Here is a 57671-nt window from a genome sequence, read left to right on the forward strand (position 1 = left end):
GTGTGAAAAGTGGATTGGGACCGTCGTCAAACGTCAGATAAACGCTGCGACGGCCGGTGCCGTCAGAGCACTCACGGCGCACTTCGTACAAGCAATCGGGACGGCTCATAGCTCTGGTCCGTTCCGATCGATCATCGTGCCCGTGGGCCATTCGCTGATCGGCCGTCCAACTGCCAGAACAATGGTGAGTGCGTCATCGATGCGTGTGGGCGGCAGGTCGAGGCGCGCCTCTGGTCGGGTGGAGCGCACGCGAATTCCCGACAAAACGGCCAAAGGGCTGTATCGCCGCCCGAACCTCTCAACATGATTCCGCAGCGCGTCCCGGACGGTTCCGAAAGCGAATGGAACGCCAAGCTCCTGCAGTATTGGAAGCATGACATGGATTGAATGGGCGATTCCGAGACCCTCAAGATCCGGACGTACCCCGTACAGGCCCAGCTCAGCCACCAACAGATCGACCGCGTCAACCTTGATGAAACGGCGCAGTATGCCCATGTGAGCCGCTACACCGCTCGAATCATAGGCGATTGCGCGGAGTTCAGGCCTGGCTCCGGCCCAGCTTCGACTACCTTCGAACGGTTCTGCGTTGGACGCCCCAGTCGGCCCGTAGGTATTACGAAAGAACTGGGCGAGCTCGACGTGGTCCGAGAGCTGCAACTCGTTTTCCCAGCACAATTTCCACTGCACCTGAGGGCGCATTCAGGACCTCTCTTCAAAATAGTTTCTTGCGGGCCGCATTACCCGGCCAAAGCGGCGGCGTTGTTGGCTGCACTCAACCGTTGTCGTTAGCGACGGTGAGCCAGCCGGTGGGGGCTCGCCAATGAGCTCTCTCGATGTTCCCGCCCGTGTGGCGGCGCCGTCGATTTGAGCTTGACGTCGGTCATTTACGTTCCTCTAATGCATGGTTCGTAAATTCGTAAAATTGATTGTTTAGATGATGCCCATCCACACGCTGGATAGATCAGGATATGCGGTTTAAGGGGCTGGATCTGAATCTCCTCGTTGTGCTGGACGCTCTGATCAGGGAGCGTAAAGTCACTGCCGCGGCCAACAGTATTAACCTGAGCCAGCCGGCCATGAGCGCCGCCGTCGCTCGGTTACGCGCCTACTTCAGCAATGAGCTATTTACGATGAACGGCCGCGAGCTCATTTTGACACCGCGCGCGGAGGGGCTTGCCCCAGCAGTCCGGGACGCATTGCTGCACATCCAGCTATCGATTATTTCCTCCGACGCCTTTAACCCAGCCCAATCGGATCGTCTCTTCCGAATCATGCTTTCCGATTACCTCACGCTCGTGCTTTTTAAGAGGATCGTAGAGCGTACTGCGCGGGAAGCTCCCGCCGTCCGCTTCGAATGTCTGCCTATTTGCGACGACCCCGAGGAGCTTCTCCGGCGCGGCGACGTTGATTTTCTGATTATGCCGGAAGTGTTCATGTCGAAACATCCTCGCGCAGCCCTGTTCGAAGATATGCTCGTATGCGTAGGCTGCGGCACGAACAAGCAGCTGTCAGAGCCACTTACATTCGAGCGATACTTGTCGATGGGGCATGTCGTGCTCAAATTCAGGCACACCCGGCAGCCCACCATGGAGGAGTGGTATTTGCTCGAGCACGGTTTCGAGAGACGTATCGAGGTCGTCGTACAGGGCTTTAGCCTGATCGCGCCCGTCATATCAGGCACCAACCGCATCGGGACCATGCCCTTACGGCTGGCGCAGCATTTCGCAAAAACAACGCCCCTGCGGATTGTCGGACTTCCGCCGCCACTTCCTCATCCCGCATTCACGGAGGCCGTCCAATGGCCTGCGCTTCACAACACTGATCCGGCAAGCCTGTGGATGCGGGAAATGATGTTGCAGGAGGCATCTCGCCTGGCGCCTTTGCCTGAAAGCTATTGAGCGTCTCGGGCACGACCATCCGACCTGGCAGTTAAACACCGCCCGCAAGAATATGTCATTAATCAGCATGTTAGGCGCGCTCCGGCGCGTGTTACCACTACGTTTTGGGGGTGATCTCAGGCGAGTTGTTCGTCCAGGTTGTGTGGCAGAGCGATGCCAGCTGCCTTCAAAACGTTGCCCACTTTGGCCGTGACGTGGTGGTGACGACGCGAGCATCCTTTTCGATGGTGGCTTCCTGGAGGCGGTCGCGATCGCGTAGGAGCGGTTGCCATTCGGGCGTCAGGCCTTTGGCCCGGCAGAGCGGCGCAGTTCCTTGCTGAGTACGAGGGCCAGGAACGAGCAGAACACATGTCCGGGTTGGTACTGAATTGACTGCCGCCTCCGATTTCGCGTGCGAAGTCCCAGAAGGTGTTTAGCCCCACTCAAATGCCAACTTTGCCGGCCATGCCGCGGCTTTTCACGCGGCCAGGCGAGGAGATGGCGGTCGACGAGGTCGATACCAATGGACTGTGCCGGCCTCGCTCGGCTACTGGCGTGAGGCATCCTTGACGACACCGCCCTGCACCGACAACGTCGAGATGTTGGCAATGAAGGCGGTCGAGGTCGACGCTGCGGATGTAGGCAATTTACCTCGCGCTTCGGGCTGAACGCGCGGCCGATCCGTTCACCCAATCGGCGCTTCATCCTGGGCCGCGGCTGAGGCCTGTGGGGTGCGGCTACCCCGCGTGGATGGGATAATCAATCAACTTTCTCTCATTCATGAAAGGAAACTCCCCGCTTACGATAGAAGCCATCAGTTTCATATATTTTCCGGCAGATGGATGTCGAACGGCAGAAATGTCTGTCCTGGTGTTTCAGCAGTGCCGGTCTCGATAGCCCGCGTCATCAGCGTTATCAGCTCCTGGGAAAGCCGGCGCATTGGCGTGGCGACCGCCATCGTGATGATGTTATCAGCGAGTGCCGCCCGAGATTCCGGCGTGATTTCATTCACGATCGCGACGAGATCGCGACTTTTACCCTCTTCTCGGACCGCGGAGATGGCGCCCTCCATGCCGCCGCCGGCGACATAGAAGCCGACGAGCTCGGGTTCCCGCTGCATGAGATCAAGCGTTGCCTCGTAGGTGACCTGCCGTTTCTCCAGGTTCACAAGCGGATCGAGCACCTCGAACGTCGGCGCGTTCTCACGGCAATAGGAGCGAAAGCCGACGTCACGGAGCTCGTGCCCCTGGAAACGATGGCTACCGACAAACACCGCCACCTTGCCGGGCCGTTTTGCGACCTTGGACACCATCCAAGCGGCCGTGCGCCCCACCTTGCGGTTGTTGAGGCCGATATAGCCCTGTCGCACGCCGGCGGCGAAGTCGGAAAGCAGCGAGAAAACCGGAATGCCTTTGGCCTTGAGGTCCTCAACCGCTGCTGTAATTTTTGGGTGGTCCGGTGCCACCATCGCGATCGCATGGCAGCGTGCGCCCAAATCCTTGAGCGGTGCGATTAGGTCGTTCGGCATATGTGACGGGGCGAATTGGATGAGCGGAATGCCGTGGAAGGACTGGGCCAAATTGACCGACGCTTCGACCTCGCGCGCAAAGTCTTGGTAGAAATGCTGGGCCGGTTTTCTCAAGATGAAGCCCAGACGGTAGCACGGTAGGTCTCGCCGCAAGCGCTGCTTGATGAGCCCGGCAGCATGATAGCCGATCGCGTGGGCGGCGTCGTGGACCCGCCGCGCGGTCTCCTCGCGCACCGGATGGCGGGCGTTCAGAACCCGATCGACCGTTGCTACGCTGACTCGGGCTTCGCGGGCGAGATCGGTAATTGTGGGGCGCTTGGTCATGGGTCCTATTCTGATTGGTTTTTGACGCAGGCTGGCTCTCTGTCACCTAGCGTGATTCGACAATGCTTTCGGGTGGGCAAAGTGAAGACGCCCGCATACTGAATGATCGACAGCGTATTGGACTACTCCAGACGTAGACCGGCCGGGTATAACGGAAGGTTCATTCGCTTAGGGCGGCGATGATTTGCACTCACACATTTAGCGCTTCTGATACATGGTCCGTGAGGCGCCGTTTAGAGCCTGCGAGTCGATCGTTCAGGTCATGTGACCAGCGTGGCGAAACCGGTCGCGGTGCGTCGCCCTTACTCGGCGGAGGATAGCCGGTTTGATGCCTCGGCAAGCTGATGACCGCAGAAGGCGGCTTTCATCTGCGCTCGGTCCAATTCTCCTTCCCAGCGGGCAACGACGAGGGATGCCACTGCGTTGCCGACGCAATTCGTCAGCGCCCGGCATTCGGACATGAAGCGGTCGATGCCGAGTATCAGTGCCATCCCAGCAACGGGAACACTCGGAACTACGGCGAGCGTAGCAGCCAGGGTGATGAAGCCCGCACCTGTTACACCTGCAGCGCCCTTAGAGGAAAGCATCGCAACGAGCAGCAGCAGCACCTGATCGCCGATTGACAGATCCGTGTTCGTCGCCTGCGCGATGAAGAGGGCCGCCAGGGTCATGTAGATATTCGTCCCGTCCAGATTGAACGAATATCCGGCCGGGATGACGAGACCCACAACCGAACGCCTGGCGCCCGCCTTCTCCATCTTCTGCATGAGCGAGGGGAGCGCGGCCTCCGAGGAGGACGTTGCGAGGACAAGCAGCAGCTCTTCCTTGATGTAGCGAATAAGAGAACAGATCGAAAAGCCGTTGTAGCGGCAGACCGCGCCGAGAACCCCGAACACGAAGAGGAAGGCGGTGAAATAAAACGTCGCGACCAGCATCGCGAGGTTGACGACCGAACCGATGCCATATCTGCCGATGGTGAAGGCCATTGCGCCGAAAGCGCCGATCGGCGCGGCTTTCATCAGAATGCCGACGAGCTTGAAGACAGGCGCGATGAGCGCCTGAAGGAAGGAAACGACAGGCTTGCCCGTCTCTCCGGCCATCGCGAGCGCCATGCCGAACAGAACCGAGAAGAACAGCACCTGCAGGATGTCGCCTTCCGCGAAGGCACCGACAATCGTTGGCGGGATGATGTTCATCAGGAAGCCGGTGACCGACTGCTCGTGGGCCTTTGCGGCATAGGTATTCACGGCCTGGACATCGAGCGAGGCCGGATCGATGTTGAGGCCGGCGCCAGGCTGGACGACATTGGCGACGATCAGGCCGACGATCAGCGCGAGCGTCGAGAAGGTGAGGAAATAGACCATTGCCTTGCCGGCGACCCGGCCGACCTTGTGAAGATCGTTCATGCCGGCAATGCCGGTCGCAATTGTCAGGAAGATGACAGGCGCGATGATCATCTTGACCAGCTTGATGAAGGCATCACCCAGCGGCTTCAGGCTCTCGCCGGTCCCCGGATAGAAATAGCCAATTGCGACGCCGAGGGCGATGGCGGCAAGCACCTGCGCGTAAAGCTTGGCATAGAAGGGTTTGCGGGGCGCGGGACTCGCGCCGCGGACTTGTGCAGCTGACACTGTTTCTCTCTCCCTGACCGGATCGAGGTGGCGTGACTTCTCCCGGGCTTCTCCCTATCGCGGCGCTCCGGTCGAACGCTGCACCAAGGCCGCCGCAATACCCATGCCAAATGGATCCGCATGACCTGAACTGACGTTGGGCTCGCCAATGATGGGATGAGCGGTGGCACAAGACGGGAATGACAAGGCCGCCGTCCAGCACGCGCTTGATGTTCTCCGGCAGATTGCCGGTCGATCTCTCTGGCTTGCGGTTTTGCTGCACATCGTGGCGGGCTCCTCGGTTTGCCGACTTTGGGAAGGGCCGCATCGCTGGCACCAGGGCGCAGAATTGCCGTGTTCTTTGCCGCGCTCCCGCTGCAGCGACAGCTTGAAAGCGACGTCGAGACGTAGGGATTGACGCCGCTGGTGCTGACCGTGACGATGCGGTTCAGAAGTTCCGAGCACCGCCGAAAAAGCCGCGCTCGACCGCCAGCTTCGCGCCTTCACACGCGATGCCGCCGCCTTATGTCCGTCATCAATATCGAGGAAATGGCGGTTGCCGCGACCGACCAGTGTCGTCGGCAGTGATTATCGCTCCCGCCCCTGGTTCGCAGGCGCTGGTGACTGGCACGGCCCGGCAACTCGGCGCGGTCAGCCGCTCGGGCACCGCATCGCCGGCGCCGTATTTCTGTCGTTCAACATCGCCGACAAAATTAGAACTGATGAATTCTATCATAGGCCGCGAGGTTTCCTTTCACGAATGAAAGAAAGCTCGATTGACTATCCCGCCTCGCTCCAGTCTTTTGAAAATCAACGTGTGGTTGCCCCCGTGCAAGCCGAGAACGTGGCCAAGCTTCGTGGAGGGAGAGCCAAGCGATGCGTCAGGGGTCGACCCGCTTTGCACTCGACCACACGGCGGTGGCACGAGTTCACGTCAGAGCATTTTCGCGCTTGCCCGCGACGTCGCGGGCGCACATGCCGCCGGCATGCATTTCATGGCGCGAGATCGAGGATCATATGCACCACAACATTCCCAAATCAGAACAAAATGCCAGCGAGTGCCGCATTTCGCTTCCGGATGCGAAAAGGGCTTACCCAAAGTCCGAGATGAACACCGCGGTCCCTTTTGTGCCATCGCACGAGCACGCGCTTACCGGCATCTTCGAAATATCGAAAGTACTCACCGACCCCGCCCGGCTCGAAGTCACGTTGGCCAAGGTCGTCGATCTCCTGCCCTCGTTTGTGCAGATGCGGCACGGCATCATCGCTCTCTTCGACGCTGAGGGCGTACTGGACATCACCGTAGTCACCGGCTGCGACGAGAACAGCGATGAGCGCTCCCGGATGCGCCTGCCGCGCAAGGCAATCGATCTGATTGTGACGACGGACACGCCGCTCGTCGCCGAGAACATAGCGGTGCATTCGGCCTTCACTGCCGCTGACATAGAGGTGCTTGGGGCCTCCGACACCGTGTCCTTAATCGGCGTTCCCATTCGTGTTGATGGGAACGCCGTAGGCACGCTGACTATCGACCGCGCCTTGGACAGCAGGTCAACGTATCGGCTCGATTATGATGTCCGGCTGCTCACCATGATCGCCAACATGGTGGGACAGACAGTCAAGTTGCACCGCTTCTCCGCGGGCGACCGCGAACGACCGACGGAGGTGGAAGATCGGCTGCAAACGCAATTCTCTGATGTCAAGCACCCTGCACCGCAGCGCAAGAAGGTTCACGTCAAGGGAATGATTGGCGACAGTCCGGCGCTAAGCGCGCTGCTCGAGAAGATCGCAGTGGTAGCTAAGGCAAAGACCACGGTTCTGTTGCGAGGCGAATCCGGTACCGGGAAGGAGCTGGTCGCGAAGGCAATTCACGAGTTGTCGCCGCGCGCCAAGCGGCCCTTCATCAAACTCAATTGTGCAGCGCTGCCAGAGACAGTCCTGGAATCCGAATTGTTCGGTCATGAGAAGGGTGCCTTCACAAGCGCGTTCAATTCCCGCAAGGGTCGCTTTGAGCTCGCCGACAAGGGGACGTTGTTTCTGGATGAGATCGGCGAGATCTCGGCCTCCTTCCAGGCAAAGCTACTGCGCGTGCTGCAGGAGCAGGAGTTTGAGCGCGTCGGCAGCAACCAGACCATCAAGGTCGACGTTCGCGTGATTGCCGCCACGAACAGGAACCTTGAAGAGGCGGTTGCAAGGAATGAGTTCCGCGCCGACCTATATTATCGCATCAACGTGGTTCCCTTGCTGGTGCCGGCGTTACGCCAAAGGCGCAGCGATATTCCGCTCCTCGCAGCTGAGTTTCTCAAGAATTTCAACGATGAGAACGGCCGTACGCTGACCTTCGATCCGCGTGCGATTGAAGTACTGATGAAATGTGAATTTCCCGGCAACATTCGCGAGCTTGAAAATTGCGTGCACCGGACAGCGATCCTGGCGGAGGGACGATCAATCGGGAGAAACGACTTTGCGTGCTCCCACGACCAATGCTTTGCCGAGGCGCTGCGGAAGAGCAGATCGGGCAAGGCCGCGCTGCAACCAGCGCCAATCCTCCCAGAGGCAGTGAATCCGGCCACGCCGCCGGATGCGGCCGCTCGTTCGGCCGCCACCACAGTCCCGCCTGCCGGAGCAACCCACTCATTGGGCGCGAGGACCACCGACGCCGAGCGCGTCATTGCTGCCATGGAAAGATGTGGCTGGGTGCAGGCAAAGGCGGCGCGCCTGCTTGGACTGACCCCGCGCCAGATTGGCTACGTGCTGAGGAAATACGGCATCGAGGTCAAGCGTCTGTGAAAGCATGACTCAGGCGGATTAGCTGAGACCGCTTAGCGGCTTGGCCCGCGCAGGGATGCAGATCCGCGTCCGCGTCAAGTCGATCCGACCGAGGACAGCCTGGCCGAAATCCCATGGCAGCCGGCGTTGCGACCATCTTGTGAAAGGCGACGCTGCCATCGTCAATCCGTCCGCCATGTTGCTCTCGTTGCGAGCTCATACGGATGCCCCGTGCGACTGAAACGGAGATAAAATATGTCCGATGCAAAACTGCAAGCTGTGCTTTCGTCTCTTCCGCAAGGGACGCGACAGTTAGATGCTCTGCCGTCCAACGGACCAGCGCCGGACAGTAGTTTTGTCAAGCTGAATACGAATGAGAACCCGTTTCCGTTGCCGCCAATCATAATGCAAAGTGCAGTGGCGGCCCTCAATCGCCAGTATCTGTATCCGGACGACGATAACATCAGCTTGAGGGAAGCAGCGTCCAATACCTATGGCGTATCCACGGATCAGGTCATCGCAGGCAACGGGTCGTCTGAACTGCTCGGACTCATCTACAGAGCTTTCCTCGCCCCTGGCGACAAGGTGGCGATGATATCGCCAGGGTTTTCGTTCAACCGCAAACTTGCCATGTTGCATGGTGCTGAGTTTCTCGAGATCGGATGTCAAACTCATTCGCTGCCAATGGAGCAATTGCTTTCCGGTCCGGCAAAAGACGCCAAGTTCATTCTGGTGGCCAATCCAAACAATCCGACCGGAACATTCCTCTCGATAAGCAATATCGAACGCCTCGTGGCACAATCGGATCACCTGGTCGTCCTTGATGAGGCCTACGTCGACTTTGCACCCGATCACGGGCTGCGCCTCATCAACCGTTATTCGAACCTTCTGATCTTGAGAACATTTTCGAAGAGCTATGCCGCCGCCGGCATTCGCGTCGGTTTCGGTTTCGGTCACCCTGAGATTATTGGCAGGCTGCGCAACATCCAGAACGTCTTCAACATGAACGTGATCGGGCATGCGGTTGGTATCAGCGTGCTTGCGCATCGCGGCGCCTACGCAGAGAACCACAAGCACATCAGACATGAACGACAGCGAGTGACAGCCGCACTGTCGCAACTTGGATTTTCCGTAACGCCCTCCCACGCTAATTTCTTGCTAGCCCGTGTGCCAGCGGGACAGGACGGCTCATGGTGGCAAGCAGCCTTGGAAAGGCAAAAGATACTCGTTGCCTACTTTCCGGACAATGGTTTGGAACATTGCATCCGCGTCAGCATCGGCACAAAAGAGCAATTGGATGCATTTCTTGCTGCCGCTCGCGATATAGTTGGAAACTTAAACATACCAAGCACCACGGGCAGGGGAGCGTCAGGCTCTGCTCGTTCGGTACGCTGACGCTAATCCGATATCACACATTGCTATCTTTCGGCTTGCTTGGTCACCCAAGCACGACAACATTTTTCTTTAAAATCGGGGACAATATCGAGTGACAAACGTCTTTCCTTCAAACCTAGCCTTCGGCATCTTCGATCATCTGGACGAGGACGGCCTCGATATCGCCCGGCAGTACGAAGATCGCCTGATATTAGCAGAGGCGTGCGATCAGCTAGGGTTCTATGCCTATCATCTCGCAGAGCACCACTGTACCCCCCATGGGAGAGGTCCATCGCCGAATCTGTTCTTATCGAGCGTCGCCCAGCGCACCCGGCGCCTGCGTCTCGGACCCTTGGTGATGCTGCTTGCGCTTTATCATCCGCTGCGTGCGTTCGAAGAGATCTGTATGCTGGACCAGTTGAGCGGTGGCAGGCTCGAACTGGGCATAGGGCGCGGTGCTCTCCCGATCGAATTGGGTTACTTCGGGATTGGTGCGGACGCGGTGCCGGGCCGCTATGCGGAAGCCAGCGAAATTCTTGTTGAAATACTTGTTAATGCCATGAAGGTTGGCACGCTGTGCTATCAAGGCCGCCATTTTGAGCTCAATGACGTTCCTTTGACGCTAAGACCTCATCAGCGTCCACATCCGCCGACATGGGTCGCCGCCAATCGACCCGAGTCCGCAGCCTGGGCCGCTGCGAATGGAGCAAATATCGCGTGTGTAGGACCTTCCTCTTCTGTTCGCAAAACTACTGATGCGTTCCGCGCCTATCAAGAGGACAACACTGGCGCGGGCGATCGAGCGCCATTTATTGGATTGCTCCGCATGGTCGTGGTTGGGCGTTGTGACACACATGCCTATTCGCTCGCGGCACCTGCTTACGAACGATGGCTCAAGAGCTTCCAATTCCTTTACGAGCTTAACGCTATCCCCACTCCACCCAACCTGCCGCTGACCTTCGATGCGGCAATAGAGCGTGAATTGTGCGTGGTAGGATCAGCAGCGTCTGTGCGAGAAGCTCTGCTCAGTCAGTTGGAAGAGGCAGGTGCTAACTACCTTCTTTGTCAACTGGCATTTGGGAATCTGCCGCTAGATGCTTCCCTATACACCGCGACGACCATTCAATCCGAAATCATGGCTCGACTTGGCTGACCATGAAATTCGCGGTCTGATCTGAAGGTTAAATCGTAGTAACAGCGCTCCCTCACATCCACGTGCTCGAGCGTGCAAGTGGTGGGGGCGGGCAATCGGGAGGGAGGCCAAACTGACGACGAGCCGGCGGCACAGATTACCAGGTTTGTGCGTTGGCTGGCGTCTGGGCCATCGTGTGAACCTGCACGATCCTAAGGAGATGTTGGCCGAGCGCGTCACGATGCCGGCACGCGTCTGCTCGTCGCGCTCGCGCTAGTCGTTGCCCATAGCCCGCCGCAGAGGTTCTTCTCGCCAGGGGCGGCGCCGGTGCGGCGCCCAGATCCAGCTTCATCAGCGGCTCGGCGGTAGCAAAGCCGTCACTCGCTACGGCGCTGTTGAGGGCGCGCTCGCGAGCGGCTTTGCTACGCCGAGCGACACCACCTGGAGCGAGTTCGCCCGATGTCGCGGGGTGCACCGCGGTCGGATAACGATGCTGGAGCAGCCGGTCTTCACGATCTGCGCGAGTGCTTTCCATGAATGCTGCCTGCTTCCTCGTCTGCGGCGGCCTGAGTGTCCGCCGGCACGCCCGAAGTCAATGTCAGTACCACAAGGCCGCCAAGACGTCAGGTCTGGGAGCCGGCTTGTACGGTCGTATCGTGTTCTGGAATATCGTCAAAGGAGGCGTAGTTGAGATTGTAGAGTTTGGAATACAGGCCCCCCATGGCTATTAGCTGATCGTGGTTGCCAGTCGCAATAACTTGGCCATTCTGAAGCACGATGATGCGGTCGGCACCCCGGATCGTGGCAAGACGGTGGGCGATGACGAGGCCAGTGCGCCCTTCAAGCAGCTTTATCAGAGCCTTCTGAATCTGCATTTCCGTGTAGCTGTCGATGTTGGCGGTAGCTTCGTCGAGCACGAGGATCTTGGCGTCGGCGACGAGGGCGCGGGCGAAACTGATAAGCTGGCGCTGGCCGAGAGATAAGTTGTCGCCGCGTTCGCCAAGTTGGGTCTCATACCCGTCGGCGAGGCTCATTATGAAGTCGTGGGCGCCGACCGCCTTGGCGGCCTCGATCACCTTGTCGCGCGTGGCTTCCGTCTTGTGGTATCGAATGTTCTCGAAGACCGTCCCGGTGAACAGGAACGGCTCCTGCAGCACCATGGCGACCTGGCGGCCGAGCGATTCCTGGGTGAGATCGCGCACATCATGTCCGCCGACCAGCACTTGGCCCTGCTGAACATCATAGAAGCGGTGGACCAGGGCCATCGCGCTCGATTTGCCAGAACCGCTCGGCCCGACCAGTGCGACCGTCTCGCCGGGATTGACCCGGAAGGAGACATTTTTCAGCACCGAACGGTCCGGATTGTAGCCGAAGGTGACGTCCCTGAACTCGACCGAGCCGTCCATTTCGGGCGAAAGCACCTCGGCATTGGGTTTGTCCTGAACATCGATCTTGACGTCGAGCACATCGGTCAGGCGCTTGCCTGAGGCCATGGCGCGCTGCATGACCGAATATTGCAGGGTGAGTGAGCGGATCGGGTCAAAGAAGCGCTGGATGTAAAATAGGTAGGCAACCAATACGCCCACATCTATGCGGCCATTCATGACCATCGAGCCGCCGACCACAATAACGGCGGCCATGGCGAGGCCGGTGAGGCCATCGACGATAGGCACCATGACCAGTGCATATTTGGCAGCGATCAGGTGGGTCCTGAGGTTGGCATGGGCCTTGTCGTCAAAAAGGATGAAATTCACCTGCTGGCGGTCCATTGACTGGACGGTGCGCACGCCGTGAATGGCTTCGGCCAGCGCGCCGTTGACGACGGAATTAGTCTCGTGTGCGGCCATGAAGGCGTCGCGGGCACGCGGCAGCCAGACAATGCGGACGATCACCAGGACCGGCAGAACCGAGAGCGTCAGGAGGCCGAGGCGGAAGTCGAGCCACAGCATTACGAAAACGATGCCGAAGAGAAGCGCAACATCGCCTACGGAATATACCGAGGTTTCGAGGAATTCCTGTATGGAGTTGACGTCGCCTTGCAGGCGCGACATGAGGCGTCCGACCTCGGTCTTGTCCATGAAGGAGAGCGAAACCTTCTGCAGATGGCCAAACATGGCGCGGCGGATGTCGAACAGGACAGTTTCGGCCACTTTCCCAACCACGGTTTCCTGCATGTAGCCGGCAGCGAAATTGACCAAAATCGCCAAAACGAACGCGCCGACGGCCGCGAGCTGGGCTGAGCGATCGGTCCTTGCCGGGTTCATGCCCTGGTCGAGCGCGTAGCGGATGATCAACGGGATGAGAAGCTGCGTCCCGGTGAAGATCAGCATTGCTGCAATGGTGATGACTACCCTGGCCCGATAGGGACGGACGAAAGCCCAGATGCGCCGGAGGATGCTCTTGTCGAAAGCCCGGCCGAACATCTCCTCCTCGATGCGGTGCGAGCCGACAACCGCGCGCGGAGGGCGTCTACCGTCGTCACGTTCGGCTTCGACTTCGCCGGCGCGGCCCTGCGCCATCAGCGGGCGCCCCCATACTGGGTCATATTGTCATCACCCGGGCGCGTCTGGAGATCGTAAAGGGCCCTGTAGCGTCCCCGCTTCGCCAAAAGCTCTTGATGCGTGCCGCGTTCTACGATTTCGCCGTTATCGACAAAAAGGATCTGATCGGCATGCACAAGCGCACTCAGCCGGTGCGCGATGATGATCGTCACCCGATCCTTGGCGAAGCGCCGCATCGCCGCGCGGATGCGCTGCTCGGTGCCGGCATCGATCGCGGCCGTTGAGTCGTCGAAAACGACGACGGAGGGGCGCAGCATCATGGTGCGAGCAATCGTGAGACGCTGGCGCTGGCCGCCAGAGAGAGAGACGCCGCGTTCGCCCACGACCGTCTCGTAGCCCGCTGGGAGCCCGAGGATGTAGTTGTGGAGCTGGGCGAATTCGCCAGCGCGTTCGATTCGCTGTCTCTTCGCCCAGGGATCGCCATAAGCGATGTTGTTCTCGATCGTAGTGGTGAATAGGAATGCATCCTGCTGTACGACGGCGACCGCCTTGCGAAGCGTCGCGAGGGTGACATTGCGTATGTCCTGGCCGTCCAGCGTGATGGCGCCACCGGTCACGTCATAAAAGCGGGGGACCAGATGAGCTATCGTCGATTTGCCCGAACCCGGCGGACCGACGATCGCGATCGTCTCGCCTCTACGGGCCTCAAAGCTGAGGTTCTTCAGAATGGCGCGGTTTTCGGCGCTGGGGTACGCAAACGAGACATTGTGGAAGCGCAGAGTGCCGTCGCTTATCTCGAGCGGTCTGGCCTCGAGAGCATCCCTGATTGTGATCTCCTGGTCGAGGAGACCGAAAAGCCGCGAACCGCAGCTAGAAGCGCGGGCAAAGGCATTGACCATGAGGCCGATCTGGCGGACTGGCATTTGCAGGATTGTCATGAAGGTCAGGAAGGTCGCCACCGTTCCGACGCTTATCTCGCCAGCGACGAGCTTGCTGCCACCGATCCAGAGCACCAATCCCATTGCGAAAAAGAAGGACAAGGTCACCGCCGACGTGCTGGGCACGTAGATGTCAACTCGGTCGTGGGCGAGGTCGAGCGCGTTCTTGGAAGCGCCGTCGAACTTCAGCATCTCATAGGCTTGAGCCGCAAAAGCGCGGACCACGCGGATGCCTGCGAGATTTTCCTCCATCACGCGGCTTAGTACTGAAAGCCGCTCATGCAGGTCGAGCCAGGTGGCGCGCAGCCTAAGCTGTGTGGCCGATGAGCGCCAGGCGACAAAAGGCACGAAGCTCAGCGCGACCAGGCCGAGCATGGGATCGGTCGAGATCATCATGTAGGCGCCGATCCCGATCAGCATGGTAAGCAGGAGCACGCGAACGAGCGCGGTGGAAAAATACATCCGCACGCCTTGGAGATCGAGCATTCCGATGGTGATCAGATCGCCTGAATGGACCCGGTCGTGAAAGGAAAAGCTGAGACGCTGGATCTTGTCGTAGTAGGCGAGCCGCAGTTCGTACGCGACATGATGCCCGACGGCTTCGGCAAAATAGTTCTGCGCCATCGTGAAAAGGCCGCGTAGCGCGCTGACGGCGAGCAGCAGGAGAGCCGGGATCCAGAGCGCTTGTCCTGCCGCGGTCCCCGCGACACCGCCCCCGATGGCTGTCTGGGTCAGGTCGACGGCCCGGCCGAGAAGCTGGGGAATGAGCAACTGGAGGATTGCCGCCAGGACCGTCGAGCCCATAGCGAAGGCGACCTGCCAGGGATGCCGCAAATTCATACGCGTGATGCGCAACAGCGTACTCAAATCCCGGCCCCAGCGCGCCGCGTCCACATGGGTCAACGAATTCAGAGCGTTCGTTGCGCTGCCGATAGCATCACTGCTCACGGGTGTATTCCCGACTGCATTTTGCGCCTTCGAGGCAAGCCGAAGGACCAATCGTCAAAGGGGCCCGCCATTGTTAATCCTGTCCACCACCTGCAGCAGGGCGCGTTCCTGTAAGCCGAGCCGCGGCTTCGCTTACTGGCATGTCGATCACCGTGATTCCGCTTGCCGCAAGGAAACGCGCTTCGTTTCTGGTCAGCGTTTCCGCGTCCATTACCGCGCAATATGGACCTCGGGAGCGCTTCATGATCTGCCTGGCGTAGGTGCGCAGCATCTGATCGTTGAAGCGGCAGCCAACGAAGAAAAATCCACGGGTGATGCGCCGTTCCTTCACCACGTCTGGGATCGGTGTCTGGATATCGATTTCGGTCAGAACTTCGACATAGTCGGAATCTGCGACGAGAAAGTTTTGCGCCGGCCTAATACTCCCGTGAGGCGTATAGAGAACCGTCTTGGCCCCCGATCGGGGGTCGAGTTCCCTCCCGGACAAATCGTAGGTTTTCGTCCAAATGTTACCGATTTCGTTCGCCCGCGTGACGCCCTGTATCTCAACGACGTCCGTTCGGCCGGTCTCTACGAGAGCCGTGCGCATCGCGCCGTCGTACCAGCTGTCGACGATGAGGGAGAGCGGCAGCCCTGCGAGCCAGGCGTGGAGGAGGGTCGGCGCCACCGGCGCTGCGAATATGTCGGTCATCCAAGCTTGCAGCGTCCGGCGATGCCGGCGCTGTTCGATGAACTGCGCAACCGACCACATATTGGTGCGGATCCTGGAAGGGGCTGGCGCCCGCGCATTGAGTGCCGCGGCAACGACCTCCGGCGTATGCGGCACAGGCGGTTCCGCACAGTTGAACCCAAGAAGACCCGGACCGAGATAGGGGATCACCTCATCGGCGGCGAGCGCTTCCTTCGCCAGGTCAAGCAGCTTTTCGGCAAAACTGTCCCGCACGATGACGAGGTGGCCCGATGTCAGGATCGTGTTCATGCTCGTTTCCTCGCGACGCACCTATCAAGGGGCAGCATCAGTCCTGTTCGGAAACCTTCCTTGCCTCGACGGTGATCGGCAGACGCGTATCCCGTGGAAGATCGGGTAGGAGGAGCCGCCACCCGTTCCTGAGCGTCACAGTTCCGCCCCACAACTCTTCCTTCTCGAGCTTGATGATCGGCTCTTCGAGGTCCTTCTTCGGGACATACGCCGACAAGCCAGCCTCGGTCCTGCGGATCATGACTTTCATCTGGCCGTCCCTTCATTGGTATTGCTTTCAGCACTGCAGGGCGCCTCGGCCTTGTCGAGGCTCATCAGTTCACGCGCTCGCATGCCGACGACGGTGCCACGGTCGACCCATTCGACCGCATAGATGAAGAACTGCTGGAGAAAGGTGCCAATGTCGCGCACATATCCCTCGTCGCCCTTCCGCACGAGATTTTCGCCGATCTCCCTGCCAGGATAGGTGCCGTCATTTTTTATGTGGCGAGTGGCACGTACCCGCTCTCCCGGCATGAATCGTGGAGGCCTGCGGATTTCGACCTCCTCTTCGCGTCCGAGCGACATGTCCGTTCCCTGATTTCTCTTGAGGCTGCAGATTGTGAACAAAGGCGTTCCAGGCGTCCTGCGAAGGCATCCCCGACCATGTCGGCAGCCCAATGTTCGTCACGCAGGAACGCAGGTCTTCGGCACCGGGCATACCGAGGCACATTGCTGCGCATCGAAGACCCCCTCGCACTCGGTGCACTTTTGCGGCTCGATCACATAGCTCTCGCCTTTGAACTTGATCGCGCCGGAGGGACACTCGAATTCGCAGGCGCCGCATTGGGTGCATTGGGATGCGATGATCTTGAAAGCCATTTTAACTCCTGGTCCGAATGGATGAGACGCGCTCAGGCCGTCGCCGCGAGTGCGGGGGTCCCAGACGCGGCCGCGTAAATCGCGCTGATTGCGGTCTCGATATAGTCGTGGGCATATGCGTCGGTGGCTTGGATTCCAGCGTCGGCGAGCTGATCCTGCGGGCAGTTTCCGATGTTGGCGCACAGCACGACATCTATGCCCTCAAGCGCAGCGATGACGCCATCCAGGGCGGCTTCTCCGCCCCAGCCGCCGAGACAATACTGCTCGACCTTGCGATGCCCGACAAAGCTGATCCCTCTCGGCGATGCTTCGTAAACCTGGAATTCCTTCGCATGGCCGAAATGTTCATTGACGCGGCCGCCGCCCTTGGTCGCCACTGCGAAGAGAAGGGACTTGCCGGGGCTCGCTGCCTTGACCAATCCGATCGCTTCTCTCCTAGCCGCCACGTGATCACGGCGCTCCTCCGCGACCAGCTCCCGATAGGCCTTGCGATTGCTGGCATCATAGGTGACCTCGCCGGGAATTCGGTCGACTGTGAATTCCTGGCCACGATCCTCACCGAGCAGGCCGACGGCATCTGCCCGGCACTGCCGGCAGTGGCGCATCAACTGGGCGCCGCCTTCGACACGATCCTGAAGAGCCCTCATCTCCATTGCGTTTGGGCCGCGTTGCCCGCTCAGTCCGTAGTGCGTGCCGTGCGCCGGGTCCGAAATCAGCGGCATGAGGTTGTGCAGGAACGCGCCTCGCTCCTTGACCCATCTATTCACCTCGATCAGATGCTCATCGTTCACGCCGGGGATCATCACCGAATTGATTTTGGTGAGGATGCCGCGCGCGGTCAGCATCTCCAGACCCAACATCTGCCGCTCGTGCAGGATCCGGGCGGCTTCGATGCCGACGTAGCGGCGATGGTCGTAAAAGATCCAAGGATAGATCTTTGCACCGACCTCAGGGTCGACCATGTTGATGGTGATCGTCACGTGATCGACATTCATGTCGGCAAGCTCATCGACATGGTCCGGCAGCGCGAGCCCATTCGTGGAGATGCAAAACTTGATGTCTGGGATTTCCCTGGCGACTCGTTCGAACGTTGCCTTCGTCTTCTTCCAGTCGTAACAGGCATCGCCAGGTCCGGCGATGCCGAGCACGGAAAGCTGCGGCACCTCGTTGGCGACCGCGATCACCTTGCGTAGCGCCTGGTCGGGCGTCAGCTTTTCGGAGACCACCCCAGGCCGGCTTTCGTTGGCGCAGTTATATTTGCGGTTGCAGTAGTTGCACTGGATATTGCAGCCGGGCGCCACCGCGACGTGCATGCGCGCGAAATAGTGATGCGCCTCTTCTGAAAAGCAGGGGTGATCCTTGATCTTGTCCCAGACAGCCGGATCCGTGTCGTCCGGCTTTATCGACGAGCCGCAGGACGAAGACGCGCAGCCACCGGCTTTCACGGTGGCAAGCAACTGGTCACCGAATGTCGTGCTGAGGCTCTCAAGCGAAATTGCCGGTGCGGACATCGAACGGCTCCGTTGCTGGGTGAATGTCGCAGTTCAAACCGCAAGAGCTATGCCAGCTCAAAGAGCGGTTTTGGTTCACGAATTGGCTTTCGTGTCGGATTCCGTCGGATTGCTCCGACACACCTTTGTCGGGCTTCCGACAGTGGACAAGCAAATCGGGTCGCGAAGGCTACCAGCCTTGGGCGCGAAGGGTGTGAGGGAGACTACTCCGAGCTTACGTTTGACGTCATCACGACGTCTAGAATTTCTTCACCTCGATGCCATATCGGCGCAGCGCGTAGCCGATTTGCCGCGGCGTGAGGCCGAGGATACGAGCCGCCCTGGCCTGAACCCAACCGGCCTTGTCCATCGCGTCGATCAGCCGGTCGCGTTCCGTCAGACGCGGGGGACAAGCGGGATCGTTTGGATCGCCGGCCGCAAGGGGAGATACGTTGCCTGCGGAGGCACCGATGCGACTGGCCGGCAGCCGCAATCCGACCGGCACTGCGTTGACCCGTGCGAGATCGTCGATGGTATTGCCGCCATTCGAGCGGTCGGCTCGCTTCCAGAGGAGCCAGGAAAGGCACTGGCTCTTCTTACAGGCAAAATCGGATGGCGTGATCGTCCTTGAACGCGCAAGTGTGGCCGTCCTTTGGACGCAGTTCTCCAGCTCGCGGACGTTACCAGGGAAGTAGCATTGCGAGATCAGGTCAAGCGCCGACGGCGCGAAGGCGAGTGCGCGATCGTTCTCCTTGTTGAATCGATTGAGGAAGGCGTTCGCAAGGCGTGGAATATCGCCGGGTCGCTTTCTGAGCGGAGGCAGGATAATTGGCACCACATTGATGCGGTAATAAAGGTCGGCCCTGAACTCCCCTTTTATGACGGCCGTCTCGAGGTCCTTGTTGGTGGCGCATATGAGGCGCACGTCGACCTGTAGCGTTTTGGTGCCGCCGACTCGCTCCAACTCGCCTTCCTGCAAGACACGCAACAGCTTGGCTTGAAAGGCCGGCGAAATCTCGCCGATTTCATCAAGTAGCAGCGTTCCCTCATTTGCCAATTCAAAACGACCGGCGCGCTGGGAGATAGCACCCGTGAAAGCGCCCTTTTCATGCCCAAACAGTTCTGACTCCAGAACGCTTTCAGACAGTGCGGCGCAGTTCAATTTGACGAAAGACTTCTTCCTCCGACGTGAGAGCTTATGGATGGCTTGCGCAAAGAATTCCTTGCCTGTGCCGCTTTCACCCCGCAGTAGCACGGTGGAATTGGTCCCTGCTACGACCGAGACGGTTTCGAGCACCTGCTTGAGTGCGGGGCTTTCCCCGATGATCCCGTCGATTTTGACATCCGCATGCCGGGCAGGGTCGTAGGTCCTCCCCTCGTTGGGCGATTTCTCCGGTCTCCATTGCTCATGGACAGACCGCTGACGATCTGTACTCAGGATGCGATGGAGACGGATCGTCCGGCCGACAAGGTTGGCGACCATCGTCAGGAAGTATGTGTCCTCGTCGTCGCGAAAGTCGGTGGCGCCGTCTCCGGCGCGGTCGATCGACAATGTCCCAAGGATTTTATGATCAGCCTTTAGCGGGATACCGATAAAGGCAATTGGGATGGTGCCGCTGCTCGAAGATGTTTGAAGGTCAGCCTGAAATAGTTGGGACTTGCGGACGTCCGGTATGAAGAGTGGCGTCCCCGTAGCGACGATTTGATCTGTTATGGCCTGTGGTATGACGCGGCGAGTGCCTGATTGAGGTGCGTGGGTATTGCCGGCAGTTGCGGCAATCTCCGGCTCTCCTTCAGCGTCCAGGACGACGATTGCTCCGTGACGCATCTGCAGAAACGAAGGCAGGATGTTCACGACATTGGCGAGCGTAATCTCCAGCTCGCTGGGGGCGGTCAGCACCTTCGATATCTCGTAGAGTCCCCTGAGCGCGATATCTGCTTGGGGCATGCTTTTGATGGGCGGTTCAGGGCGGGTATCCCGAGGTGCTACCTCGTCGACCCGATCTTGCGGTACGTGAGCCATGGAAACACCTCAGCGGTTGTCGTCCAGAGTGCTCCTCCTTTTGTGTCTGAGTCTGAATTCTGAAAGCACAGTATTCACGAGCTTCTCTTCGTGGGGGCAATTCAAGCAAAGATAGACTTGGCGTTGGTCGCGACCTCAGGTGTACCAAGATTGACCCTCTTGATACGGTGCGTGCCTCGGTCATCCGAATTTGAAGAGGACTCCGAAGCCGCCGCGTGGATAGTTCCACTCGATCTCGCCACTGGCCTCGCACAAAATCCGGCAGGTGCCGCACTCCATGCAGCCGTCGGGGGTGATCTCCACTTGACCTTTGTCGTTCAACTCGTAGCATTTCGCGGGGCAGACGTGGGTCAGCGCGAGCAAGTTCGCGCTTGGCCTCTCGTGCGGTCGCACTTTGATATGCGGACGGCCGGAATCCACCAAGTAGCGGTTCTGGTAAAGCTTGTCCTCGACACGTGACTTCGTCACTGCGATCGTCATTTCGTCTCCCCTCAGCGCCACGCCAATGCAAGGCGGACCGCGTCGCTGACCAGCCCCCAGCGCGAGCGGGCCTTGATGAAGGCCGCCGTGGTCGCCTTTTCCTTCTCGATCTTCGGCGTGCCGTCGACACGCATGAAGTTCTGCGCGGCTTGCGACATCAACCGCGGATAAGTCGTGAAGTAATTGCAGGAATTGGTGTGGAGCAAGGCCGGCATGTCTTTGTATTTCCTTAGGTCATTGACCACGAAGGACTTGTCCAGCATGGCTTTGTAAAGGGCGAGATTCCGTTTGGTCATAGGACCGTTGCGGCTCTTGACCTCGATGATTGCCTCAGCCGCGATGCGGCCGGAGGTCATGGCGAGGTTCGAACCCTCGCGGTGAATGGCGTTGTTCAGTTGCGCGGCATCGCCGACCACGACCCAACCGTCGCCAAAGAGCTGCGGAATAGCCTTGTAGCCGCCTTCGGGAATGAGATGCGCGGAATATTCTTTCACTTCCGAGCCGGCGATCAGCGGCCGGATCGAAGGATGGCTTTTTAAGGCGTCGAGGAGGACGTAAGGGCTCTCGGCCATCGCGGCGAAATCGGAGACGAGGCAGCCAATGCCCAGTGAGATCGACTCCTTGTTGGTGTAGAGGAAGCCGAGCCCGGCCATGCTGCGGGAGGTCGTGCCCACCGCCTCGATCACGCAGCCTTCATCGCCTTTGAGGCCGAACCGCTGCTCAATGACCTCTTCGGGCAGGAAATGCATTTCCTTGACGGCGAGCGCCACGGTTTGCGGCTTCGGCATCTCGCGCAGGCCGGCCCGCGTGCCAAGGAGTCCGCATACACCTTCTGCGAGGACGACCACGTCCGCGTAGATGGCTCCGCCGGCCCGGTCTGTGCGGACGCCGATCACCCTGTCCTTGGCGTCACGGATGAGTTCCGTCACGGTCGTCTCGCACAGAACCGTCGCGCCGGCCTCGCGCACCTTACGCGAAAACCATTTATCGAACTGGGCACGGATGATCGTGTAGCGGTTGGGCTTCGCCTCATTGAAGTCGTCCGACCGATAGTGAATCCCGGTATGGGATGTGTCGTCCATCACCCAAAGCCGCTGTTCAACCAAATGCCGCTCGAGAGGCGCATCGTCCCGGAAATCCGGGATGATCTTCTCCAGCATGTTCGCGTACATGATGGCACCCTGGACATTCTTGGAGCCCGGATATTCACCCCGCTCCAACTGCAGCACCTTCAGGCCGTGGCTGGCCATGGTGTAAGCAGCTGCGTTTCCGGACATGCCGGCCCCAATAACAATGGCGTCGAATTGTTCCTCAATCATGTCCATCCCTTAGCTCGCAAGCTTATCGCGACTGTGGGGCGACAGCCGCCGGGTGAAGGCTTCCGTCAGTGCGGGCAGGAAGCGGATCGCGTCGGTGACGATCCCGAGGTGAGCGAAATCGAAAATCGGCGCGTTCGGGTCGGTGTTGATGGCCACGATGAGATCCGCCCCCTCCACGCCAACCCGATGCTGGACGGCGCCGGAAATCCCAGCCGCTATGTAAAGCTTCGGCCGGATGGTCTTGCCAGTTTGGCCGATCTGCCGATCAGCCGGCATCCAGCTCTTCTGGACCAACGGGCGCGAACAGCCATGCTCGGCACCAATTGCCCGCGCGAGATTCTTCACCAGCTGCAGGTTCTCCGCCGCGCCTAGACCCAGGCCTCCCGCAACCACGACGTCGGCATAGGCAAGATTTGCCTTTGCCGACTGACTATCCGGCAGGAAGCCCAGGACTTTGGTAACGATCTCGTCCTCGGCTACCGAGAGCTTGTGCCCGATGACACGCCCAACCGGTTTATCCGCCCGCTGCGGCATGGGCATGACCCTCGGTCGCACTGTCGCCATCTGGGGGCGGAAATTGAGCGTATAGATCGTGCACAACAAGGAACCGCCGAAAGTCGGACGGGTGGCGGCGAGCGAACCGTCGGTATCCACATCGAGTTCGGTGCAGTCGGCCGTGAGCCCTGTCTGCAAGGTCGTCGCCACGGAGCCGGCAAGATCCCTGCCGAGTGTGGTGGCACCGAGAAGAAGGATCTCGGGTTTGTGGGTATCGGCCAGATCCGTCATCGCTTTGGTGAATGGCTCGTTCCGATAGTCGGCGAGCAGCGGCGCCTCGACGATGTAGACAAGGTCGGCGCCATAAGCGAACGCTTCGGCAACGGCGTTCCCGATGGCCTCTCCCGGCGGTCCAAGCACGACGCCCGCAAGCTGGACCTGAAGCTTGTCTGCTAACTTGCGGCCTTCGCCGAGCAGTTCGAATGATACGGGATGGACCTGGCCGCGTTCGAGCTCGATGAAAACCCAAACGTGCCGGTAGTCCTTGAAATGCGCGGGCAGCTCCTTCTTTATGCCGGCACGGCCGGCGGCAGGGCGAGGGGTTTCTCGGTTCGCGGTCGACATCGTCTGCTCCTTGCCCTCTCACGCGCCGCCGTTGAAGGCGAGCTCATGTTCCAATGCCGGCTGGCGGGTGAAAATTGCCGTGATGAGTTCGTCAGCGACATCGCGCAAGGCCATCTCGGCGGTGTCGATTTTTGCCGCCTTTTCCGCTCGCGCAGGAGGCGCGAAAACGCGCTTGACCACCGTCGGTGAACCGCGCAGGCCGCATTTGGTGAGATCCTCAATGCCGGCGTCGGCCGCACTCCATTTCAAGACCTGGCTGCGCGCGGCGCACAGGGCGTCCTGGATCGAGCCCCGGCGGATCTCGTTTGTGCCTTCCAGCATGGTGATCAGGCAAGGGAGCCTGCTCTTCAGCATCTGTGTGCCGCCTTCGGAGCGGCGCTCAACCTTGATCTCGCGCCCAGCAATATCAATGGAGGCGATCTTCGCGACATAGGTCAGCTGCAGGAGTCCGAGGCGCTTGGCGATGCCGGGCCCGACCTGGGCGGTGTCGCCATCGATCGTCTGCTTGCCGGTGAAGACGAGGTCTGGCGTGCCGAACGTCTCGCCAACCTTCGCGATTGCTTGGGAAAGGGCGAAGGAGGTCGCCAGCGTGTCGGAGCCGGCAAAATAGCGGTCGGTCAAGAGCACCGCTCGGTCGGCGCCGTAACCGAGCGCCTTGCGCAGCGCGTCCTCTGCCATGGGTGGACCCATAGTGAGCACGGTGACTTCGCCACCATAGGCGTCGCGCAGTCTGAGGGCTTCTTCGAGGGCGAACAGGTCGTAAGGGTTGATGATGGTCGGAACACCCTGGCGCATGATCGTGTTCGTCACCGGGTGGACCCTTATCTGTGCCGAGTCCGGCACCTGCTTGATGCAGATTACGATGTGCATTGGCGGTTTCTCTAGGCTCCTGTCCGGATGCGGGCTTGGCGGTTATCTCTTTGGTGCGCATCATTCGTGCCAACTGTTTTGCGCTGCCCCCTATTCCTAGAACTTCGCTTGGTTGCTTCTGAGGGCGCCGTGGTGATGACCGGATTTGTCGGCTTCTCGACATTGTCGCGTCGCAACCCGTGTCGCGGTCATTCCTGTCCGAACCGCTTCAGTACGGAGTCGAACGGGACAAAGGTGCGGCCCGGCTTGGCAGGTTTGTTCGGATCGTGGTCTTTGAGCACCTTGAAGACCCGATGCGTGAGCGGCGAGGAAATCGCGAAGTCCTCGTAAGCGCGTTCGAGCGTCGCGCGCACCCGCGCGGCAATCACCTGGTCGGGCAGACCGGAGAAATCTTCTTCGGCAAGGTATTGGCCCACGCGCTTCATGATATGGAGCCGCGAGACATTCAGCACCTTCGGATCATAGGAGACGCCAAGGACTGCGAAGAACTCCTCCGCAGCCGACAGGCGCTTCAGTCGTGCGAGGATGTCGGTGACATCGATAGGGCGGCTGTCAGCGGAACAATTCATTGCATTCTCCCTGGTCGGAAAACTGTGGTGCCGGTGCGCTCGCGCACGGCTGACCTGGACCCGCACAGCTCCGCGAGCGATGCCTCGCTGCACATTCCATCGTAGAGCTCGACCAGTTGAGTTGCAGTGACGGTCGATTTGGTCTCGGCCGCCTCGCGCCGGACGCGGGCCACCATTGCGGCTGCCAGATCCGGGTCGAGATCGCGACCGCTTTCGCTCAGCACATGGGCAATCGCGGTGGCGCCGGAATGCTTGCCGATGACGATACGCCGGCAGCGGCCCACGAGAGCCGGATCGAGCCCCTGATAAGTGCGCGAGTCCTTCAGCAGCCCTGCGACGTGAATGCCGGATTCGTGCGTGAAAACATCGGCGCCGACGACCGGCTTAATGGCCGCGGTCTGCCGGCGGGCGGCCCAAGCCACCTGAGCGGCGAGGTCGGGCAATGCCGTCAGCTCGATGCCGGTATCCGCCCCGTCGAGGACCGCCATCGCGGCGGCCACCTCTTCCAGCGCGGCATTGCCCGCACGCTCGCCGAGCCCCAGGACGGTGACGGACGCATGGCGCGCGCCTGCGCGGATCGCGGCCAGCGTGTTGGCGGCAGCAAGTCCGAGATCGTTGTGCGCATGAAATTCAAGGTCGATTGGAGACTGCGCCACGAGCTGGGCGACAAGTTCGAAGGTCGAAAACGGGTCGAGAACGCCGACTGTGTCGGCTAGCCTGACGCGGCTTGCGCCGGCGCGTGCAGCCGTCTCGATGACGCGGGCGAGATGATCCCGATTGGCCCGCGAGGCATCCTCGCAGCCCACCGCGACAAAGAAGCCGGCGGCGGCGGCGCGCCTGACCATATGATCGATGACCTGGAGCGCTCCCGCCTTATCGAGGCCGAGCTTGGCGGCAAGTTGGATGTCCGACGCAGGCAGCGATAGATTGACGGCGTGGACGCCGCTCTCGATCGCTGCATCGAGATCCAGCGACGTCATCCGGCACCAGGCCATGAGCCGAACCGGGAGACGCCGCGCGACCACGGCGCGAATTGTTTCGATCTCGTCGGCGCCCATGACCGGCGTGCCGATCTCGATCTCTGTGACGCCGGCCGCCGCAAGAGACTCGGCGATCTCCAGCTTTTCCGTCGTGGTAAAGGCGACGCCGGGCGCCTGCTCGCCATCGCGCAAGGTCGTATCGTTGAGAAAGACATGACGGGTCATGAACGGTAGCCGGTTCTGCTGCCGCTCAGGCATAGACCGGATTGAACGTCTTCGGAGCTTCGCTTACCCGGCCCAGAACTGGGAAAGCCACGCAGCTTCTCCACGATTGCCGGCATGACCTCGAGCACCCGGTCGACGTCCGCTTCGCCGTTGTCCCGCGCCAAGGAGAAGCGGACTGCCGCGTGTGGCGTTTTCATCGCGCTCAGGACATGGCTCGGTTCCAGAGAGCCGGAGGTGCAGGCAGAGCCGGAGGAACACGCGATGCCCACGCGGCTGAGGAGGAGTGGAATTCCATCACTTTCGACATGTTCGAAGGAGATGTTTGCGGTGTTGGGCAACCGTTCCAGGGGATCTCCAGTGACACAGGTGCTTGGGATGCGCTGGAGAATCCCGTCCTCTAAACGGTCGCGGAGCGACTTTACCCGTGTGGTCTCGTCGTCCATGAATTTCAAGGCGAGTTCGGCCGCCATGCCGAGCCCGACTATGCCGGGCGTATTCTCGGTGCCAGCACGCCGGTTGTGTTCTTGGTGGCCCCCCTTGATCAGCGAGTGGAAATTGACGCCACGTTTTACGAAAAGCGCGCCGATCCCTTTCGGCCCGTGCAGCTTGTGGCCGGAGAGCGACAGCATGTCGATTGCGGTCGACTTCAGGTCCATCGGAAGCTTGCCGACCGCCTGCACAGCATCGGTATGGAAAAGGGCGCCCACTTCCTTGGCCAACTCGGCAAGCCTGGCGACGGGAAAGATCACACCAGTCTCATTGTTCGCCCACATTATCGAGACGATTGCCACCTGTGGGGTGAGGGCGGCCATATAGGCGTCGAGGTCGAGCCGGCCACGGCAATCCACCGGGATCCTGTGCACCTTAACGCGGCGGGTCTTCTCAAGATGCGCGCAGAGCGTCAGCACGGCGGGATGCTCGACCGCGGACGTAACGATCTCGGTTCGGTTGGGCGCCGCCTCGAGCGCCGAAAGAAGCGCTGCATTGTCGCTTTCTGTCCCACCCGAGGTGAAGGTGATCTCATCGTCGAACTCCGCGCCGATCAGAGCTTGCAACTGCCTCCGCGCCTTTCTCACCGCCGCACTGACTGAGGCGCCAAGAGCGTGCGCCGACGAAGGGTTGCCGAATTGATCCCTAAAGAACGGCAACATCGCTTGCACGACCTCAGGATCGACCCGTGTGGTTGCGTTGTTGTCGAGGTAGACAGGTTTCATGTGCGATCCTCAGTTGACCGGAATGACGCGAGCGCGCGACCGCCTCATTGAGCCTCTGGCGTATGCCGTTGATGATGATGGGCCCGAACTGGCAGCCGGCGCGGACGCCCGAGAGTTTGACGTAGACCGGATCGGCGTCGGCATGGCCAAGTCCGCAGTCGCCGCCGTCAGCCCGCAGGTAAGGACGCCCGAACACGACAACGTTATCGATAAGCCGAATTTGGCGCAGCGGCGCGATTTGGCCGCCAGCAGCTTGGGTGCCACCAGGAACCGAACTGTTTCGGGAGGCGACGTTCTTTGCATCCCACCGGAAGCGAATGGCGGTCCCGAGATCCGTTTTCCTTGTTCTTTAGGACGGGGACATCTGTCGTGCCGGCCATATAAGTCTCCTCTGCCGCAAAATGAGTCCGTCGGCCGCATAGGCGCTTCGGGCGTTTAACTGAAGGACTTGCCGCAGCCGCACTTCTCGCGCGCATTGGGGTTATCGAAGACAAAGCCGGAAGATTCGAGCCCGGTGAGGAAGTCAACGGTCATGCCGGCGACGTGGGGTTGGGAGCCCGCGTCCACGAACAGCTTGATCCCATCTGCGTCGGTGATCGCGTCGCCCTCGCGCGACACGCTCTCCAGGCCCATTAAGTATTTGAAGCCGGCGCAGCCGCCGGCCTCGACCATGATGCGAAAGCCTTCCGCCGGCTCGCTGGCGCGGGAAAGAGCAGTCTTGAAGGCGGCAACAGCGTTGTCGGTGAGCGTAATCATGGCTCCATTCTCCTCAGTTCGGGACCTGCTTGCGCATCACGTCGCATGCACCGTGCCAAAGCGAAAAAAGATTTCAACACAGCGCGGCATCTCTGACACTGCCGTGCTTCTTGTGAGTGCATTGCTGCGAAGGTGTCGGCCAACCGACACGTACTGTCGGGTTTGTCGGGTCCGCCACGAGGGATGTTGGGCCTGAGTTCTTGGTTGAACTCACATCACCAAATACAGAGCTTCTTCTGAGCTTGCTTCGGCGCAATTGGCACGGTTTTTGAAGCTCCGTTTGGCGAGGCGGCAAGAGCATGCCGATCCACAATCATGCCGTGGGTGCCCTCGCGATGGATGGGGCGAAGCAAGGGAGCAACATGTCAGGACCGGGTCAGATACGCCTTGTTTGGCAAAGCAGCGCCGCCCGTGGCATCCGAATGCCCCGCTTGGCCGATTGCGACAACACCCACACTCGCTCACCACCGCCCAGTAGCCGCCGACCGGCTCGATGGGATGCCATCGGCATGTGCCTGCTCGCCGGTTTTCGCGCGGGTGCGACGCCGCGCGCACGCTGTCCAGCGACGCTTTGTTCACGGGCCAGCAGCAGATCAGGATCGAGCATTTCGGCGCGCCTTATCGGCTGAAGATTCCCGGGCAGGGCAGCTGATCCTCACACGTAGGTGGAAGCAGGGGTAAGACATGGACCAGCGCGAGAAACCGTCGCCGGACGAAATCCGGCGGGCATGCGAAGACAATCCGAAAATCCGGGAGCATGATCTCGCCGCTCGATTGGGCATTTCGGAAGCCGAATTGGTGGCGGCGCATTGTGGTCACGGCGCGGTGCGCATCGAGCCGCGCGTCGATGATCTGCTGACCGGCCTCGAAGCGGTCGGCGAGGTGATGGCGGTCACCCGCAACGAAAGTGCCGTGCACCAAAAGATCGGCGTCTACGACAATGTGGTCACGGGCAACCAGCATGCCATGGTGCTCGGCGACGAGATCGACCTGCGCATCTTCCCGAAAGCGTGGGCGTATGGCTTCGCCGTCGAGAAGCGCGAGGGAGCCGAGATCCGCCGCAGCCTGCAATTCTTTGATGCCACCGGCGAGGCGATGCACAAAATACATCTCAGGCCCGCCTCGAACCTGCACGCTTATCAGAATCTGGCGGCAGAGCTCGTATCCTCCCACCAGGAGCCAATCATATCGGTTGAGGCGAGCGGGGCGCGCGATAACGCAGTGAGTCCAGACCAAGCCGCCACGGTCGACGACCTACGCGAGCACTGGAGCCGGCTGAGCGACGTGCATCAGTTCTACCATATGTTGAAGACACTGAAGCTCAGCCGCTGCCAGGCGATGCGTATGGCCGACGAGGATTACGCCTGGCTGCTCGACAATGATGCCGTTGGCGCCCTGTTCCAACAGGCGGCCGAAGACGAGATGCCGATCATGTGCTTTGTCGGCAATCGTGGTTGCATCCAGATCCATTCCGGTCCGATCAAGTCGGTCAAGCAGATCGGGCCGCGCATCAATGTGCTCGACGAGACCTTCCATCTGCATCTTAGGAGCCATCACATCCGCGAGGTCTGGGCCGTGCGCAAGCCGACGAGGGACGGTCACGTCACGTCCATTGAAGCCTATGGCGCAGACGGCAAGATGATCATCCAGTTCTTCGGCGCGCGCAAGGAAGGCGAACGCGAGCGCAGCGACTGGCGGTTTCTGGCCGAGAGTCTGCCACGCGTTCCCGGTCCGACCGACAGGGATGTGTAGAGCCGACAGGCCCTCGGATTGAACCGGCCGCCATAGGACTCGGCTCCACGTTCCGACAGCGGCTCGCGAGGAAATATAGGTCCATGTGCGATAGAGCTTGCCGTCGTAGCGCATACGGACGGTCAGGTGTGCACGCCGGAATTGATCGCATCGATACAGTCAAGCTCGTCGTCGGCCGGACCGCTGCGCACGAGTGCATCGCCGTCTAGCCGGAAATCCTTGCAGCGGCTGCGAGCGATACAACGCATACGCCATCAGCGCCGAACCGAAGCGCGGCTCGATCTTGTTGATAATTTCGATCATCGCACGCAAGCGCCGCCGGGTCCTGTCGGACCGCACCCGATCCTTGCGCGGGATCGCGTCGTTGCTCAATCCGGGCCGTGCGAACGATCTCCTCGCTAGTCGACCGGAAGGCAGTGCAGCAGCAGCCAAGCCGAACAGCCCGATGTCGCGGACTCGACAAAACCGACCGTGGATGTCGGTTGTCGGACGTTGTCCCAAGAATGATGGACAGGTGATCATCAACTTAGCGGCGGCGGGCCCAGTGCAGGCTGGCATCGATTGGTGCAGCGCCATGGGTACGCCTATCCGGCACGCGACTTGCTTCGACAATTTGATCAGCAGGGCATCAGCAGTGCGTCACGGTGCTCAGAGGTGATTGACCAGCCTCTCAACCCTAACGGGGATAAGCGGCGGCTTTGCTTCATGACCGCAGCGCGGCGGAGATGCCCCTTCTGATCGACTTCGCAACCGATCTCATCCGCGCTGGTGCAGGTGGGCTGTATCAGGCGACAGAATCTAGAAGGCGCCCGACAAGAGACGTGCCCATGCTGGAAATCGACTTTATGAACAGCGGTGCAATCTCAATCGAGCCATGAACGCCAATGTAGAGAACACAAAATGGCGACCAACCCCGTTCCAGATCATGTCCCGCCCGAAATGGTGAGGGACTTCAGCCTGTTTACATCGCCAGGGATGCCACCAACACCCAACGGGGATCCACACGCAGCTGTCGCTTGCGTACATGACGGGCCTCCGATCTTTTACTCCCGCTACAACACGCAAGATGGCCGGGGTACCTGGGTCATCACCCGTGCCGCGGACCAGCGGAAGGTGCTGCAGGACGCAGAGACTTTTTCCAGCCATCGCAGCATCTTCTCCTCCATACTGGGTGAAAACTGGCCGACGATCCCCCTTGAGCTCGATCCACCGGCCCATGGCGTCTTTCGCTCACTGCTCAGTCCGCTGCTTTCGCCAAAGCGGGTGAGGGTGTTGGAGCCGGCTGTCCGCGAGCAAGCGATCATGCTGATCGATAGAATTGTCGCATCGGGCACAAGCTGCGACGCGATGAAGGATTTTGCCTTTCCTTTCGCGGTGAGCACCTTTCTTCGCTTTCTGGGGTTGCCCGATGACCGACTCGATACATTCGTCGGCTGGGGGAAAGATCTGCTCCACGGCGACGATAAGGAACGACCTGTGGCTGCCCGGACGATCGTGGCATTCATCGACGAACTTGCAGCCATGCGCCGCCAGGAGGCGGTTGACGATTTCATGACCTTTATCGTGCAGGCACAGGTCGAGGGCCGCCGGCTGACGGACACCCAAGTCCGCGGCATCGGCGTGCTTGTCTTCGTCGCTGGGCTCGACACGGTCGCAGCAGCTATAGGCTTTGACTTGGCGTACCTCGCGCGCAACCTCAAAGATCAGCAATTGCTGCGGAGCGAACCGGACCGCATCCCGCTCGCAACCGAAGAATTGCTGCGGGCCTATCCGCCCATTCAGTTGATCCGCGTGGCTACGAAAGATATCGACTTCGAAGGCGCGCCGATCCGGAAGGGGGACTATGTTTCCTGCGCCACGATGATTGCCAATCGTGACCCGGCGGAATTCGAATGCCCCAACACGATCGATTTGGAGCGGGAGGACAACCGCCACGCCGCCTTTGGCTATGGTCCCCACCGTTGCCTTGGCTCACACCTAGCCCGGCGGGAGATTGTCATTGGCCTGGAGGAGTGGCTGGCGCGCATCCCGGCTTTCAGGATCAAGAAGGGTACGGCACCCATAACCTCTGGCGGCCATGTGTTCGGGATCGAAAATTTGATCCTGGACTGGTCCTAGGCCCGCCCCGAGCCGGGGCACAGACAATCGAGGCAGCTCCATGCGCATCATCGTCCAAAATGCCAAATGCCAGGGTCACGCGCGATGCGCGGCGCAAGCGCCGGACATCTTCAAGCTTGATGACGAGGGTTATATCCTGCCTGGTGACATTGAAGTTGCGGAAGGGGAGGAGCTGCCTGCATCGCGAGGCGCGCGATGCTGTCCTGAACGTGCGCTGGAACTCGACCGTACACCGGCTGCGCGGGTTGAATAGGACCCCATTCAAGTCAGCACCTCAAGGCCGGAGACGCCCTCCTGGGCAGTTACACCTTAGGATCAAAACCGCCCATCAGTCGCCTGGGGCTGGAGAGGGACAACCTATTGAGGTTCCGCAACTAGCTAAGTCATTGATGACGCTGAGCTTTTGATTTTTTGATTTGTTAATGGATTCAAAAGGTTAGACGTTGTACCGTGCGTTGCGCGGAAGTGCCGTGTGGTTCCGTAGAGTTGAGGGAATTGAGCGAACAGGCCACGATGGAGCCCGGGATGCACGACCGCCTCACGGCGGTTCGCGACCTGCTGGGTTATTCCAAGCGCCAGACATATTTCGAATTGGCCGACCTTTCCCGGCTTCCGACGCTTCCGTATGTCGTTAGGCAGGCCCTGAGCGCTATGAAAATCCACGGCGTTTTCGCGCTCGAAGACGGTTTTCGGCCAGCGTCGCTCAAGCCCATCGTGTATCTCGCCAGTGCCGAATCTCCGGACGAAGTGGCCCACCTGCGCCGAGCGGTATGGAGCCAGGGGGTCGTGCCGTTCCTATTGATCGTCTGTGCGGACGAAGTGCTTGTCTGCGGTGGTTTCCAACCACCCGAAATCGACCCTATCAAGGTGCGGCTCAACGGAACGGTTGCGGAATTGCCCGCCGCCCTTTTGTACTACAGCGCCAACCGGATCGCGTCATCGTTGACTTGGCGCGACCTTGATATTCATCGGGATTCTAGTGTCGACAATCAGCTGGTCGATGCCATTGAAGCGCTGAACGTACTGGCCCAGAAGAACTTTCCCGTCCTGGAAGGGCATCAGAACCTCATCAACGCGGTGATCGGCAAGTTCCTCTACACATACGTGCTGGCGGACCGGGGCATCCTTGCATCGGCTTGGCTTTCACGGAAGCTGGCCGGCAACGACACCCCGTCGCTCCCGCCCTTCGTCGAAGCGATCTTTTCCGAAAATCCCTATGACGACGTTCACGGGGCGTGGTCCGCAAGCGATGCGTTGGCCGCTTTCGACATCGTCGACGGCGCTATCAACGGCAGTGTCTTCAAGATAGAAGACGATCAGCGTGACCTGGTGACGGATGGCCTTTGCCGGCTGATCCATCGGGTGGTGCGTTGCGGCGACACCATCACGGCCGACGGTATCCAACACAGCTTTTTCAACGTGTCCTTTTCGATCCTGCGCACGGAAACGATCTCGGCCATCTACGAACGCTTCATCAAAATCGAAGACATTAAGCAGAAGCGGGATGACGGTGTGTTCTATACCCCACCGCACCTGGTGGACCACGTACTGGATCGGGTGGAGGCGGTCGTCCCGATCACCTCCGACTCCGAATTAGTCGATCCCGCAGCCGGATCGGGGCTGTTCCTAGTCGGCGCGTTCCGGCGGCTGATGGAACGGTATACGCCTCGCGAGGGCTGGAAACCTCGGGATATCCGGCTGGCCAAGGCACTGTTGCTCAAGGGCATCCATGGCGTCGAGTTGCACGCACAGGCCGCGAACGTATGTCGCTTCAGCCTTTATTTGACCCTGCTGGATTATGTCGGCCAAGCGACGATCGACGAGCTTGTAGAGGCGGCCGGCGACGAAAAATTCCTCCCCGACCTTTCGGACAACGTCGTTTCCGAGAGCGCGTTCGCCACCAAGTTTCTCGGCCGCAAGTTCACCCACGTTGTCGGCAATCCGCCATGGTCGGCCTCGAGCGGCCAGAAGGATCGCACTAATCGGGATCAGGGGCGCGGCGAAGAAAGCGCTGGCGTCGCGGACTTCCGGACGGCATTGAGCCTTGCGAACGTGCCTGTCGGTCAAGCAAGGTTGTCGGATCTTTTCTTCTGGCTCGCGATATTCAAGTTCGCCGCCGACGAGGCGACTGTTGCCATGATCCTTCCGGCCCGGTCGGTCATCGGTCGGTTGGCAGGCCCGTTCGCGCACGCGATCGGAAGTCGGACAACGTTGCGCTGGATCGGCAGCCTGTTTCATCTTCGCAGGAAGCTGTTTCCGGGCGTGGAAGCCTCCGCATGCGTGGTCGTGGTCACGAACCGCCAGCCGAAAGCCGATGACAAGGTCGCGGTTTACCGCCCGCTTCTGTCCTCGCTGCCCGGTGGCAGAACGAACGAGGTTTGGAGCTTGCTAGCCTCGGATTCCGAGGTTCAATATCAGAGGGCAAAGGATTTCGGGGTAGGCAAAAGCGGGTGGTTCACCCAAGCTATCCTGAGTGACTTCGATCGCCGCATGCACGACGCCCTGACGGTTTGGTCCAATTTCAACGACAAGACCTTGGCGCATTTTTTAGAGAATTCGGGTCTTGCGATGGGAAAAGGTCGCAGCGGTCAGGATGCCGGTGTTTCACGCCGTCCGGTAGCTGAAGGATCGGAAAAGTCCGTTCAGATCATGGCTTTGACGCAAGCTCAGTTGCGGAAGGTGACACCGAAATTCAGGGGTTACTTCGCAGGCGAGGTCATTCTCGTGCCGCGCAGCATGGCCCAGGCGCTCTATTTCAGCGAACCGGTGCTCTATCCATCGACCTTCAACGTGATCGTGAGGAAAAGCCAGGTAGCGGCGATGGAAGCGGACGAGTTCGCCAAGAGCATACCATTTCCTGTCGGGTTCGAAGCGGCGTTCCGTGCCTTTATCGATTCCGGCGTAGTACGGTACTTCGCGTCGATATACGGCGCCAGTTACCTTATGGATAAGGCTCGCTTCGAGAAGAACGATCTATTGGCAATTCCTTGCCCGTTCACGGACTGGTCGGACGAGAAGTTCCTAGCATTGGGCAGTTCGACTCAGGTCGATACGGATATCCTCGACGCCATGGATGCCGGCAAAGACTTCAAAGCTGCCTTTTCCGAATTCAAGGAGTTCCGGCAATATTTCGCCAACGCCCAGTGTCCGGTAGGCAGTCAAAGGAACGTTAGCGAAGCCACGCGCCGCAGCTATGTCGATCGCTTGCAGGCCGAGCTCCGGGCGGCGGTCGGCAGGAGCTTGCCCATGAGCGTCGACATTCAGGCACAAGACGGCGAGGTCTTCCCGATTAGTATCCGGTTCGGAATACGCCGCGAGGAGTCCGTTCAGCCTCCGATGGGTAACGGCTTCATCGGCAACGCAGTAGTGGTCCCGACAGTGGACGGTGATGGAGCCTATATCTTCAAGACTTCTGCTAGGAGCGCGTGGACCATCGACCAGGCCGTTACCGATGCCGCAACGCTAAGGCGGTCTCTTCGGAGTTGGGTCCAGTGAGCCGCTCGACATTGGGCGCCGTACAGAACGCTGAGTGGGCGGAGTTTCTCGGCAATGCCATAGGGGGGCTTCATGTCGCTGCCGACGAACTGAAGCTCAGGCGGGCTAAGTATGAAGCGAAAAAAGACTGGTTCCGCAAGGGCAAGGCCGGGATTCCGCAAGAAGAGGCGGTGAGCCGTGCCTTGGCGGACCTTTTCGCCTATCGCCGCGCCCAGCAAGCACTCTCCGACCCCGCCAGCGGCGACGTCGATCTCCGTCACATCTCGATAGCTTGCGAGACCCCGCGGCCCCTGGATCCCGGCATCAGCAAGCAAGCCAAGCCCACCGACTACACGATCATTTTGATGCGGGAGTCCGAACTCGATTTGCGCATCGAAGCCAAGACCGTACTCGATGAGCGCGAAATCAAGGCGGAATACCTCGGGCTGCGGGGGCTGAAACGGTTCGATGACGCCAGCAATCCCTACACGATTTCTTCGTATGGGGGCATGGTCGCCTATGTCGTCGATCACGACGCCCCGACCTGGAGCACGAAAATATCGACCGCAGTGCTCGCCGAAATCGGCCAGGACCGAGCCAGTTCCATAGAGCTGGGGGCTCGCAAGCATCACGTCTCCAAGCATAACATCCCGGTCGCGACGCGAGAAATGACCGGCAACATCGAAGTAAACGTCGTCCACTTCGTGTTGGAGGTCGAGGCTTCGCCTTCCCGTCGGACGTAAATGGCGGTCGGCGCAGCTTCAATCGCTGTTCATATGGCCTCCGGCCGGAGCGCAGCGTTCACCTGTTCGCACAGTGAGGATGCAGCTTCAGCATTGCGCTGGCCTGCGTGCGCTCAGCAGCTGCAAGAGCTCGGTTGGGTTGGAGAATTCACGAAGACACTCCCTTTCATCACTTGTGAGGGCTTCAGACGGATGCCGCAATATCTGACCGGTATCGATGGCAGAGCCTGGATCGGCTGCTCCCGCTGTCTCAAAGTCTGCTCGCGCGAGGTCATGCATCATTACTGCGTCGGTGATGCGGGTGAAATCCTCAGCGTCTGCGACGGCGAGGATACGATTTCGGTGGCGAGCTCAATCGCGTGGTCATGGCCGTCGACATGCCGGCCTTTGCATTGGCTGCGGAGCTTGGCGCCCGCTTCTGCCCGAAGAACTGCCCGACCCATGTTGCGGCCGGCCAGGTCGCTGCATGACTTGATAGGACAAACCAGGAGAACGGCACCATGTTTGCCCAGCACTATGCCCGGCTCAGCACCGGCCAATGGCCGCAGATCGAGCTGGAGAGGAGGTTCGACCAGCATGTGCTTGCCTGTGTGCTTTCACGTGCGCTCAAGGAAATCGAGGCCGGCGAGGCGACGGCGACGGAGGCAACCGGCCTTTCGCGCGCCGAGCTGCGCGATGTCCTGGCCCGCAGTTTCCCTGCTATTTCTCTCAACGCGTTTGCCTTGGAAGAGGTGAGCGAGCCCGAGCCGGAGCTGGAGGAAGAACTTCTGCGCGGACTGCTGCTGGCGCATGCCCGGCCGGGCGACCCGGCGAGCGCCCGCTTCGCCAAGATCATCGCCCGGCGTGCCATGCGCAATGACCATCTCTGGCAGGACCTTGGCCTTTTTAATCGTACCGAGCTCGGCCGCATGCTCGCCTCGCATTTTCCGACGCTGGCGGCCGGCAACACCCAAAACATGAAATGGAAGAAATACTTTTACCGCAAGCTCTGCGAGGCCGAAGGTTTTTCGCTGTGCAGCGCGCCCAGTTGCCGGGAATGCAATGATTTCGAAAGCTGCTTCGGCCCGGAGGAAGGCGAAAGCCGCCTCACACGGATCAAGAACGGCATCGCCTCGGATTGAGAGCCGCTTTCGTCAGTCGTACAGCCCCAGCGCTCGCGTCGCGCCATATGTCTCTTGTCGAATGTCGACGGACGCCTTCGAGGATTTGAATGCTGTGCCTGCTGTCCGATTGCTCGTGATGCTCGCTTCGGCGGGCGCCGTCATCATGGCGGTGCAGGACCCGACCCGCACCATCGCCGCCGAGCAACTGGTGTTCTCCTGGCCGTTGCTGCTCGCCTGCCTGGCCGGGCTCTATTCGGAGCGGGCCGGCGTCTTCGACACCGGGATCGAGGGCGAGATGCTGGCCGGCGCCTTTGCGGCGCCTCGGCGGCCGCGGTTAAAGGCTCGGCCCGGCTCGGCCTGGGCGCCGCCGTAGCCACCGCCGTGGATTTTTCGCGCTGGTGCACGGTTTCGCCTGGATCACCCATCGCGGCGGCCAGATCGTCTTCGGCGTCGCCATCCGTTTCATCGCTGCCGCGCTCCACCATCATTCTCGGCCAAGCCTGGTTCCGGCAGGGCGCGCGCCGGCGCTCTCTGAAGACCCGCGATTCGATCGGTGTGCCCAGGGCCGAAGGGGTGCCCGGCGTGCCGGTGCTCGGGCCGGTCTATCCCGAGCTGATCTACGGGCCGTTCGCTGCTGGTCTATGTCGCGTCCCTGATGATGCCATCTACCTGGTTGGTGCTGTTTAGCACCCGCTTCGGCCTAAGGCTTCGCGCCGTCGGCGAAAATCCGGCCGCCGTCGGTACCACCGGCATTTTGGTGACCTGCCTGCGCTACCGCGCGGCATCTTCACCGGCGTTCTGGCGGGCAAGGCCGGCGCGTACCTGTCACTCGCCCAGAATGCCGGCTTCGTGAAGGACATGACCGCCGGCCAGGGTTTCATCGCGCTGGCAGCGCTCATCGTTGCCAAATGGAAAGGGTGCCAGCAATGTTGGCCTGTCTGGCGAAGATAGCCATGGCCCGGAGGTGAAAGCCGGCGAGGCGCTGGCGCTGGTCCACGGGAGGCCAACACGGACCAGGCGGCCGCGGCGATCCAGTCGGCCTATGCGCTCGGCGAAACGAACCTGCAACCGCTAACGCAATGGTGCGGAGGATCGCCCCGCGCCGTGCATGCGATTGCATCTCTCGTCCCGCTGCGCTGCTGAGACCTCTTCTGTCAGGCGGTCTAGGTTTCGCGCTTCGGGCCGAGCAGGAACACTGTCAGGGCGGCGAGGAACGTGGCAACAGCACTGTAGGCAATGGCACTGGTAATCCCGGCATTGTCCACCAATAGTCCGCCGAAAATCGCGCCGGCTGCGATTGCCACTTGGAACGCTACGACCATCAGCACACCGGCGCTTTCGGCCTGCTCGGGAACGGCGCGCCGCACCATCCACGTCTGCAAGCCCACCGGCACCGCGCCGAAGGCAAAGCCCCACGCGGCAACCGCAATCGCCGAGGCCGAGGCCGATGCTCCCGCGGTCAGCAGCGAAACAGCGGCTATCGCTATGAGCAGCGGGGCAAGGGCCGCGACTGCCTTGAGACTGTACTCGGCCAGAAGCCCGCCGGCCAAATTGCCGAAGAATCCGCCGATGCCAAAAGCAAGCAACACAAGCGAGATCGTGTCGACATCCAGCGCGGGAATCTTCTCGAGGAAGGCGCGGATATAGGTGATTCCGGCGAAGTGGCCGGAAGCGACCAGCAGGACGACCAAAAGCGCGACCTTGACCATCGGAATCTTGGCCACATCCAGCAGGCTGCGGAAGCTAGCCACTCCGACCGGAGGCAGCCTCGGAATGGTTATGAGTTGCACCAGCAGTGTAGCGGCGCCGAAGACTGCGGCGAGCATGAAAGCGCTTCGCCACCCCCAAATATCGCCGACATAAGCGCCGATTGGAGCTGCGCAAACGGTAGCGGCGGAAACGCCGGTGAGGATGATCGACATGGCGCGCGGCAGGAGGTGGCTTGGAACGAGCCGCATCGCCAGTGATGCCGACATCGACCAAAAGCCTCCGAGCGCTATGCCGAGCACGACCCGTGCAGTCAGGAGAACCGCGAGCGACCACGCGCCGGCCGCCAGAACGTCCGACAGGATCAGCAGCAGCGTCATCGCCCACATGACTATCCTGCGGTCCAGGCGCTTTGTGGTGATGGCCACCGTCGGCGCCGAGATCGCCCCGACGATAGCGGTCGCCGTCATCGCCTGTCCAGCCGCACCCTCGGTGATACCGAGATCATGCGCAAGCGGCGTGAGCAGGCTGACAGGCAGAAACTCTGCCGTCACCAGCCCGAAGGTGCCCAAGGAAAGCGAAATAACCGCACCCCATGCGGGACCAGACGGTTGGTCGGGCTTTTCTGGGTCGTGCAGAACAGCGTCCATGTCGCCTGCCGCGGATCGGGTCATGAACGAAGTCTCCACTTTGGAGGCACTGCAACATGGGGTTGGCTGCCTTGACCCACATTAAAGACACAAGCGCATTTCCCGGCGGCGTTGCACGGAGGAGGGGATGTTCATTGCTTCGCGATATTTTGTGACGGTGCGGCGCGCAACATCGATGCCGGTTTCCTTCAGCCGGACAGCGATGTCATCGTCGGAAAGCACGTCGCCGGGAGATTCTGCGGCAATCATCGCTTTGATCCGATGGCGGACAGCTTCGGCGGAGTGCGCATCGCCGCCTTGGCAGGACGCGATCGCGACGGTGAAAAAATACTTCAGTTCAAAGACTCCGCGCGGGGTAAGCATGTACTTGTTCGAGGTCACCCGGCTTACGGTCGACTCGTGCACGCCGATCGCGTCAGCGACGGTCCTGAGATTGAGAGGCCGCAGATGGGCGACGCCATGTTCAAAAAAGGCATCCTGCTGGCGCACGATTTCAGCCGCAACCTTAACAATCGTCTTGGCGCGTTGATCGAGGCTGCGGATCAGCCAGTTTGCGTTTTGCAAGCATTCGTTGAGAAATGCTTGATCTTTCGAATTTCGGACAGTTTGACGCGACACTTCGGCATAGTAGGTTTGGTTGATCAGCAGCTTGGGCAGTGTGGCCGGATCAAGTTCGATCTGCCACCCGCCTTCGGGCGAGGGCGTGACCCAGACGTCGGGTATGATTGATTCAGACGCACCGGATTGGAATCGGTTTCCAGGCTTGGGATCGAGCGCCCGAATCTCATGCATCATGTCGAGAAGGTCGTCTTCATCGACGCCGCAATGCTGCTTCAGTCCCTGAAAATCGCGTCGCGCAAGCATTTCAAGATTGGCAACCAAAGCTGCCATTGCCGGGTCGAACCGGTCTCGCTGGCGCAACTGGATTTCGAGGCATTCTCCGAGAGTTCGCGCAAAAATTCCCGGTGGATCAAAGTGCTGCAAGGTTCCGAGAACCCGTTCCACATCAGCCTCCCGGACATTCAGGCTCTCGGCCAGTTCCAAAAGGTTTGCCCGAAGATAGCCAGTGTCTTCCAGATCGGCGGCAAGCTGGCCAGCGATCAGCCGCTCCTGTGGTGTGAACGCAGTGAGGGCGATCTGACGAGCGACATGGTCGTGCAATGTCTCGGCGAGGCTGGCAAACTCGTCGAGGGAAGGGCCATTACCCGGCGGGTTGTTGGTCGTGTTGCGAAGTGATTTCCATTGCCCGAGCCGTTCAGGCGACCCGGCCCCGGTCGGTCCGTCAACGGCGTTTGCGCGTGGGCCGACAGGCTGATCCGCTCCCGAAATCGAAATATCGCCAAAAGGCCCGCCATCGTTTGACGCAGATTCCAAGAGCGGGTTCTTCTCGATTTCCCGCTCCACGAACTGATGCAGTTCAGTTTGCGCCAGTTGCAGCAAGCGAATCGACTCAATGAGTTGAGGCGATGCGACCATCGATTGCTTCTGGCGCTGAAGCAGGCTTGCTGAGGATTGCATGGTGAGCGCGATAATCCTGTCGAGGAGCCTCTTGGGGCGGGCAATGGCACCAGTGAGACGTTTTCTAGGTCATGCGGCGGCTTTCAGCGTTTCGAGAACGTTTTGCGGTGATGAGACGCCATAGGGGTCGGCCTCGCAGTTGTCGGAGAAACCTTCCTCCTCAAACCACTGCTCCACCACGCCATTGTTGATCAGGGCGGCGTAGCGCCAGGAGCGCATCCCGAAGCCGAGATTGTCCTTGGCGACCAGCATGCCCATCTTGCGTGTGAACTCGCCTGAGCCATCGGGGATGAGCTCGACCTTATGCAGGCCCAAGGACTTCCCCCACGCATTCATGACGAAGGCATCGTTGACGGAGACGCAGTAAATCGCGTCAATTCCCTCCTTCTCAAACTCATCATAGAGCTCTTCGAAATTGGGCAGTTGGTAGGTCGAGCAGGTCGGAGTGAAGGCGCCAGGCAGCGAGAACAGGATGACGCGTTTGCCGGCAAAGTAGTCGTCAGATGTCTTTTCTTCCCAGCGATATGGATTTGGGCCCTGGACTGACTCATCGCGAACACGCGTGAGGAAGGTGACGAAGGGAACCTTCTTTTGAACGGTCATCAACTTGCTCCTCAGAAAAAAACTGGCGCGCCGGATTCTGGCAGAGGCTGGCGCAATACCGAGCAAAGGCTCGTATGCCGGGCATGAAATGAGGCACTCGCGGCTGGCACCCTCCTTTTCCATCCCGATGTAGGGGAACGTCTTCGCTGCTGGTCTTCGTCACCCGAACGCCATCGATCTGAGCAAGTGGAGGCTGTCGAGCCGCTGGGGCAATCTTTCCACGGCTATGGCGCCGGAAGCGGCATCCATCGCTCGCGCTCGTGCCCGGGACAAAGTGATAGCGGGCCCGAAGTAGCCAATATCGAACGCGTGTGGAGACCTCAAATGTGACTTCACGCAAGAGACCCGCGTTACTGAGCTGGTTCGGCGTATTGTCGAAGTTTGCCAGTGACCCGCCGACCTTGGCTTCGGTGGCTCTTTGATGGGGCTCTTGGGCACTCACATGCTGATCAGAACCGGTAAACGGCATTTGCGCGAGCGGCCCGTGTTGGCGTGCCGGCATCGGACCAGCCATGCGCAAAGCGGCCACCGAGAACGGCCTTCCGGAGGAGACGATGTCCCGATGTTCAGCGGGAACGGGCATCGTCTCCTCAGGCCACTGTCTAGAGCTTCGCGCGTCGGGCATGGTGCAAGTCGCTTTCATCGTGATTTGATGGTGCTCTAACCAGGAGCAGCAAGCGGCGTGCCATTTCAAATAGAGGTGCTGTTGGACCGCCCCCTTCTTCTCGGAGGCCGTGTCTTAGAAGATCGGGCGCGCGCTATACCGCCTCGTCACACAGGCAACAACGATGCTGTATGGTGCGGATATTCGGCGCTTCAGCCCCGGCTGGCAAAGAAGAACCGGAAGCGGAGCCGATGCACTACCTGAGGCTGGCGGGCAATCCAGTCATTGCGTAGCGTGTGCCGCTAGCGTTCATGGGTGCGCAGGCCCGGCTATCGCGAACACGCGCCTGTCGCAGCAACATGAGCGCGCGCTCTTGGGCAAGCGCCCTGACTCCTTGAGGATCGAATTCCCAATAGTGTCTGTTTGCCGCCCTCTTATGTTCGAAACTGGACCAGAATGTCGCAAGCCCGACCGAAAGGTCGCCGAGGCGTACTATCCGACACTGTTCTGTCGCCTTTGTTGGCCCGCGACACCGGCCTATTTCGCCGAGCTCTTGTCTGGCCTCAGGCTAACCCGATGAAAAGCAATCACAATTTTTTCTTCTGCTGGTTCGGCCAAATTGGCACGAGTTTTGAAGCTCCTTCGTTGCGGGCCGGGAGCTGCCGACCGACCTTCCTTTCGTGGATGGCACCGCGATCGATGGAACGAAGAAAGAAAAGCAAAATGTCAAATCCGCATCAGATAGCATTCTATGGGAAGGGGGCCTCGGCGAAACCGCCCCCTACCAAACAGGCTCGCCGCCCTTGTCGACCCTTGCTCAGGAAATCTTGATGGCCGGCTGCGACTCAAAGGCCCGCCACACTCGCCTTATCCTGAACTCGAAGGCGCAGGATAACGTTCTGCATCTCGCCGCGCGGTATGCCTAGGCAGTTACACGTTGGCCGACCTTGATAATCGAATCGGGCTACGCTGCGGAGGACGTCGTCTACATGCCTTCCTAAGCCATTCGCTGCCCGCAGCGCCTGCCGGTCACCTCCCGCCCTTCCATCGCTTAGAGATCAAGTGCCACCATGTCCGAACAACCCTTGCCGACGCTGCCGATGTGGCGCGTCGATCACATCGAGCCCTCGCCCGAGATGTTGGCGCAACGCGCCAACGGTCCGATCCACCGCGTGCGCTTCCCGTCCGGGCACGAAGGCTGGTGGGTGACAGGCTACGATGAAGCCAAGGCGGTGCTGTCCGACGCGGCGTTCCGGCCCTCGGGAATGCCGCCGGCGACATTCACCCCGGATTCGGTGATTCTCGGATCGCCGGGGTGGTTGGTCTCGCACGAGGGGGGCGAGCATGCCCGGTTACGCACGATCGTGGCGCCGGCCTTCAGCAACCGCAGGGTGCAGCTGCTCGCGCAGCAAGTCGAGGTGATCGCCGCGCAGTTGTTCGAGACACTGGCGGCCCAGCCCCAGCCCGCCGATCTGCGGCGCCACCTCTCCTTTCCGCTTCCGGCCATGGTCATTGGCGCGCTGATGGGCGTGCTCTACGAGGATCACGCCTTTTTCGCCGGGCTGTCCGACGAGGTGATGACGCACCAGCATGAAAGCGGCCCGCGAAGCGCGTCGCGCTTGGCCTGGGAAGAACTCCGCGCCTACATTCGCGGCAAGATGCGGGACAAGCGCCAGGATCCGGGCGACAACGTGCTGACGGATCTGCTCGCGGCGGTTGACCAGGGCAAGGCGACCGAGGAAGAGGCGATCGGCCTGGCGGCGGGCATGCTGGTGGCGGGGCACGAGAGCACCGTCGCGCAGATCGAATTCGGCCTGCTGGCCATGTTCCGCCATCCGCAACAGCGCGAACGCCTGGTCGGCGATCCATCCCTGGTGGACAAGGCGGTGGAGGAAATCCTGCGCATGTACCCGCCGGGCGCCGGCTGGGACGGCATCATGCGCTATCCGAGGACCGACGTGACCATCGCGGGCGTGCATGTTCCCGCGGAGAGCAAGGTGCTGGTCGGCCTGCCGGCGACGTCGTTCGATCCGCGCCATTTCGACGACCCGGAAATCTTCGACATCGGACGCGACGAAAACCCGCACCTGGCGTTCTCCTACGGGCCGCACAACTGCATCGGCTTGGCGCTGGCCAGGCTGGAACTCAAGGCGGTGTTCGGTTCGATCTTCCAGCGCTTTCCCGCGCTGCGCCTGGCCGTGGCGCCCGAAGAACTGAAGTTGCGCAACGAGATCATCACTGGCGGGTTCGAGGAGTTCCCGGTGCTCTGGTGATGCGCGGACGCCACCAGGAACGCGATGTTCTCGAATTGCCGGCGCGCCTGCCGCGCGCCGATCAGATCAGCCAGCCAACAGGTGACCAAGATGGACGTGCAAGAAACCACGGCAGCATGCCGGGATGCCTTCGCCGAACTGGGGTCGCCAGCGTGCATTCAGGACCCGTACCCATTCATGCGGTGGTTGCGCGAGCACGATCCGGTACATCGCGCGGCGTCGGGCCTCTTTCTGTTGAGCCGCCACGCCGACATCTACTGGGCGCTCAAGGCCACGGGCGATGCTTTTCGGGGGCCGGCACCAGGCGAACTGGCGCGCTATTTCCCGCGTGCGGCGACCAGCCTGTCGCTAAGTTTGCTGGCGTCCACTTTAGCGATGAAGGAACCTCCAACGCATACGCGTCTGCGCCGGCTGATCTCGCGCGATTTCACCATCGGCCAGATCGACAACCTGAGGCCGACCATCGCTCGCATTGTCGCAGCGCGCCTGGACGGCATGGCGCCCGCACTGGAGCGCGGGGAGGCAGTGGACCTGCATCAGGAATTCGCGCTGGCCTTGCCCATGCTGGTTTTCGGCGAACTGTTCGGCATGCCCCCGGACGACATTCTCGGGCTCGTCACCGGCATCAGCGCCATTCTGGAAGGCCTGAGCCCGCACGCCAGCGATCCCCAACTCGCTGCGGGGGACGCGGCCAGCGCCAGAGTGCAGGCCTACTTCGGCGACCTCATACAGCGCAAGCGCACCGATTCCTGCCACGACATCGTGTCAATGCTGGTCGGCGCACACGACGACGATGCCGAGATGCTGTCGGATGCGGAATTGATCAGCATGCTCTGGGGCATGCTGCTGGGCGGCTTCGCCACCACTGCCGCGGCCATCGGCCATGCAGTCCTGGCGATGCTGGCGTATCCCGAACAGCGGCACTGGCTGAAGGGAGATGCCGTGGGGGTGAAGGCATTCGTCGAAGAAGCCCTGCGCTACGACGCGCCCGCCATGTTCAGCTCCATTCCGCGTATCGCCCAGCGCGACATCGAACTGGGCGGCGTGGTGATCCCGAAGAACGCGGACGTGCGCGTGCTGATCGCGGCCGGCAATCGCGACCCGGACGCCTTCGCCGATCCCGACCGCTTCGATCCCGTGCGGTTCTACGGCACCAGTCCTGGCATGTCGATCGACGGGAAGATCATGCTGACCTTCGGCCACGGCATCCACTTCTGCCTGGGTGCGCAACTGGCCCGAGTGCAGTTGGCCGAGAGCCTGCCGCGGATCCAGGCGCGCTTCCCCACGCTGGCATTGGCCGAGCAGCCGACCCGGGAGCCCTCCGCGTTCCTTAGGACGTTCCGCGCGCTGCCGGTGCGGCTGCATGGGCAGGAGGGCTGAGATGCGCGTCCTGGTCGATCAGGATCTGTGCGGAACTACCGGGCAGTGCGTGCTGACGCTGCCGGGCATCTTTCGCCAGCGCGAACCGGACGGCGTGGCCGAAGTGTGCGTGGCGACGGTCCCGCAGGCGCTGCACGCCGCCGTGCGGCTTGCGGCCAACCAGTGCCCGGTCGCCGCCATTCGGGTGATCGAAAGCGACGCTGGCCATGACGAGCGCGCCAGCGCCGACCCTGCGCCTTCTCCGGCGCAGGCCCAGCGGCATGCTGCGAAAGACCAATGCAATTCAGGAGACACGATGGGACGGTTTGAAGGCAAGGTGGCCGTGGTGACCGGCGCCGGCGCCGGCATCGGCAAGGCATGCGCTCTCGCCATCGCGCGCGGGGGCGGCAGAGTGGTGGTGGCCGACATTGATGGCTCGGCGGCCATCGCCTGCACCGCGCAGATCGCGGCCGAAGCAGGCCACGCGCTGCCCATAGCCATGGATATCGCCGATGAGCAGGCGGTGGCAGCGCTGTTCGAGACGGCGGAGCGGCACTTCGGGGGGGTCGACCTGCTGGTGAACAATGCGAGCGCCATGCATCTGACCCCGCGCGACCGCGCGATCCTCGACCTGGACCTGGCAGTCTGGGACCAGACCATGGCGACCAATCTGCGCGGCACGCTGCTCTGTTGCCGGCAGGCCATCCCACGGATGATCGCCCGCGGCGGTGGCGCGATCGTCAACATGTCGTCGTGCCAGGGGCTCAGCGGTGACACGGCGCAGACGTCCTACGCCGCGTCGAAGGCGGCGATGAACATGCTCTCGGCTTCGCTCGCCACCCAATACGGTCATGCGCAGATCCGCTGCAACGCCGTTGCGCCGGGTCTCGTCATGACCGAGCGTCTCCTCGCCAAGCTGGACGAGTGCATGCAACGGCATCTGCGCCGGCACCAGCTCCTGCAGCGCGTCGGCCGCCCCGAGGACGTGGCCGCGCTCGTGGCGTTCCTGCTCTCCGACGATGCTGCGTTTATCACAGGCCAGGTCGTGTGCATCGATGGCGGCATGCTGGCGCATGTGCCGACATACGCCGACGGTGGCAACAGCTGCGCCGCGCGCCCTGCCGGCGACACCGAATCGGCGGCGGCGGCGCGCTGCTGATGGACATGCTGCTCAACCCACTCAACCGTCGGCACCGGCTGCGATGCGACATCCCGGTCATGCCTGGCGCTTTCCCCCTGGTCGGGCATCTTCCCGCCATTGTCTGCGACCTGCCGCGCCTGCTGCAGCGCGCAGAAAGGACGCTGGGTAGCCACTTCTGGCTGGATTTCGGCCCTGCCGGACACCTGATGACCTGCGTGCATCCGGATGCGTTCGCACTGCTCCGGCACAAGGACGTGTCCTCGGCGCTGATCGAAGAGATCGCGCCCGAATTGCTTGGCGGAACGTTGGTTGCCCAGGACGGCCGCGCGCACCGGCAAGCGCGCGATGCGATCAAGGCGGCGTTCCTGCCCAAGGGGCTGACCCAGGCCGGCATCGGCGACCTGTTCGCGCCCGTCATCCGGGCGCGGGTGCAGGCATGGCGCGAGCGCGGCGACGTAACCATCCTGCGCGAAACCGGCGACCTGATGCTCAAGCTCATCTTCAGCCTCATGGGAATCCCCGCGCAGGACCTGCCGGGATGGCATCGCAAATACCGGCAACTGCTGCAGTTGATCGTCGCGCCCCCGGTCGACCTGCCCGGACTGCCCTTGCGGCGAGGCCGCGCCGCCCGCGACTGGATCGACGCGCAGTTGCGCCAGTTCGTCCGTGACGCGCGCGCGCATGCCGCGCGCACCGGGTTGATCAACGACATGGTGAGCGCCTTCGACCGCAGCGACGATGCTCTTTCCGATGACGTCCTGGTCGCCAATATCCGCTTGCTGCTGCTTGCCGGTCACGACACCACTGCCTCGACGATGGCCTGGATGGTGATCGAGCTGGCGCGGCAGCCTGTGCTGTGGGACGCCCTGGTCGAGGAGGCGCAACGCGTGGGCGCGGTGCCGACCCGGCACGCGGACCTGGCGGAGTGTCCGGTAGCCGAGGCGCTGTTCCGCGAGACGCTGCGCCTGCATCCGGCGACCACGCTCCTGCCGCGTCGCGCCCTGCAGGAATTGCAACTCGGCCAACGGCGCATTCCCGCGGGCACCCATCTGTGCATCCCTCTGCTGCATTTCTCGACCTCGGCGCTGCTGCACGAGGCGCCTCATCAGTTCCGCCTGGCGCGGTGGCTGCAACGCACGGAGCCGATCCGGCCGGTGGACATGCTGCAGTTCGGTACCGGCCCACACGTCTGCATCGGCTACCACCTGGTATGGCTGGAAATGGTGCAGTTCTGCATCGCCTTGGCGCTGATCATGCACAAGGCCGGGGTGCGGCCGCGGTTGCTGAGCGGCGTCGAAAAAGCCCGGCGCTATTACCCGACCGCACATCCGTCCCTGGCAATCCGCATAGGCTTCTCATGAGCTGGCATCGCATGCCCCGTGTGGCGAGGCAGCGGCGCCGGCGAGGCGCGGCATTGCTGCACTCAGCGTACGCGCTCGGTGCGACGCCGGCAACACCGCTGCGGCTTGGCGCTCGCCGTGGCCATCTCGTGTCAGGTACAAGGACATGAAAAACTTGCAGACGGGTTCCACGCTACACGACGACCGAACTGGCGTTTCCGCCCTCGGCGGATTGGGTGCGCAGGCGCCCGGCGCCTCCGGCAGGCTGCTGCCGGAGATCTGGATGCAGGACGGCGCAAAGCGGGTCGAACAGGCGCTGGCGCGTCTTCTCTGCGCCAAACTCGACGGTGAGACAGAGCTGATGGCGGCGATGCGCTACGCCACCTTGCATGGCGGGAAGCGCACCCGCGCCCTGCTCTGTCTGGCTGCCGGCGCACTGGCCGACACGCCGGCGCACATGCTCGACGACGTCGGCGCCGCCATCGAGATGATGCACGCCTGTACCCTGGTCCACGACGACCTGCCCGCGATGGACGACGACGTGCTTCGCCGCGGCCTTCCGACCGTGCACGTCAAGTTCGGCGAAGCCACTGCGATCCTGGTCGGCGATGCGCTGCAGGCGCACGCCTTCCTGACCCTGGCGAGCCTGGATGCGCCGGGCGACAACCGTATCGCGCTCGTGCGCGAACTGGCGCAGGCCGTGTCCGCCGAGGGTGCCGCAGGCGGGCAGGCCATGGATCTGTCGCTGGTCGGAAAGCACGCCGAGCTGGACAGGATCGTGGCGATGCACCGGATGAAGAGCGGAGCGCTAGTGCGCGCGTCCGTTCGCATGGGCGCGCTATGCGCCATCGCGGAGGATGCCGCGCACGCTGCGCTGTATTGTGCGCTCGATCGCTACACCGCCTGTTTCGGCCTGGCGTTGCAGGTGATCGACGACATTCTCGACGCGACAGCGGATACCGCGACGCTGGGCAAGACCCCCGGCAAGGACGCGGCGGCGCAGAAGCCGACCTGCGCGTCGATCATGGGGCTGCAGGCAGCGCGCCAGTTCGCGCTGGATTTGTTGCGCGACGCCGGGGAGGCCATCGCCCCCCTGGGGCCGCGTGCGGAACGGTTGGCGCAGATGCTGCAGCGGGCCAACGTGTATCTGTCCGCGCCATACGTATGAGCGCCCGTCCGCATGGACTCGCCCCTGTGCCGGTGCGATCGGCCGGCGCCAGCGGTGCATGCTGCACTGTGTCCAAGTCCGCGGCGATGTGCGCGGCGTCTGCCGATCCTGGTTCTCGTCAACCGTCTGCAGAAGGAACATCCCGCGTGAACGCGCTGTCCGAACAGATCCTTTCCGAATTGCGCCACCTGCTGAGCGAGATGAGGGACGGCGGCAGCGTCGGTCCGTCCGTCTACGACACGGCGCGAGCTCTGCAGTTCCACGGCAACGTCACCGGTCGGCAGGACGCATACGCGTGGCTCATCGCGCAGCAACAGGCCGATGGCGGATGGGGAAGTGCGGACTTCCCGCTGTTCCGCCATGCGCCCACGTGGGCGGCGTTGCTGGCATTGCAGCGTGCCGATCCTCTTCCCGGCGCTGCCGACGCAGTCCAGGCTGCAACCCGGTTCCTCGAGCGCCAGCCCGATCCCTACGCGCATGCGGTGCCGGAAGACGCGCCGATCGGCGCGGAGCTGATCCTGCCGCAGTTGTGCGGCGAGGCCGCATCCTTGCTGGGCGGGGTGGCGTTTCCGCGCCACCCGGCGCTGTTGCCGTTGCGGCAAGCGTGCCTGGTCAAGCTGGGGGCGGTGGCGACGTTGCCGAGCGGCCATCCGTTGCTGCACTCCTGGGAAGCCTGGGGAACGTCGCCGACCACCGCATGCCCGGATGACGACGGCAGCATCGGCATCAGTCCGGCGGCCACCGCCGCGTGGCGTGCGCACGCCGTGACACAGGGGAGCACGCCGCAGGTCGGGCGCGCCGACGCGTATCTGCAGGCGGCATCGCGGGCGACGCGCAGCGGCATCGAAGGTGTCTTTCCCAACGTCTGGCCGATCAATGTATTCGAGCCATGCTGGTCGCTGTACACCCTGCATCTGGCCGGTCTGTTCGCGCATCCCGCGCTCGCCGAGGCGGTGCAAGTGATCGTCGCGCAGCTCGACGCCCGCCTGGGCGTGCGCGGTCTGGGCCCGGCCTTGCACTTCGCGGCCGATGCGGACGATACCGCCGTTGCGATGTGCGTCCTGCGCCTTGCAGGCCGCGACCCGGCGGTCCATGCGTTGCGCCATTTCGAAATCGGCGAGCTGTTCGTCACCTTCCCCGGCGAGCGGAATGCCTCGGTGTCGACCAACATCCACGCCCTGCATGCGTTGCGAATGTTGGGAAAGCCCGCCGCCGGCACCAGCGCCTACGTCGAGGCCAATCGCAACGCGCACGGTCTATGGGACAACGAAAAATGGCACGTTTCGTGGCTGTATCCCACCGCGCATGCGGTCGCTGCGCTGGCGCAAGGCAAGCCCCAATGGCGCGACGAGCGCGCGCTGGCGGCGCTCATGCAGGCGCAGCGCGACGACGGCGGCTGGGGCGCCGGTCGCGCGTCCACATTGGAGGAAACCGCCTATGCGCTGTTCGCGTTGCACGTGTTGGACGGGAGCGAAGAGCCGACAGGGCGCCGGTGCATCGCGCAGGCGGTGGCGCGTGCGCTGGAGTGGATGCTCGCCCGCCACGCGGCGCATGCATTGCCGCAGACGCCGCTGTGGATCGGCAAGGAACTGTATTGCCCCACCCGGGTGGTGCGCGTGGCCGAACTCGCCGGCTTGTGGCTGGGGCTTCGTTGGGGGCGGCGCGTCTCGCCCGAGGGAGCAGGAGCGGGGCCATGATCCAGAACGAACGTGCGCTCCAGCAGGTGCTGGAGTGGGGGTGTTCCCTGACCGGGTTCGCCGACGAGCATGCCGTGGAAGCGGTCAGGGGCGGCCAGTACATCCTGCAGCGCATCCACCAGAGCCTGCGCGACACCAGCGCCCGCACCGGCCGCGATCCGCAGGACGAAAGGCTGATCGTGGCGTTCTATCGCGAACTGGCGCTGCTGTTCTGGCTCGACGATTGCAACGACCTTGGCCTGATCGCGCCGGAGCAGCTCGCCGCGGTGGAGCAGGCGCTGGGGCAGGGCGGGCCGTGCGCGCTCCCCGGATTCGAAGGCTGCGCTGTGCTGCGCGCTTCGCTGGCCGCGCTCGCCTACGATCGTCGCGACTATGCTCAGCTTCTCGACGATACCCGGTGCTACTGCGCGGCGCTGCGCGCGGGACACGCGCAGGCGGCAGGGGCGGAACGCTGGTCCTACGCCGAGTACCTGCACAACGGCATCGATTCGATCGCCTACACGAACGTGTTCTGTTGCCTGTCGTTGCTGTGGGGGCTGGACATGGCGACCTTGCGCGCGCGTCCGGCGTTTCGCCAGGTCCTGCGGCTCATCTCCGCGATAGGGCGCCTGCAGAACGATCTGCATGGACGCGACAAGGACAGGTCGGCCGGCGAGGCCGACAACGCGGCAATCCTGCTGCTGCAGCGCTATCCGACTATGCCTGTGGGGGAGTTTCTCAACGACGAGCTGGCCGGCCATACGCGCATGCTGCACCGGGTGATGGCGGAAGAACGGTTTCCCGCGCCGTGGGGACCGTTGATCGAGGCCATGGCGGCCATCCGCGCGCAGTACTACCAGACCTCAACCAGCCGCTACCGCAGCGACGCTGCGGGGGGAGGCCAGCGTGCGCCGGCCTGAACGCGCGGGAGGCGGCGGCGTGCGCGCGCTGCCGTCGGTCGATCCGACGCAACGCCGTCGCCCGATGCGACGGATGGAGCGAGCATGAGCGACACCAACCTGAGCCGGCGCAAGGACGACCACCTGGACATCGTGCTGGATCGGCGAACGGCGCCGGCCAAGGCCGCCGCCGGCTGGGAGTACATCCGTTTCGAACACTGCGCATTGCCCGAGTTGGACTTGACGCAGATCGACCTGCGCGCCTCGCTGCTGGGCAAGACCATGCGCGCGCCGCTGCTGATCAGCTCCATGACCGGCGGCATGCCACGCGCCGAGGCCATCAACCGGCATCTGAGCGAGGCAGCGCAAGCCTTGGGGATCGCCATGTGCGTCGGTTCGCAGCGCGTGAGCCTGCAATCCCGCAACTCCCAGGGGCTGACGCGCACGCTGCGCCGCCTGGCCCCAGACATTCCCTTGCTGGCCAATATCGGCGCCGCGCAACTGCGCGAGGCCGACGGCCTGGACCTGGCGCGCCGGGCGGTGGATGCGCTGGAGGCCGATGGACTCATCGTCCATCTCAATCCGCTGCAGGAAGCGGTACAGCCGGAGGGAGACCGCGACTGGCGCGGCGTCCTGGCGCAGATCGCTCGCGCCGCGCGCAGCGTGGGCGTGCCGATCGTGGCCAAGGAAGTGGGGTCGGGCCTGTCCGCATCGGTGGCCTGTGCGCTCGTCGAGGCGGGCGCGGCGGTGATCGATGTCGCCGGCGCCGGCGGCACCAGTTGGGCCGCGGTGGAGGGCGAGCGCGCCCGCGATGCCGCCGACCGTGCAGTGGCGATGGCCTTCGCCGATTGGGGGATTCCGACCCCGGCCAGCGTGCAGGCGGTACGTCGGGCGCTGCCAACGGTGAAGCTGATCGCGTCGGGCGGGATCCGCGACGGCGTCGACGTGGCCAAGGCCATCCGCCTGGGCGCGGACATCGCCGGGCAGGCGGCCGGCGTGCTGCGCGCGGCTAGGGTATCCACCGAGGCGGTTGTCGCGCATTTCGAGATCGTCATCCGCCAGTTGGCCGTCGCCTGCTTCTGCACCGGCTCGGCTGATCTGGCGGCGTTGCGTCAGGCGCGCTTGTTGCCCTCGGCGCATCTGCCCGCCGGTTGATGCCGGCGTCGCCCGCACGTGGCGGCGGGCACCTAGTCTTACTGAGTCAGAAAGTCGCGGATGCGGGGGATTTGCGCTGGTCGCGGATTTGTTCGGGTGCTGCTTCATGATCAGGGAGGCGCCCCGCCATGCCCGACTGGACAGCCGAGAATGAAGCCGCGTTCGACGCCTATGTCGATGCTTTGACGGGGTGATCGGTCACGCCGACCGAGCTGAGCCCCTGAAGGGTCGGAACAAGGTGCGCCGGGAGACCGGCAAGGAGTAGATGGTGCAAATCCATTGCAATGAAGGAGTAGCGATCCACATTGACTCCGAGTCATGCGCGGTCGGTCGTGAGGAGACCGGTAACTTCTCTGGGGTCAAACACGGGTTGTTAGGCTCGAGCAGTCCATCAGCATCGTTTTGAGACAAAGCGATGGCGGTGGAATGGACGGTTACGATCGAGGGCCGGAACGAATTCGTGACATGCCGGAAGGAGGTCCGCATAGACAAGAGCTGGGAGAGCCTGTTCCACGGCGATATCGGCCTGTCGATCGGCGATAGCAAGAAGATCATGGCAGCACTGCAGAACGCAGTCGTGAATCATGAGGCGGCTTAGGGGCACCAAATCGAACCGCCGAGAAAGTCCCATTATCGTTTTGATTACCGTGACTTAGGCTGGTGCCTCGCAGAGACCAAATTCCGATGTTGTGGACCTTATGCGATCCCAATGTGGACCGCGCGTCGATCATACAGGCCGAAACGCCTTAGGCAATCGATATTACCGCCCACGGGCAGCGGATCATTTCTGGTTGATGAACCGCAAGGCACCAGTCAAAACTCTTGCCCCCGCCGGTTGCACTGGTCATAACTTCGCTCGCGGAGCGATAGGGGGAAGTCATGGAAAAAATCCAAGTAAACGTCAGCCAACTTCTGTTGGACCTTGAAAATCCCCGAATTGTGAGCGCCGACACGCAGCCTGATGCATTGCGCTCCATGATCGAGTTCGATCCGCGCCACTTCAAAACCACGATGGAGAGTATCAAGGACCACGGCCTCGATCCGGGAGATGCGTTCTACGTTATCGCAAGTGAGATCGATCCGGACGAATTTATTGTCGTGGACGGAAACCGGAGGCTCGCGGCCCTTACCTGTCCGCGACGCCGCTAAGCTAGGCGGACTATAATGTCGTAGGCGCGATTTGCAGCCGGTTGAAGAGGAGCCCGGGTATCGCAGAAATCGCGACACTCGGAACAACCGCGATCACGAGCACGCCAGATAGGTCGGTATAATGTTCCCACAGATCAGGGGTTCGGGGCGAAGGAATAAGGGCCAGAGCGCCCCACAATGTAATGTTCAACAAGGCACAACCGACGAACAGGAGCAACCAGAAGTGTTTAGTGCGAGGTTGTGAGGGCCCGCCTGACAATTTCTGACACATAACTGACAGTGAAAGGAATATCCGGCGGCCGGGCTTCAGGCAACAATGCGGTCACCCTGCTAAAGGGAAATCGCAAGAAGATGAAAATGCTGAAGTCTACCTCGACGTCGTTCTTCCTGTTACTGGCTGCCACGAGCACCGGCCACGGCACGGACGCCTACACAGCTACCAACCCCCACGACAATAGCTACGTCGAAAGGCCGGTTGCTCCCGCCGTCACTCCGCCGAGCCACCTTTTCGCGGTTCCGCTCCCGGATGGCAACGCCGTCGGCAGCGGCTCCTACACCACGCAGGGCGGTGTCACCTTTCAGGGCTATGGCGGCACCGCTGGTGGCGGTAGCGGTGGCGGCTCGGTGACCTTCCCGATGCCGGGCGGCTAAGCTGCCTGGACGGAAAGGAGCGCCTCTAAGTTCATTCCGGAGGCGCTCCTCAGAATTCACGTCAAGGAGATCAAGATATGCAAAAGCTTTTAAACGCAATCTATGTAGCAATCCTGCTCACCATGGCTTCACCAGCTGAGTCGGCCGAACCCGGTAATCTTTTGCCGGAACCGACCGACTATTCTAAGCTCAAACCGCCGCCTGAGCCGCCGACTGGCCCGACTATCGGGCCGCGCGAAGATCCGATCATCCCGCCGGGATGCGGGATGAACTGCCCCGGACCGTTCGACAACTATCCGGGACAGGATCTGCCGTCCCGCCTTCCAATGCCGCTTCCTGCGCCCTGGATCCGCTGAACGAACCTCGTGATGCAAGAATGCAACGGCGCTTCTGTGCGCAGTAACCCAAATGCGTGGTGGGTCGACGGTTTGCATTGCGTGCCCCTGAGGTTTTCGACACCTGCACGGGAGCTTCGACAACAGGAGGACTCGGTGCTGTCCGCTTCGTCGGCGCGCAGGCGCAGTCGCACGCGCCGTCAGCTTCTTGTAAATGGCAAGCCGAATTATACGATCCGCAAAGCGCGCTGACCTCATCAGAGTATGCCCTGATGCGCCTACCATCACCAAGCGCGTGACTTCGTTTCGACTTAAACTCCATAACGCTGAGCGCTTGTCGAAAGAGATGATAGCTGTCCGGCCAACGGACCGGTTTCTTATTGTGTTAGGTGGAACCTTGGATATTCTGACCACATGACAATAGAGAATGAAGCCGCCAGTGAAGCCGTGGCACGGCTTGGCCTACTGAAGCCCGAGGCGGCGAAAACAATCTCCAGACTACTGCTAGCCGAGATGGGGGACCATCCTCGCGCGATCTGCACAGCCTATCGGAAGAACGGCGTTCAAATCTCCCGTGAAGAAAAGAAGGCGCTCGGCATCCGCGTCAACGCATTCCTTAGCTACGCTGCTTTCAACGAGTTGTCGGAAGCCGGAAAGGGCGCCCCACTCAGCGCCCATGAGACGACGCTTCTAAGAGCGACATTCAGCGTTCTGCGATATAGGGCTGTCGAGAAGGAAACAGACTTTCGTAAGCAACTTGGTGCGTGCTTTCTGGGATTCGAGTACGACGTTCTGGCGGCGAACTGTCCGACCTGTATTGGCTTGAACGGGACGATCGCAAGAAGCGCTAAAGAGGCCATATTTCCGAATCCCAGTTGCACTTGCGTGACCGCGAACTACGGCCTTCGCCCAAAAGTTGATTGGCTCGCTGATGTCAGTTAGGTGATGTGTCAAAGCCCGGCCCGGTTCACCCGACGGCAGACCTACAGTGAGACTAGAAAGCTTTGCACTGGAGATCCTGTAAGCGTGCTGGCCAAGCCGCCAACGCCTCGTTGGTAAAAATAGCCGACGAAGCGGCGGTATCGATCTCTATCTACAAAGTCGCACCGAGGGGCGAGGATGCGGACAGGCACGCGTTAACGGCGTTGGCTGCCGTGAAATACCAAGCTGCGAGGACACGAGCAGGCAGATGGCTGCAGATAACAGAATGTTCTGCATTCGACATACCGAGGAACAAAGAAGAATCAGTACAGGCTGGAAAAACCAGTGGCATTGTCTGTTCGAAATGTGGTCCCTGTTCAAAAAAACGATTCTCTGTGCGCTCAATGGAGTCATGAATCCTTAATGCGACGCTCTGACAGTAAGCCTCCAATGTTGAAAGCGCGGGCCAGGAATGGGGCGCACGTATTCCAAGCGCTTCAGCGCATAGCGGACGTCACGTCTCGCAATGTAGTGCGAGGCATCATTTCCCGTAACGACGATGCGCAAGCCTCATTGCCAAATGTCAACCTCCTACGAAAAAACGTTCCCACGGAAGCCTTAGCCAGCGCTACCGATGTGTTGATGGGAAAACAGGGAGCTTATCCATTCACGAACGTAGGACATACTTATCGATCACAATTACGCCTACATAATCTAGAAGCAATTAGCTCGCAGCGCGAAATAGCATTCATGTCTGGTCGATTAAACAGCTGGCACGACGAGACCCTTGAAGTACTCGGAGCCATGAAGACTCTCGCTCCACTAACGCGTTCAGACGATGTCGATGCCCTAAATGCACTCGCTTTGTTCGCTGAACGTTGGGGCTCCTCAAATTTCGTGACGAAAAAAGTCGCATACATCGTTGCGACATCAGCAAACGAACCAGAGTTGCAGGAAGCTTTCGCGGAATTTTCTAAAGTACTCGATCACCACAAATACCCGTCGCCTCATTATATATCCATGGAGGCTTTGGATATGAATTTCCCATATTTCGACACGTTGACTTCCAGGATCAGAGTTGCGCTTCGGTTTTTGGACGATGATTTCAGAAAGATTCTTCCGCTCTTCAATGTCTGTCCTACGCCGATCAGCGAAGCTGACATAGGGGCATTCCTCCGAAAATGTCACTCGATGTCTTTCGTGGATGAAGTTTTGGGGATGCTAGTTGTTCGCCGACTAGGCAGTGAGTGGCCAACGATCGGTTCATATGTGGAAAAATGGATGAATCCGAAAATAAGCCGCACGATGGAGGAGGTTGGCGGTACACCATTTGAAACAGAGGAACTCGTGTCAGACGTGGCCCCGCGGTCCGCTGATCTGGCATACTACAGACGCTCCATGGCGTTTCTTGAATTCGACGAGCCAGCAACTTTCAGAAACTACGCG

The 57671-nt window shown here is 61.2% G+C and carries 49 protein-coding genes and 6 pseudogenes (2 of these 55 only partly in view); 29 read left to right on the forward strand and 26 right to left on the reverse strand.

The features are described 5' to 3' along the window. Both nodB and NKH16_RS18950 read right to left on the reverse strand, forming a co-directional pair. Positions 1-109 carry the 5' end (the start) of a chitooligosaccharide deacetylase NodB gene (gene nodB, locus NKH16_RS18945; RefSeq protein ID WP_352457035.1) on the reverse strand. Its footprint begins 551 nt before the window's first position, so 109 of the gene's 660 nt are visible here — the first part of the coding sequence; the start codon lies at positions 107-109; the stop codon falls past the left edge of the window. After that, positions 106-699, reverse strand: coding sequence for a NodA family N-acyltransferase (locus NKH16_RS18950; protein ID WP_352472404.1), 594 nt, complete (start codon positions 697-699; stop codon positions 106-108). The genes nodB and NKH16_RS18950 overlap by 4 nt, the downstream gene beginning before the upstream one ends. Before the next feature lie 269 nt (positions 700-968). Between NKH16_RS18950 and NKH16_RS18955 the strand changes: the two genes are divergently transcribed. Further along, on the forward strand, positions 969-1898 hold the full coding sequence (locus tag NKH16_RS18955; RefSeq protein ID WP_352901025.1) for a LysR family transcriptional regulator: 930 nt from the start codon (positions 969-971) through the stop codon (positions 1896-1898). Between the two features lie 116 nt (positions 1899-2014). Here the strand turns inward: NKH16_RS18955 and NKH16_RS35030 are convergent. The 3 genes and pseudogenes from NKH16_RS35030 to NKH16_RS18965 all read right to left on the reverse strand — a co-directional run. After that, positions 2015-2252, reverse strand: a pseudogene (locus tag NKH16_RS35030) (IS1634 family transposase); the annotation flags it as partial. A 445-nt stretch (positions 2253-2697) separates the two neighbouring features. After that, the gene (locus NKH16_RS18960) at positions 2698-3729 is read right to left on the reverse strand and encodes a LacI family DNA-binding transcriptional regulator (protein ID WP_352542066.1); all 1032 of its coding nucleotides are present in this window, start codon (positions 3727-3729) and stop codon (positions 2698-2700) included. Between the two features lie 302 nt (positions 3730-4031). Further along, on the reverse strand, positions 4032-5360 hold the full coding sequence (locus NKH16_RS18965) for a dicarboxylate/amino acid:cation symporter (RefSeq protein WP_023678259.1): 1329 nt from the start codon (positions 5358-5360) through the stop codon (positions 4032-4034). Between the two features lie 996 nt (positions 5361-6356). Here NKH16_RS18965 and nifA (NKH16_RS18970) point away from each other — a divergent pair. From nifA (NKH16_RS18970) to NKH16_RS18980, 3 genes are all read left to right on the forward strand, one after another. Continuing rightward, positions 6357-8129, forward strand: a complete 1773-nt coding sequence (gene nifA / locus NKH16_RS18970; protein WP_502911716.1) for a nif-specific transcriptional activator NifA — start codon at positions 6357-6359, stop codon at positions 8127-8129. A gap of 234 nt (positions 8130-8363) precedes the next feature. After that, entirely contained in the window at positions 8364-9503 is a 1140-nt protein-coding gene (gene hisC, locus NKH16_RS18975; protein WP_352901028.1) for a histidinol-phosphate transaminase, read from the forward strand. A 91-nt stretch (positions 9504-9594) separates the two neighbouring features. Continuing rightward, the gene (locus NKH16_RS18980; protein ID WP_352901031.1) at positions 9595-10635 is read left to right on the forward strand and encodes an LLM class flavin-dependent oxidoreductase; all 1041 of its coding nucleotides are present in this window, start codon (positions 9595-9597) and stop codon (positions 10633-10635) included. Positions 10636-11237: 602 nt separating this feature from the next. Here NKH16_RS18980 and NKH16_RS18985 read toward each other — a convergent pair. The 17 genes from NKH16_RS18985 to NKH16_RS19065 form a co-directional block, all read right to left on the reverse strand. Continuing rightward, positions 11238-13133 carry an ABC transporter ATP-binding protein gene (locus NKH16_RS18985; RefSeq protein WP_352901033.1) on the reverse strand — a complete coding sequence of 632 codons (1896 nt, stop codon included), beginning with the start codon at positions 13131-13133 and terminating at the stop codon, positions 11238-11240. Beyond that, positions 13133-15001, reverse strand: coding sequence for an ABC transporter ATP-binding protein (locus tag NKH16_RS18990; protein ID WP_352901035.1), 1869 nt, complete (start codon positions 14999-15001; stop codon positions 13133-13135). The genes NKH16_RS18985 and NKH16_RS18990 overlap by 1 nt, the downstream gene beginning before the upstream one ends. A 73-nt stretch (positions 15002-15074) precedes the next feature. Further along, positions 15075-15980, reverse strand: a complete 906-nt coding sequence (locus tag NKH16_RS18995) for an SIR2 family NAD-dependent protein deacylase (protein WP_352901038.1) — start codon at positions 15978-15980, stop codon at positions 15075-15077. Positions 15981-16017: 37 nt separating this feature from the next. Further along, the gene (nifT, locus tag NKH16_RS19000; protein WP_352542071.1) at positions 16018-16230 is read right to left on the reverse strand and encodes a putative nitrogen fixation protein NifT; all 213 of its coding nucleotides are present in this window, start codon (positions 16228-16230) and stop codon (positions 16018-16020) included. Continuing rightward, a complete protein-coding gene (locus NKH16_RS19005) occupies positions 16227-16547 on the reverse strand; it encodes a nitrogen fixation protein NifZ (RefSeq protein WP_352542072.1) in 321 nt (106 codons plus the stop codon). Before NKH16_RS19005 ends, nifT begins: the two co-directional genes overlap by 4 nt. A gap of 99 nt (positions 16548-16646) precedes the next feature. Further along, a complete protein-coding gene (locus tag NKH16_RS19010; protein WP_023678248.1) occupies positions 16647-16841 on the reverse strand; it encodes a 4Fe-4S dicluster domain-containing protein in 195 nt (64 codons plus the stop codon). 32 nt (positions 16842-16873) lie between these two features. Next, positions 16874-18352 carry a nitrogenase cofactor biosynthesis protein NifB gene (gene nifB / locus NKH16_RS19015; RefSeq protein ID WP_352901040.1) on the reverse strand — a complete coding sequence of 493 codons (1479 nt, stop codon included), beginning with the start codon at positions 18350-18352 and terminating at the stop codon, positions 16874-16876. A 238-nt stretch (positions 18353-18590) separates the two neighbouring features. Then, positions 18591-20354: a nif-specific transcriptional activator NifA gene (gene nifA, locus NKH16_RS19020; protein WP_352808567.1), complete on the reverse strand. Its 1764-nt coding sequence runs from the start codon at positions 20352-20354 to the stop codon at positions 18591-18593. Positions 20355-20534: 180 nt separating this feature from the next. Continuing rightward, the gene (locus NKH16_RS19025) at positions 20535-20834 is read right to left on the reverse strand and encodes a ferredoxin family protein (RefSeq protein WP_352594669.1); all 300 of its coding nucleotides are present in this window, start codon (positions 20832-20834) and stop codon (positions 20535-20537) included. An 11-nt stretch (positions 20835-20845) separates the two neighbouring features. Continuing rightward, the gene (locus tag NKH16_RS19030; protein WP_352857093.1) at positions 20846-22153 is read right to left on the reverse strand and encodes an FAD-binding protein; all 1308 of its coding nucleotides are present in this window, start codon (positions 22151-22153) and stop codon (positions 20846-20848) included. A gap of 9 nt (positions 22154-22162) precedes the next feature. After that, complete coding sequence (locus NKH16_RS19035) at positions 22163-23272, reverse strand: electron transfer flavoprotein subunit alpha/FixB family protein (RefSeq protein ID WP_352901043.1); 1110 nt, start codon at positions 23270-23272, stop codon at positions 22163-22165. Positions 23273-23290: 18 nt separating this feature from the next. Then, positions 23291-24142, reverse strand: a complete 852-nt coding sequence (locus NKH16_RS19040) for an electron transfer flavoprotein subunit beta/FixA family protein (RefSeq protein ID WP_352857062.1) — start codon at positions 24140-24142, stop codon at positions 23291-23293. 188 nt (positions 24143-24330) lie between these two features. Next, on the reverse strand, positions 24331-24711 hold the full coding sequence (gene nifW, locus NKH16_RS19045; protein ID WP_352857060.1) for a nitrogenase stabilizing/protective protein NifW: 381 nt from the start codon (positions 24709-24711) through the stop codon (positions 24331-24333). After that, positions 24708-25916 carry a homocitrate synthase gene (gene nifV / locus NKH16_RS19050; protein WP_352901047.1) on the reverse strand — a complete coding sequence of 403 codons (1209 nt, stop codon included), beginning with the start codon at positions 25914-25916 and terminating at the stop codon, positions 24708-24710. Before nifV ends, nifW begins: the two co-directional genes overlap by 4 nt. Continuing rightward, positions 25913-27130: a cysteine desulfurase NifS gene (nifS, locus tag NKH16_RS19055; RefSeq protein ID WP_352687733.1), complete on the reverse strand. Its 1218-nt coding sequence runs from the start codon at positions 27128-27130 to the stop codon at positions 25913-25915. Before nifS ends, nifV begins: the two co-directional genes overlap by 4 nt. Next, complete coding sequence (locus NKH16_RS19060) at positions 27081-27326, reverse strand: NifU family protein (protein WP_352480504.1); 246 nt, start codon at positions 27324-27326, stop codon at positions 27081-27083. Before NKH16_RS19060 ends, nifS begins: the two co-directional genes overlap by 50 nt. Positions 27327-27565: 239 nt before the next feature. After that, on the reverse strand, positions 27566-27886 hold the full coding sequence (locus NKH16_RS19065; protein ID WP_352857054.1) for an iron-sulfur cluster assembly accessory protein: 321 nt from the start codon (positions 27884-27886) through the stop codon (positions 27566-27568). Positions 27887-28379: 493 nt separating this feature from the next. Between NKH16_RS19065 and hemP the strand changes: the two genes are divergently transcribed. Both hemP and NKH16_RS19075 read left to right on the forward strand, forming a co-directional pair. Further along, positions 28380-28538 (forward strand): hemin uptake protein HemP, encoded by a 159-nt coding sequence (gene hemP / locus NKH16_RS19070; protein ID WP_352857052.1) that lies wholly within the window; start codon positions 28380-28382, stop codon positions 28536-28538. A 32-nt stretch (positions 28539-28570) separates the two neighbouring features. Continuing rightward, the gene (locus NKH16_RS19075; RefSeq protein ID WP_352901050.1) at positions 28571-29638 is read left to right on the forward strand and encodes a hemin-degrading factor; all 1068 of its coding nucleotides are present in this window, start codon (positions 28571-28573) and stop codon (positions 29636-29638) included. Positions 29639-29760: 122 nt separating this feature from the next. Here the strand turns inward: NKH16_RS19075 and NKH16_RS19085 are convergent. After that, a pseudogene (locus NKH16_RS19085) lies at positions 29761-30101 on the reverse strand (hypothetical protein). Between the two features lie 437 nt (positions 30102-30538). Between NKH16_RS19085 and NKH16_RS19090 the strand changes: the two are divergent. The 7 genes and pseudogenes from NKH16_RS19090 to NKH16_RS19120 all read left to right on the forward strand — a co-directional run. After that, positions 30539-31756 (forward strand): cytochrome P450, encoded by a 1218-nt coding sequence (locus tag NKH16_RS19090; protein WP_352901053.1) that lies wholly within the window; start codon positions 30539-30541, stop codon positions 31754-31756. A 40-nt stretch (positions 31757-31796) separates the two neighbouring features. Then, entirely contained in the window at positions 31797-32009 is a 213-nt protein-coding gene (locus NKH16_RS19095) for a ferredoxin (RefSeq protein ID WP_352857046.1), read from the forward strand. Between the two features lie 272 nt (positions 32010-32281). Beyond that, on the forward strand, positions 32282-35251 hold the full coding sequence (locus tag NKH16_RS19100; protein ID WP_352901056.1) for an N-6 DNA methylase: 2970 nt from the start codon (positions 32282-32284) through the stop codon (positions 35249-35251). Beyond that, the gene (locus NKH16_RS19105) at positions 35248-35973 is read left to right on the forward strand and encodes a hypothetical protein (protein ID WP_352857042.1); all 726 of its coding nucleotides are present in this window, start codon (positions 35248-35250) and stop codon (positions 35971-35973) included. The genes NKH16_RS19100 and NKH16_RS19105 overlap by 4 nt, the downstream gene beginning before the upstream one ends. 192 nt (positions 35974-36165) lie before the next feature. Next, a pseudogene (fdxB, locus tag NKH16_RS19110) lies at positions 36166-36443 on the forward strand (ferredoxin III, nif-specific). 30 nt (positions 36444-36473) lie between these two features. Next, entirely contained in the window at positions 36474-37094 is a 621-nt protein-coding gene (locus NKH16_RS19115; RefSeq protein ID WP_352857040.1) for a nitrogen fixation protein NifQ, read from the forward strand. Between the two features lie 145 nt (positions 37095-37239). Continuing rightward, positions 37240-38017, forward strand: a pseudogene (locus tag NKH16_RS19120) (ABC transporter permease); the annotation flags it as partial. Positions 38018-38239: 222 nt separating this feature from the next. Here NKH16_RS19120 and NKH16_RS19125 read toward each other — a convergent pair. The 3 genes from NKH16_RS19125 to NKH16_RS19135 all read right to left on the reverse strand — a co-directional run bounded on the left by NKH16_RS19125 (position 38240) and on the right by NKH16_RS19135 (position 41554). After that, positions 38240-39457, reverse strand: a complete 1218-nt coding sequence (locus NKH16_RS19125; RefSeq protein WP_352901059.1) for an MFS transporter — start codon at positions 39455-39457, stop codon at positions 38240-38242. 57 nt (positions 39458-39514) lie between these two features. Further along, positions 39515-40951 carry an RNA polymerase factor sigma-54 gene (gene rpoN / locus NKH16_RS19130; protein WP_352857036.1) on the reverse strand — a complete coding sequence of 479 codons (1437 nt, stop codon included), beginning with the start codon at positions 40949-40951 and terminating at the stop codon, positions 39515-39517. A 69-nt stretch (positions 40952-41020) separates the two neighbouring features. Beyond that, on the reverse strand, positions 41021-41554 hold the full coding sequence (locus NKH16_RS19135; RefSeq protein WP_023678214.1) for a peroxiredoxin: 534 nt from the start codon (positions 41552-41554) through the stop codon (positions 41021-41023). Positions 41555-42881: 1327 nt separating this feature from the next. On the opposite strand from NKH16_RS19135, the pseudogene nifH reads away from it, so the two are divergent. The 16 genes and pseudogenes from nifH to NKH16_RS19215 all read left to right on the forward strand — a co-directional run. Continuing rightward, positions 42882-43075 (forward strand): annotated as a pseudogene (gene nifH, locus NKH16_RS19140) (nitrogenase reductase); the annotation flags it as partial. A 153-nt stretch (positions 43076-43228) separates the two neighbouring features. Then, complete coding sequence (locus NKH16_RS19145; RefSeq protein WP_352901064.1) at positions 43229-44431, forward strand: cytochrome P450; 1203 nt, start codon at positions 43229-43231, stop codon at positions 44429-44431. Positions 44432-44521: 90 nt separating this feature from the next. Then, complete coding sequence (locus NKH16_RS19150) at positions 44522-45811, forward strand: cytochrome P450 (protein WP_352901066.1); 1290 nt, start codon at positions 44522-44524, stop codon at positions 45809-45811. Between the two features lies 1 nt (position 45812). Beyond that, positions 45813-45938 (forward strand): annotated as a pseudogene (locus NKH16_RS19155) (ferredoxin); the annotation flags it as partial. Between the two features lie 168 nt (positions 45939-46106). Then, positions 46107-46949, forward strand: a complete 843-nt coding sequence (locus NKH16_RS19160; RefSeq protein ID WP_352578896.1) for an SDR family oxidoreductase — start codon at positions 46107-46109, stop codon at positions 46947-46949. Continuing rightward, on the forward strand, positions 46949-48292 hold the full coding sequence (locus tag NKH16_RS19165; protein WP_352901069.1) for a cytochrome P450: 1344 nt from the start codon (positions 46949-46951) through the stop codon (positions 48290-48292). The genes NKH16_RS19160 and NKH16_RS19165 overlap by 1 nt, the downstream gene beginning before the upstream one ends. A 145-nt stretch (positions 48293-48437) precedes the next feature. Next, a complete protein-coding gene (locus NKH16_RS19170; protein ID WP_352901072.1) occupies positions 48438-49439 on the forward strand; it encodes a polyprenyl synthetase family protein in 1002 nt (333 codons plus the stop codon). Between the two features lie 146 nt (positions 49440-49585). Beyond that, positions 49586-51136, forward strand: a complete 1551-nt coding sequence (locus tag NKH16_RS19175) for a hypothetical protein (RefSeq protein WP_352901074.1) — start codon at positions 49586-49588, stop codon at positions 51134-51136. Then, positions 51133-52035, forward strand: a complete 903-nt coding sequence (locus NKH16_RS19180; protein WP_352901077.1) for a terpene synthase family protein — start codon at positions 51133-51135, stop codon at positions 52033-52035. Before NKH16_RS19175 ends, NKH16_RS19180 begins: the two co-directional genes overlap by 4 nt. Before the next feature lie 84 nt (positions 52036-52119). Beyond that, positions 52120-53169: a type 2 isopentenyl-diphosphate Delta-isomerase gene (gene fni, locus NKH16_RS19185; RefSeq protein ID WP_352901079.1), complete on the forward strand. Its 1050-nt coding sequence runs from the start codon at positions 52120-52122 to the stop codon at positions 53167-53169. A 415-nt stretch (positions 53170-53584) separates the two neighbouring features. Then, entirely contained in the window at positions 53585-53767 is a 183-nt protein-coding gene (locus tag NKH16_RS19190; protein WP_352771752.1) for a hypothetical protein, read from the forward strand. A gap of 281 nt (positions 53768-54048) precedes the next feature. Continuing rightward, the gene (locus NKH16_RS19195; RefSeq protein ID WP_352901082.1) at positions 54049-54318 is read left to right on the forward strand and encodes a ParB/RepB/Spo0J family partition protein; all 270 of its coding nucleotides are present in this window, start codon (positions 54049-54051) and stop codon (positions 54316-54318) included. Positions 54319-54675: 357 nt separating this feature from the next. After that, positions 54676-54969, forward strand: a complete 294-nt coding sequence (locus NKH16_RS19200; RefSeq protein ID WP_352901085.1) for a hypothetical protein — start codon at positions 54676-54678, stop codon at positions 54967-54969. Between the two features lie 77 nt (positions 54970-55046). Further along, the gene (locus NKH16_RS19205; RefSeq protein WP_352901088.1) at positions 55047-55325 is read left to right on the forward strand and encodes a hypothetical protein; all 279 of its coding nucleotides are present in this window, start codon (positions 55047-55049) and stop codon (positions 55323-55325) included. Between the two features lie 393 nt (positions 55326-55718). Next, positions 55719-56246 carry a hypothetical protein gene (locus tag NKH16_RS19210; protein WP_352771760.1) on the forward strand — a complete coding sequence of 176 codons (528 nt, stop codon included), beginning with the start codon at positions 55719-55721 and terminating at the stop codon, positions 56244-56246. 429 nt (positions 56247-56675) lie between these two features. Beyond that, on the forward strand, positions 56676-57671 hold the start of the coding sequence (locus NKH16_RS19215) for a hypothetical protein (RefSeq protein WP_352901091.1). The gene runs 1968 nt beyond the window's last position; the window shows 996 of its 2964 coding nt (coding positions 1-996); it begins with the start codon at positions 56676-56678; the stop codon falls past the right edge of the window.

Source organism: Mesorhizobium sp. M1307 (assembly GCF_040318155.1).
Classification (GTDB): Bacteria; Pseudomonadota; Alphaproteobacteria; order Rhizobiales; family Rhizobiaceae; genus Mesorhizobium.

Excerpts from the sequence above, each read along its gene's own strand:
- NKH16_RS18950 (WP_352472404.1), bottom strand. The coding sequence starts at position 699 with ATGCGCCCTCAGGTGCAGTGGAAATTGTGCTGGGAAAACGAGTTGCAG.
- NKH16_RS18955 (WP_352901025.1), top strand. The coding sequence starts at position 969 with ATGCGGTTTAAGGGGCTGGATCTGAATCTCCTCGTTGTGCTGGACGCT.
- NKH16_RS18960 (WP_352542066.1), bottom strand. The coding sequence starts at position 3,729 with ATGACCAAGCGCCCCACAATTACCGATCTCGCCCGCGAAGCCCGAGTC.
- nifA (WP_502911716.1), top strand. The coding sequence starts at position 6,357 with ATGCACCACAACATTCCCAAATCAGAACAAAATGCCAGCGAGTGCCGC.
- hisC (WP_352901028.1), top strand. The coding sequence starts at position 8,364 with ATGTCCGATGCAAAACTGCAAGCTGTGCTTTCGTCTCTTCCGCAAGGG.
- NKH16_RS18985 (WP_352901033.1), bottom strand. The coding sequence starts at position 13,133 with ATGGCGCAGGGCCGCGCCGGCGAAGTCGAAGCCGAACGTGACGACGGT.
- NKH16_RS18995 (WP_352901038.1), bottom strand. The coding sequence starts at position 15,980 with ATGAACACGATCCTGACATCGGGCCACCTCGTCATCGTGCGGGACAGT.
- nifT (WP_352542071.1), bottom strand. The coding sequence starts at position 16,230 with ATGAAAGTCATGATCCGCAGGACCGAGGCTGGCTTGTCGGCGTATGTC.
- NKH16_RS19005 (WP_352542072.1), bottom strand. The coding sequence starts at position 16,547 with ATGTCGCTCGGACGCGAAGAGGAGGTCGAAATCCGCAGGCCTCCACGA.
- NKH16_RS19010 (WP_023678248.1), bottom strand. The coding sequence starts at position 16,841 with ATGGCTTTCAAGATCATCGCATCCCAATGCACCCAATGCGGCGCCTGC.
- nifB (WP_352901040.1), bottom strand. The coding sequence starts at position 18,352 with ATGTCCGCACCGGCAATTTCGCTTGAGAGCCTCAGCACGACATTCGGT.
- nifA (WP_352808567.1), bottom strand. The coding sequence starts at position 20,354 with ATGGCTCACGTACCGCAAGATCGGGTCGACGAGGTAGCACCTCGGGAT.
- NKH16_RS19025 (WP_352594669.1), bottom strand. The coding sequence starts at position 20,834 with ATGACGATCGCAGTGACGAAGTCACGTGTCGAGGACAAGCTTTACCAG.
- NKH16_RS19030 (WP_352857093.1), bottom strand. The coding sequence starts at position 22,153 with ATGATTGAGGAACAATTCGACGCCATTGTTATTGGGGCCGGCATGTCC.
- NKH16_RS19035 (WP_352901043.1), bottom strand. The coding sequence starts at position 23,272 with ATGTCGACCGCGAACCGAGAAACCCCTCGCCCTGCCGCCGGCCGTGCC.
- NKH16_RS19040 (WP_352857062.1), bottom strand. The coding sequence starts at position 24,142 with ATGCACATCGTAATCTGCATCAAGCAGGTGCCGGACTCGGCACAGATA.
- nifW (WP_352857060.1), bottom strand. The coding sequence starts at position 24,711 with ATGAATTGTTCCGCTGACAGCCGCCCTATCGATGTCACCGACATCCTC.
- nifV (WP_352901047.1), bottom strand. The coding sequence starts at position 25,916 with ATGACCCGTCATGTCTTTCTCAACGATACGACCTTGCGCGATGGCGAG.
- nifS (WP_352687733.1), bottom strand. The coding sequence starts at position 27,130 with ATGAAACCTGTCTACCTCGACAACAACGCAACCACACGGGTCGATCCT.
- NKH16_RS19065 (WP_352857054.1), bottom strand. The coding sequence starts at position 27,886 with ATGATTACGCTCACCGACAACGCTGTTGCCGCCTTCAAGACTGCTCTT.
- hemP (WP_352857052.1), top strand. The coding sequence starts at position 28,380 with ATGGGATGCCATCGGCATGTGCCTGCTCGCCGGTTTTCGCGCGGGTGC.
- NKH16_RS19075 (WP_352901050.1), top strand. The coding sequence starts at position 28,571 with ATGGACCAGCGCGAGAAACCGTCGCCGGACGAAATCCGGCGGGCATGC.
- NKH16_RS19090 (WP_352901053.1), top strand. The coding sequence starts at position 30,539 with ATGGCGACCAACCCCGTTCCAGATCATGTCCCGCCCGAAATGGTGAGG.
- NKH16_RS19095 (WP_352857046.1), top strand. The coding sequence starts at position 31,797 with ATGCGCATCATCGTCCAAAATGCCAAATGCCAGGGTCACGCGCGATGC.
- NKH16_RS19100 (WP_352901056.1), top strand. The coding sequence starts at position 32,282 with ATGCACGACCGCCTCACGGCGGTTCGCGACCTGCTGGGTTATTCCAAG.
- NKH16_RS19115 (WP_352857040.1), top strand. The coding sequence starts at position 36,474 with ATGTTTGCCCAGCACTATGCCCGGCTCAGCACCGGCCAATGGCCGCAG.
- NKH16_RS19125 (WP_352901059.1), bottom strand. The coding sequence starts at position 39,457 with ATGACCCGATCCGCGGCAGGCGACATGGACGCTGTTCTGCACGACCCA.
- rpoN (WP_352857036.1), bottom strand. The coding sequence starts at position 40,951 with ATGCAATCCTCAGCAAGCCTGCTTCAGCGCCAGAAGCAATCGATGGTC.
- NKH16_RS19135 (WP_023678214.1), bottom strand. The coding sequence starts at position 41,554 with ATGACCGTTCAAAAGAAGGTTCCCTTCGTCACCTTCCTCACGCGTGTT.
- NKH16_RS19145 (WP_352901064.1), top strand. The coding sequence starts at position 43,229 with ATGTCCGAACAACCCTTGCCGACGCTGCCGATGTGGCGCGTCGATCAC.
- NKH16_RS19150 (WP_352901066.1), top strand. The coding sequence starts at position 44,522 with ATGGACGTGCAAGAAACCACGGCAGCATGCCGGGATGCCTTCGCCGAA.
- NKH16_RS19160 (WP_352578896.1), top strand. The coding sequence starts at position 46,107 with ATGGGACGGTTTGAAGGCAAGGTGGCCGTGGTGACCGGCGCCGGCGCC.
- NKH16_RS19165 (WP_352901069.1), top strand. The coding sequence starts at position 46,949 with ATGGACATGCTGCTCAACCCACTCAACCGTCGGCACCGGCTGCGATGC.
- NKH16_RS19170 (WP_352901072.1), top strand. The coding sequence starts at position 48,438 with ATGAAAAACTTGCAGACGGGTTCCACGCTACACGACGACCGAACTGGC.
- NKH16_RS19180 (WP_352901077.1), top strand. The coding sequence starts at position 51,133 with ATGATCCAGAACGAACGTGCGCTCCAGCAGGTGCTGGAGTGGGGGTGT.
- fni (WP_352901079.1), top strand. The coding sequence starts at position 52,120 with ATGAGCGACACCAACCTGAGCCGGCGCAAGGACGACCACCTGGACATC.
- NKH16_RS19190 (WP_352771752.1), top strand. The coding sequence starts at position 53,585 with ATGGCGGTGGAATGGACGGTTACGATCGAGGGCCGGAACGAATTCGTG.
- NKH16_RS19195 (WP_352901082.1), top strand. The coding sequence starts at position 54,049 with ATGGAAAAAATCCAAGTAAACGTCAGCCAACTTCTGTTGGACCTTGAA.
- NKH16_RS19200 (WP_352901085.1), top strand. The coding sequence starts at position 54,676 with ATGCTGAAGTCTACCTCGACGTCGTTCTTCCTGTTACTGGCTGCCACG.
- NKH16_RS19205 (WP_352901088.1), top strand. The coding sequence starts at position 55,047 with ATGCAAAAGCTTTTAAACGCAATCTATGTAGCAATCCTGCTCACCATG.
- NKH16_RS19210 (WP_352771760.1), top strand. The coding sequence starts at position 55,719 with ATGACAATAGAGAATGAAGCCGCCAGTGAAGCCGTGGCACGGCTTGGC.